This is a genomic window from Fredinandcohnia onubensis (genome assembly GCF_002734215.1).
Classification (GTDB): Bacteria; Bacillota; Bacilli; order Bacillales; family Bacillaceae_L; genus Ferdinandcohnia; species Ferdinandcohnia onubensis.
Map to the genome: position 1 here is coordinate 1 of NZ_NSEB01000021.1, position 49387 is coordinate 49387.

The following is a 49387-nucleotide window of genomic DNA, read 5'->3' on the forward strand; positions in this document are numbered from 1 at the left end:
GTCTACTCTATAGGGTACATTTTACAATCTCCTCATGCTTTCTTAAAACCCTCTTCCCCCACCGCCAGATCTGCCGCCGCCGGAAAAAGATGATCCTCCACCGTTATTTGAATTTCTTTGAATCTTTTGTTGTGTTACGCGTGTATTGTAATGACGGTCCATTTTATTGGTTACAGTAAATGAATTAGATTCTAAATACGTATGGGCTGTTGTCGTCGAGGGCCCTCTGTTGTACATTGCCATTACCCCAACTGAAATAACGCCAACCCCGATTGCAATAGCAAAATAGATTAAAAGTTCTTTAAGTAATTCTCCTTGAGAGGTACTTGATGGATAGGAAGTAGAACTATCCGATTGTGCATATCCACCAGAAGAAGATGGCCCTTCAGGAATTCCTTCACTCATCGTAGTCTCAAGGTCAGACAAGAACGCTTTCGTGCTTTCACCATACGCTTCCTCTGTTAGGTAAGGATAGACATGGTCTAGAATTTTCTCTACGGTTACATCTGGAAAATAATCAACAATCCGATCGCGTGTAAAGATATACACTTCCCGGTTATCCATGTCAATTAGATACAAAATTCCATCCGCTGTTCCTTCATAACCGAATCCATGAGTATCATAAAAATCGCTGGCGTAATCTCTTGCTGATTTTCCTTCACTATCATCCGTTGTGACAATACGGATATCCATTTGAAATTGTTCACTTAGTTGAATTGCTTGCTCCTGCAATTCTACTTTTTCAGTATCTGAGAATAAACTGGCTTGATCAAAAACATGGTCGTTGTCAGCAAATGTAACAGTCCCAAAAGCTAATAACGTGAGGAGGAAAAATGGAATAAAAAGAACTTTTTTCTTTACCATATAAATAACCCTCCTAACGATAGGACTGCAAAGACACTGGCTGAAATCATCCCAAACCATTTACTAGCTCTTCCAATACTAATTGGCAAGTCCCCTGCAATTTTTCCAGTTTGACCATTCATCGCAAATATATAGGTCTTCCCCTTATATTGGTAGGTAAACATCCAAACGGGTAATAAAACATATTTTGCTTTAACATTCGATAGCTTTACGTTTGCATTTTGGATCGAGACCGTACTATATCCATGAATGGTACCTTCGAGTAAAGTTCCTATATTATTACGAAGGACGTTGGAAATTCTTCCGTATACATCATTTTGGTTCATATCATACTTTTCGGCAAAAAAGCCTGACAAATAGGACATCGAAAAATCGGTTAAATCGTTATAGTCATATGGCTCGAGAATGGTCATGAGCTTATCATCCATTTTCTTGGAACCATCTGCTGGAACATCACGGAATATTGCTTTTCCTTCCCGCATCACCTTATAATATTTTGTTTCAGTATACCTGGTATCCCCTCTGGTATAGGTTCTAACTCTTCTTGCTTCGCCCTCAATTTTTCCAGAAGTGTTACTATCAAACAACCAAAATGGAACATAGATTCCTGAAAGTTTTTCGAGCTCTGAATTTGAAGTGAAGAACTTGGGAAGTAGTGGCTTCCCTTTACACCAATTTATAAATAATTCTTCTGCTTTTTTACGGTCAAGTTTAAAAGGAATGACCAACTCTGGGCGATATTCTCCTTCTAATTGCCTTGGGATAATCGTAGGATTGTGGCAATAATAACAAAATGTTGCAGCAGTGGTATCATCGGTTACAATTTCTGCTCCGCAACTACTACACGTATAGCCTGTAGCTTTTTCATCAAATTCCTGATCTAATTCTTTTGCATGATGTAGGGATTCTTTACTTGCTTCTGCCTCTTCCTCAGCTTTTTCATTATTGATAAAATTTTTCACGTCTTCTTCTGTGAATTCACTTAAACAATAATCACAGGTCCAATTCTGAGTGTCAGCTTTGAATGCTAATGGTCCCCCGCAGTTAATACATTTATAGACTACAACCCCCAACCCATATCACCTCTTCTTCTGTATATGCTTGATTTAGCACATTATTAATGTTCAAAACGAGATCCACACTCCGGACAGAATTTTGCATTTTGATTAGCAGGTTTAAACCCACATTTTTGACATGTTAGTTCTTCAGGCTTTTTACTGCCACAGTTTGAGCAGAACTTCCCGCTATTTTCTTGGCCACATTGACATTTCCACGTTTCTTTATTTGCTTGTTCTTTGGGTGACCCACATTCTGAGCAAAAATTACCTGTATTTGTTTGACCACAAGAACATTTCCATTGATTAGGATTCTCCACTTCTTGATTTTGCTGTTTTTGCGCTTGCTGCTGCATTTGCTGACGATTCGATTCAGACGCAGCGCCCATAAATCCACTGCTACCTTGCATCCCCATTCCCATGCCTAAAAATCCTTGCATCGATCCAGCATCATTGGAACCAGCGGCTTCTAAGCCTCTTGCAATGGCACCTTGGACATATCCTTCACGAACTGACGGGTCTTGAAGCATGGCACCTTGGTTTCTCATGTTTATCAGTTTTTGTGATTCATCATCATACGTAATACTGTTGATTCCCACGGATTCTACCTGCATTCCGCGCATCCGCGTCCAGTCTTCATCAAGGACTTCTGCCATATACTTTGCAAGTTCCATTCCTTTTGAAGTGACGTGCGAAATTCGGATCCCATCTGCGGACATTTTGTTGATTGCCGTTTGCAAAGCATTCATATATTCAGATAAGTATTGTCCATTAATGTCATTGATATCAACATTCGTTTTATTTCGAGGAATGGCTTCCATGAAAAATTTGAGCGGGTCAACAATTTTTATAGAATAGCTCCCGTGAGTTCGTAAAAATAATTCCGCATTATAAAAATTGTCAAAGTAGTTGATCGGGTTACGTGTACCAAATTTAATCCCTTTTATTTCTTGAAGATTAATAAAATACACTTTTTGAGATGAAGATGGAACACCACCAAACTTAAAACGATTGAAGGTTTCGTATAAAGCTTCTTCAAATTGACCGTTAAATAAGGATGGTTGAGAAGAGTTTACAACTTGGTAATAGCCCTCTTCTGCTGTGTAATCCACGATTTTTCCTCCATCAACTAGAAGCATAAATTGATTTGGATACACATGGATGATTGAGCCGTTTGAAATCGTGGAATCTGTTCCTTTAAAATTTTGATTTCGCCGATCTTTAGCCCGTACTTTTACACCTACCGACATAACGGTTGTATCACTCATCTCTTGTGGTTCAATTACCTCAAGCCATTGATCTGCTAAGTTTCCTTTTACCGCACTAACTGCTGCTTTAATAATTCCCATTTAAACCCCTCCTTACAAAACTAAAACCTTATTTAAGAATATGAAAAATTCGTTTTTACAATTTCCTCTGTTAGTAATGTACTACGATTTATTAGGCAATAAGTTTCATATTCAGTTTAATTAAGAAATTTCCGACAAAGAAATAACTGAGTGGAAAACCCACTCAGTTGTTATCATTTCCTATACTAACTAATTACATCAAAAGGGTCTGGCAATTAAATCGTTTACTTTCTTAATGAGGCCAAGAATACATTTTGTGCTGCATTTACTCCTGCACCGGGCTCAAAGCTATAGGAAAAGTCTTGTAAACCAGCTTCCATTAGGGAAACTGCTTGAAGGACATCACTAGGGAAGCAATAGCCCATATGTCCAAATCTGAAAATCTTGCCTTGGAGATGGCCAAGTCCCCCAGCAAAATCTAGGTGATATTCCTTCTTAAGATGTCCTAAATAGGCTGAAAGATCCAATCCTTCTGGGGCACGGATTGCCGTAATTGTAGGTGATGCATACTCGTCACTCGTTAATAATTCTATTGATAAGGCTTTCATAGATTCCCGAACCATGTTTTTCATGACATCGTGTCGTTCAACCGTTTTTGAAAATCCGCCTTCCTCTTCTATTAAATCGCACACAGCAGATAGACCCATTATGAGCGAAATAGAAGGAGTATTAGGCGTCATTCCTTTTGCTGCCCATTCACGATAGCTTAATAGATTTAAATAATAAGCAGAGGTGTTATTGGCTTCAATTACTTCCCAGGCTCTTTCACTAACAGCTACAAGTGCAAGTCCAGGTGGAAGCATCATCGCTTTTTGTGAACCTGTTACCAATATATCAATTCCCCATTGATCCATTTCAGCAGGGGCTCCTCCGATACAGCTTACTCCATCAACTATAAACAGAGCGTCAGAGTGATTATGAACCACTTCAGCCAGTTGCTCAATCGGATTTAAAATTCCTGTAGAAGTTTCATTATACGTAGCAAAAACGGCCTTAATATTAGATAGCGGTTTCAAAAATTCATTTAGGGCTTCCTCTGTACAAGCTTCACCCCAATTTTTAACTAGTTTATGTACAGTTAAGCCATATTTTTCACAAATAGAAACGAAATAATCTCCAAAGGCTCCTACTGTGATGACGACTACTTCATCTCCAGGGGAAACAGTATTTACTACAGCTGCTTCTAATGCTGCTGTTCCTCCTGAGGGAAGAAGTAAAATATCTTGCTTAGTTCCAAAGATAGGTTTCACACGTTGTGTGGCATCTTTGTATAACTTTACAAATTCTTCAGTACGATGACTAAACATATCCTGAGCCATTGCCAGTTCAACTTTTTTCGGAATTGGAGTAGGTCCAGGATGTCTTAGAATAAGTGGATACATATTTATTACCTCCATTTTGACTTCCACACTTATAATCGCTTTAGTTTAATAATGAAGCCAGACCCTGCATTGCTTTCCACATTATTCTAACACATTCGGTCGTATTTCGGTGCTTTTTTAGTCGTTACGAAAGCAACAATTACAGCCTAGTTGTATTTTTGTGAAAACTGACAACATCTTTCTACTTTCTATATAAAAGCTTCTGAACGATTTTCATAAAGTCATCAATTGTAGGGAAATATGTGCTCTGTTGGTTATACCACTTACGAACTGTATCCACGACCCAAAACGGTACCGCTTTTCCGTCTATCATATGATAATATTCTTCATATCCTTTTTTTAGGTGTTCCCATCGAAAATCATTACCCGGATGAATGTATTCGGAAACATCAAGGATTTTTGCTCTTCCGTTTTGTAATAATATATTTTTCAGGTGGATATCACGAGGGTTTAGCCCCTTGCTACGTACATAACTTCTTGCTTCCTCCACATCTTCTACAACTTGTTCCGGGATATGAATTCCTTGGAGGATGCAGTCATATAGAGTGATACCTTCCTCGTAGCTTAAAACAAGGTAATGATCTTTAGAAGCAAAGCATTTAGAAAAGAATGATGATTCACCTAGGATCTGATAAACATCTGCCTCAGCCTTAACTTTGGCAACTTTGTCTTTCGCATATTTCTTAAATGCGTATTCTGGGGCATTAAGGAATTGAAAAACGGCTGCATCTGTGCCGACACCGATACAGTTTAACTCATCAGCATCACCAATAATGGTGACTGGCTCGTTATTTGGGTTTGATAAAACAGTTATGTTAGATAGTGAATCAAAAGCAATCTCCCAATTTCGTTCCACATAATCTCTCCAATCGTCAGCTGAATAAAATCAATTATCTATTTTATGAGTATTTTTTTATTTTACTCCTTTAAAAAAGCGGATAGCAAGGTATTGGTCTTATTCGTTGCAAATTAAAAAGAGGGCCACTTACGACCCTCTTTCCGCAAATAAATTTTTATAATCCCTTCACCCATCTTGCAGCCATCTCAATCCAATTCTCTACCTCCGGCTGAATGTGCTTGTCTCTTCCTTTTGACTGCGTTTCCTCTGTACCAAGTGATAGTCCATGAACACCTTCAGGATAAATATGCATTTCGAGCGGGACTTTCTGTTTTAATAAACTTTGTGCAAATAGCATGCTGTTCTCAACAGGAACAGACGCATCTGATACCGTATGCCATAAAAATGTGGGTGGGGTTTCAGACGTTACTTGGTTTTCCAAGGATAAAAATTCTCGTAGCTCTTGGTCCTCAAACTTATCACCTAATAAAGCTCGGAAACTACCCTCGTGAGCATGTGGACCAGAAGAAATAACTGGGTAACTTAGGACTAATCCATTCGGTTTGATTTGTTCTTTTGAATAGGTTAATTGTTCTGATAAAAAATCTTTATCCCAGAACACGCCTAAGCTTGCAGTTAAATGGCCACCTGCTGAAAAGCCCATAACAATGATTTTGCTGGGGTCTACATTCCAGTTTTCTGCATTTTCACGAATTAATCCGACCGCATTTGCCAACTGGCAAAGGGCTGTCGGGAATACAGATGGTTCCACACTATATCTAAGAACACTTGTGTGATATCCTTTACTCAGCATTTGGATGGCAACTGGTTCAGCCTCTCGGTCAGACGTATGTACATAGCCACCACCAGGGCATATGACAATCATTGGACGTCTACGGTCTGGGTCAATACTTTCCGAATTATTTAGAAGATACGTGAATAATTCAGCTTTTTCGTTATTGTGTTTTAGTACGTGTTTTTCGTGAATCATGTTTTCCCACCCTTTTATAATAATTTCCACCTATATAAATTTTCGACATTTATTTTTGACTTCCTTCAGGCAAAACAAAAAAGGAGGTCGGTCCCTCCTTTTTAGATCCATCCTTATTCGTAACGTAATGCATCAATCGGACTAAGTTTAGAGGCTTTGTTTGCTGGTAAGATTCCAAAGATGATACCAATGAAAGCGGAGAAGCCTACGCCGATTATGACAATCATTGGACTAACGGTCGCAGTGATTGGCGCAAATTGAGATACAAGAATGGTCCCTATCGTTGCAAGTCCGATTCCGAGCATACCTCCTAGTGAGGTTAATGTCGCTGATTCAATTAAAAATTGCAGTAAAATTCGCCCCCGAGTTGCTCCTAGGGCTTTTCGTAAACCAATTTCCCTCGTTCTTTCAGTAACGGAAACGAGCATGATGTTCATAACACCGATGCCACCCACTAATAATGAAATTCCCGCAATACTTCCAATAACTAAAGTCATGATTGTAATGACAGTATCTACTTCTTGTTCATATTCAGAAAAATCGTTTACCGTATACATCCCATCCTCGAGTTTTTTGGCCACCGTGAGGGTATCAGCTGCAGATCGACCGATTTCAGATATTCGCTCTGGATCGTCTGCAATTATAGCTAAACGTTCGATTTCTCGATTGCCAAACATCATTGAAATGACTCCTCGTGGCATGAGCATTTCCCCTGATTCATTATACCGATATTGCTCAGGGATAGGTGACTCGTAGACTCCGATTAACTTGTATGGGTTACCATTCAGATCGACGATTTCACCGATAATATTTTCTTTATCTTGAAAGAATTTTTCCCTTGCGACAGTATCGATCATCACTACCCGGTTTCTTCCATCATTATCTCTCGCATTGATTGGTCGTCCCTCAACAATTTGAATGTTTCGAGCTGTAAAGAACTCAGGTCCAACTCCGGTAATTTCCATTTCTCCCTGTTGGTCATTATAGATCAACGGCCCCCAGCCTTGGTTTGTAGCGATAACTGCTTTTACACCTGGAACTACCGAAAGGGTTTCAACGTCGTCGGAAGTTAATTCAGGTTCCATCCAGAACATTTCTGATTCTTCTTCTCCTTCTTTTGGCATCGGCTGATACCAAATATCGACTGCATTTTTTTCGATACTAAATAATTCCTCTGTCATTTTCGTTTTGGCCCCTTGGCCGATTGCAACAATAATAATTACAGCCGCCACACCAATGATGATTCCCAGCATCGTCAAAATGGACCTAACCTTATGATTCCAGATCGAGGATAATGCTACTTTAAAGCTTTCTAATAGACTCATAGCCTTCTCCTTTGGTCATCCGTTATCAACCCATCTTTTAATGTGATAACCCTATTTGCGTATGCTGCAACTTCATCCTCATGCGTAACAATGATGACAGTTCTTCCTTCTTTATTTAGTTGAACCATTAACTCCATGATTTGCTCGCTCGTCTTAGAATCAAGAGCTCCAGTTGGCTCGTCTGCTAACACAATTGAAGGATTATTTACAAGGGCTCTCGCAATTGCAACCCTTTGTTTTTGGCCACCAGAGAGCTCATTTGGCAAGTGCTTGACTCGGTCTCCAAGTCCGACCTTGTCTAACATTTGTTTGGCTCTGTCAATACGTTCCCGCTTTGGAACTCCTGCATAAATTAGCGGAGATTCAACATTTTTTAGTGCATTATGACGTGGTAAAAGAAAGAATTGCTGAAACACGAAACCGATATGCTGGTTACGCAATTTTGCTAACTTTCGATCCTTTACGAGTCCTATTTCTTCATCGTTCAATTCAAACGAGCCTGAAGTTGGGGAATCTAGGAAACCAATAATATTCATTAAGGTAGATTTTCCTGAACCAGATGGCCCCATGATGGCAATAAATTCCCCGTCCTCAATGGTTAAATCAATTCCGTGCAAAACAGGTACCTCAAGAGCCCCGTTTCCATAAACCTTTGTAATCTTACTCAACTTCATCAAAGGAGGTCACTTCCATTCCATCGTACATTCCTTCATATGGTGTTAAAACCACGAGATCATCCTTATTAACACCTTCAGTGACTTGGATAAATTCATCATTCATTGAACCCGTTTGAACCTCACGTCTTTGTAAGATACCATCTACTAAGACATACACAACTGCTACTCCACCTTCATCCAAAATAGCCGTATGCGAAATAACGGGAAGAATCTCAGTTCCAGGAATTCTAACCTCTAATGAAACGTGAAACCCATGACGAAGATCAGTTGTGTCGTCTGTAATTCCCACTTTGAATGGATACATGGTAACATTGCCGCCACCCATTCCCGCAAATTCTCCACCAGCTCCTCCGTCATCATTTGGAAAATGAGAAACGGATTCGACAACTCCCTTCCATTCTTGGTCCTTGAATACCTTAGGACGGACAATTACTTCTTGTCCCTGTTGAATTTTGACTGCATCAAATTCACTCATTGTTCCAATTACTTTATATGGTTTATTTGAAATGATATGTATGACCGGCTCTGATGCACCTGCTTCAGTCGTTGCGATATTTTTATTTACTTTTACAATGATTCCATCAATTTTACTTACAACTGTCATTTCTTTTTTCTGATTCGTAATTTCCGCGATTCGTTCATTTGCTGCTGTAATTTCTGATTTCGTATTTTCATATTGTAGTTCCATTTGAACCTTTTCACTTGTAAGTTGGTTTACATCTTCAACTGGTGGTTCCTCTACTTGTTGTGGTTCTGTACCTTCTTCAGTCTGTTCAGGTGTCTCAGCAGCCTTTGTTTTTGGTTTGTTTTTTTGTGCAGCAAGGGCTTTTTTTGCTTCCTCAATCCGTTTATTTAGGGCATCGATTTGATTTTGTTCTGTCTTTGCTCTTACTTGAATTAAGTCTCTTTCCCTAGTAGCTCGAGTTAAATCTATATCTAGCTTTGAAGAATCATAGACAAATAGCGGGTCTCCTGCTTTTATAGTTTTATTTTCTTCTACCTTATATTCGCTAATCTCTCCATGTTCTGGATTTAAGAATACCTTATGTTCACCTTCAGGAACAATTTCCCCTGTTACTAGAATCGTCTCGATTAATTCTTGCTCTTTTGCTTTTTGTACCGTTACATTTACTTCCTCAATTTGTTCTCCAACGGATGCCACACTCCTTTCTTTTATGAAAAAGGCAGCTACACCACCCGCGATTACCAGGATTCCGATAATCGAAAAGACCCATACTAAAACCTTCTTTTTCTTCAACATACTTCCCCCTATAGTTTTCATCTCATTAAATAGGTAAATTTTGAATCTCTCAATCTTTGTATCCTTGTTTAATCCAGTAGATTGCGATTTTAAAAATATTCAAATTTTACCCTAACCATTAAGACGACGTAGTTTGCTAAAAGGTTTCAATTTTTTACAAATATTTTTAAATTTTTACAAAAAAGAGATCACCCAGAGTAAATCTGGCTGATCGTTTGGATTATTTTTTATTTGCGCGATATTTCTTAATCGCTTTTAGTGTCTAACGTTTATCTAGGTTGTTGTACACGTCTTGGCCGTTCGAAATAGCATTCATTACAGATTGCGAAGGAAAAGCCAATTGGTAGGTTCTTTCCACATCGTTTACATACTCTTTTAGTTGGCTGAATACCTGATTTTAAGTGTTCGTGTATTTTATCACTAATTTCTTCCCTTACTCGTTCCCAATACTGAGCTTCTGTCTGTTTTCCTAATTTATAAAGGAATAACAGATGGAGGCCGACCGCTTTATAGGAGAGCTCAAGTTCTTCTAGTCCAGAATCTTTAAGGATTGGATCTGGCAGCGGGAAACCATCGACAATCGCCTCGAGAGTTTTCTTCCATTGGGCACGTAGAGAGGGTTCATTTGACGAAAATGGTAGATGCAAAAAGCCATATAGGTCAGGTAACGATAGCTTTGCCTCAATAATTGTATCCTCAATTAACTCATAAAGCATCCGTTCCTCATATAGACTTGCCTTTTTCGTCCCCTCTGGACTCTTGAATTGATCCCATAGATAGAAAAACATTCTCATTTTTCGAGAATATTTTTGAAAACGTTCAAGAACTGCGTTTGTTGGAGCGATCGCGAAGCCCTGAAGCGGGGGATCTTCTTGTTCTAATAAACGTGTCATTGTTTTGATATCGCTTGTAAAAGAGACTTTACCGATATCATAAATTCCCCGTCTGCCCGCTCGTCCTGCAATTTGTTTCACTTCCTGAGAGGTTAGCAGCCTTCTTCTCGTTCCATCGAATTTATCATTTTCCAAAAACACAATCCGTCTAATCGGCAGGTTTAAACCCATGCCGATTGCATCTGTAGCCACAATAACCGTTGTCTCCCCGTTATTAAAGCGTTGGATCTGCTTTTTTCGAGTTTCCGGTGGCATGCTCCCGTATATCATACTCACACGACGTCCACTTCGTTGTAACTCAGAAGCTGTCTCAAGAACTCTTCTTCTTGAAAAACAAACCAATGCATCCCCTTGTCGGGTTTGATTCAAACGAAAAGATTGAGGTTCTACCTCTAATGGTACATCACGATGATATTCATAAACTTCTACATTTGAATCACCAAGAAGCTGTAAAATCATCCATTTTGCATGAAAGCTACAAATGATATGAACCTCCTGTGCATTTGCATTTGTAATAGCTTTATACCAAGAAAAGCCACGGTCCTTATCGGAAATCATTTGAGCTTCATCAATTACAACTACATCGTAAAAATCCTTTTCTCTTAGCATTTCAACGGTTGCTGAGAGATGGTTAGCCCCTTCAACAAGCTTTTCTTCTTCTCCTGTTTTTAAATCACACGGTACCCCTTCTTCATTCAAGGTTTCATAAATTTCGAGTGCTAATAATCGTAATGGAGCTAAATAAACGCCACTATTAGCTTCCTTCATTCGTTGGATTGCTTGATACGTCTTTCCAGTATTGGTTTCTCCAACATGAAGAACATACTGGATATTTCGGCCAGGTGATAAGTTATATGCTCGTCCGAATATATCCTCAAGCATTCTTTGCTCTTCTTCTTTTTGTCGTCTTAATTCCTCTTTTTCCTTTTCGGAACGTTCTTTTCTCTCGGTTATGTCTTTTAAAAACAGCTGTCTATGTGTGTCCAACTCAAATGGAATGTCAATAAGCTTCATAAGGTCTGACACATATTCCTCTAATATATCCTCAAATAAATCATCCCGAACATCTAGAAAATACTCATAGGCTATTTCCTGTAAAAATGCATCAGATAATGGTTCTTGAAAGCTATTTTGGCAATCTACGAATATATGTTCTGGTAGGTGTGATTTTAACCAATTGGGCCCGAAATCCATGAGTTGATGTAAAATGAGATCTTCATATTCCTCAATCAAATTTTCCTGATAAAAATAGCGGTTATGCGCAAGTTCAGTTTCTTTATAAAGATAAGAAGCAAACGTCACATCGTCTGATGATAAAATCATTCCTTTTTGCTCAATCTCGATTGCTAAATGACTCCCTAGTAAATAACGAATCCTTAGATAAAGTTCCTCGTATTGCTCCCCAAGTATTTCGTTGAGGTAAAAGTTTAGCTTGAGAATAAATTTTCTCTTTGTTTCACGATCCTGTTGCTTCTTAATTCGAGCTTCATACTCGGCTCTTGCGGTTTGATACATTTGCTGCCATTCTTCAGGTTGTTTTTCGTATTTCTCTTCTAGCCAACCTATTAAATCATAAGGATGTATATTACGAATTTCGGTTCGAAATAGTTTATTCAGTAGTTTTTTACCAACATCCTCAACTTCAAATCCATGCTCCACTAGATAGGCTTTTTTCTCCGATATAGATGCATGAACTGCTGTATTTAACCAAGCGTTGAGCCAAATTTGTTCGATAAACTGCCCTCGTTCACGGACATACTGCTCAAATGAAGGGGTCGTTTCTTTTGGCTCCATGTAATGATTGATATCATCCAAAACCATCTGTTTTGCTCGATCGACTGCTTGATTATAGTATTGTTCAAGTTGAATGCTCATTAAATTGCTCCTTGTCAAAGACGTATAGTAATTAGTTTATATAGGACTAAAAAAATATATGTATAGGATGATATTACCACAACTATATGTCACGACTATTTGATAAAATTTGAGGATAAACTTTAACAGGAGGACAACATCATGAAAAAACGATCTATCTTCCTTAGTATCTTGGTGGCTGTGATTTTTGGTGGTGGATTTTTAACAGGTTTGTGGCTATCAAATCAAAATCAACATGAAACCAAAATCGGTAATGAAACGCCACATTCGTCAAAAAATCCAGATCAAAAAGCAAAACCCAAACTGGATAAAAAAACGTCAAACGTTTTAGTCGGTTATATACAGGATTTTCGAGACCCCAATCAAATTGATTATTCGAAACTGACACATATTATCTTCTCCTTTGTTCATCCGACAAAGGATGGTCAACTCTTGTTTACGGGTGATCATGCAGTTAAAAACCTTAGAAATATGGTTGCCAATGCCCATAAACATGATACAAAGGCAATGCTTGCCGTTGGCGGTTGGTTCCATATGAATGGCGGAGAGTCCTATGATTATTTTTCAGCAGCATTGGCGAACCCAGCTTCACAGCAAAAGCTTGTGAATGAGCTCATTAGAGTTGTTGAACAAGAAAATCTAGATGGCATTGATATTGATTTCGAACATCCTCGTACAGATGCTGATGCGAAACATTTACATCAATTTATTAAAACATTAGGTAACAAGTTACGTGATCAAAACAAGGTATTATCAATTGCAGTTCACTCAAAAATTCATGGCCAAACCTTAACTGAATTAGCTTATGTGAAATATGAACCAGCCATGTTTCAATATGTAAACTATGTAAATATTATGGCATATGATGGCCAATGGGACGGTGGTTACCATGCTGAGAATTTATCACCTTACCCCTTTACTGAAAGTATCGTAGGTTACTGGGCTGATTTATTTGATACTCACAAGCTGCCAAAAGAAAAGCTTGTCCTTGGTGTTCCGTTTTATGCGCAGCCAATAGACCCAAACATCAAGCAGGTTTCCTATGAAGCAATAGTGGAAAGTAATCCTGATAATGCCGTAAAAGATACCGTCAATATGAATGGCACAACCTATTATTATAACGGCCAAGCGATGATGACAAGAAAAACAAAGCTTGCATTAAATCATGGTTTTGGTGGGATGATGATTTGGGAATTAGGCTTAGATGCAAAAGGGGCTAATAGCCTAACGAACACTCTTTATGAATCAATTGCATCGACAACTATTGATCAATACTACACCATAAAGAAATAAAATAGTTGTCATGTTATTTCATTTTCCATCCATCCTAACAGATGGAGGTGAAAAACATGGCAAATCGCAATCCAGTCGAATTTACAGGAAAAGTATTAGATAAAAGAAATACCTTAACAGGTCCAGATGACGAAGGTAAAAATGGACATCCGAAGCGACCTCAAAATGTAATGATTAAAAAAGATGAATAGTGATGAATACAAAAAAGTGATTCTCAATTGAATCACTTTTTTTAGGATGATGTGATTTGTCCACCATTAACATGTATGGTTTGACCAGTAACAAAACGGGAATCATCAGAAGCAAGGTACACATAAGCAGGAGCAAGTTCAAATGGCTGTCCTTGGCGATCCATAGGATTACCAGCAAGTGTAACTTGATCTGGAGAAAAGCTTGATGGAATCAGTGGCGTCCAAACTCTTCCTGGCGCTACAGCATTTACACGAATTCCTTTAGATACTAAATTATTAGCAAGGGCACGTGTAAAACCGACTATTGCGGCTTTTGTCATGGTGTAATCGATTAGTTGATCATTTCCGTGATAAGCCACTACTGATGTTGTATTGATGATGGAGCTTCCGTTTTTTAAATGTTTTAGTGCTGCCCTCGTTGTATAAAAATAAGAATACACATTAACCTTGAAGGTATCATCAAACTGTTCATCCGAAATATCAAGAAGACTTAGCTGCTGAAATTGAATGCCGACATGGTTGACAAGAATGTCAAGCTTCCCAAAGGTCTGAACGGTTTTTTCTACGATATTAATGCATGTCTGTTTATCACGTAGGTCACCTGGTAAAAGCAAACATCGCTGTCCGATTTCTTCAATCTTTGATTTTGTGCGATTTGCATCCTCATGTTCATCTAAATAAGAAATAGCGACATCTGCCCCTTCCTTCGCAAAGGCAATAGCGCAAGCGGCACCAATCCCGCTGTCTCCGCCTGTGATTAACGTAACTTTTCCTTTCAGCTTGCCACTACCTTTATATTGGGGATTATCCACAATAGGACTGGGGACCATTAAGCTTTCGACACCTGGTTGGCGATACTGACGTTGTTCAGGAACTGTAAGGGCAACATCCTTATATTGCGTGATTTTTCCATAATTCGGATACGTAGGATAGCTTTGACTCTCTCCATTTTTTTCTCTCGAGTGAGACATAGATATACCTCCTTAAATAAAATACAAGATGATTTAGTCTATGTAGAACGTAGTTTTGAGTGAATGCAACTTTGGGAGTACGGGCTCATTATAGGGATTAATTGAATAAACTAAGCATGGAACTTAAAAGGAGTTGAAACTATGAACTATTACTACAGTCCAGAAGTGACATTTTTGCTTATGAACGAATCGAAAAAACGTGTCGAGGTATCTTATATAAATCACAGCTTTAAACTACCTCAAATTGGAACAAGACCGCCCTACTATTCCAATCCACGTTATGAACATTATTTTCCTTTGATTTAAAAGAATTTAACTAGGGAATATTACTCCTTATAAGATTGGAGGAGTATTCCTGTGATAGAGAACAATGATGAAAAGTTAATCTCGAATGAAAATCCCATTCGTGAACGGATGAAAAAAAGAAATGCAACTGATTTTAGCAGTTCATCGTTGAGACGAATTGCACTCACACAATTAAGTCGTAAACAGTAAAAACCGTTAGGGTGTGTCCCTAACGGTTTTTAGCTTATACGAGTGCAAATTGTAGTTCTTCATATAGTTTGACATATTCTTTTGAAGAGGCTCCCCAGCTGAAGTCAAGCTTTAATGCTTTTTCAGAAAGCTCCCTCCATTTCTTTGGCTGGAATCGGTAGAACCAAATCGCACGTTCAATTGTATATAACATGTCATGTGCGTTGTAATTCGTAAAGCTGAAGCCATTTCCTTGGTCTGTAAATTCATTGTATGGTTGTACTGTATCCTTGAGACCACCTGTTTCTCTTACAATTGGTAGTGTTCCATAGCGGAATGCAAGTAACTGACCAATCCCACAAGGCTCAAACTGTGACGGCATTAAAAACAGGTCGGAACCGGCATAGATTTTTCGAGAAAGTCCCTCGTCAAAAAAGATATTCGTAGACACTTTTGTTGGATACCGGTATGCCATTTCACGGAATGCATCCTCATAATGACTTTCACCTGTTCCGAGTAAAACAAATTGCACGTTTTGTTTCAGGATTTCTTCAAATACGTGTAAAACAAGGTCAATTCCTTTTTGATCTACAAGGCGTGTAATCATAGAAATAACAGGAACCTGTTCGTTCACTGGAAGCCCAAGCTGCTCCTGTAAGGCTCTTTTATTTTTCATTTTTCCTTCATATGAATCATAATAGGTAAAAAGTTCACGATCGGAAGCGGGATTGTATGCTTTATGATCAATTCCATTGACAATTCCATGCAATTCAAAATTCCGTTTTCGCAAATATCCATCCAATTGTTCTCCATAATAAGGAGTCTGGATTTCATTTGCATAGGTCGGGCTGACGGTTGTTATCGTATCACTGAAGGCTAATCCTGCTTTCAGGTAGCTGACGTTACCGTAAAACTCCACTCCATCTATATGAAAATAGCGATCACTCACATCTAGTAATTCACTTAAAACCGATTTTGGGAATACGCCCTGATAGCGTAAGTTATGAATCGTAAATACTGTTTTGATATCCTGATAGTCTGGTTGATTCGAATAATGTGCTTTTAATAATAGTGGTATCGGTCCCGCTTGCCAGTCATGACAATGAATGACATCTGGCTTTTTGTCTAGGTATGGGATTGCTTCAAGTACGGCTCTTGAAAAGAAAGCAAATCGTTCCCCATCATCATAAAAGCCGTAACTCCCATAGCGTTTAAAATAATATTCATTATCTAAAAAATAATAGCTAATTCCGTTGTGGACTAACTTTTCAATACCACAATATTGTCTACGCCAACCTAATGGCACCTCGATAATTCGTTCTAATTCTAGCTGTTCCTTGTATGTTTCAGCTAAATCTCCATATTTCGGAAGGATAACACTTACATGTACGCCTTCTTGTAGTAGTGCATTCGGTAAAGCCCCTATTACATCCCCTAGCCCGCCTGTTTTAATAAATGGAGCACACTCTGATGCTGCGAATAATACGTTCATGATCTTCCCCCATTAGATAATATCAGCTTTTTTTATGACAGTTGGAGAAAGCTCTCCAACGATTACTTTTTCCGATGTGATGTTTACTTGTTTATCCGTAATGACATTTTCAAGGTATGTACCTTCGTCAATGACACTTTTCTGCATGATAATACTATTTTTAACAGTCGCCCCTTTGCGTATTTTGACCCCACGGAAAATAATACTATTCTCAACTGTACCCTCAATATCACTACCGTTTGCAATTAACGAATTGCTGACATTAGAAGTTGTTGAGTATTTGACAGGTGGCTCATGTTTTGTTTTTGTATAGATCTCCCAATTATCGAAAAAGAATTCCTTTGTCACTTGTGGGTTTAAGAAATCCATATTCGTTTTATAATAGCTTGAAATTGAATGAATAAATGGCATATAACCTTTAAAATGATAGCTGTTTACTTTGAGACGTTGTAAATTTGCTTTAACCACATCTCGAATAAAATCGAATTCTCCATTTTCATAGCACTTCGTAATAAGTTCAATTAACAATTTCTTTGAAAAAACAAAGGTTTCCGTACAAACAGGGTCTCCCTGTTTCGGAGTTGTATAGAGTTCTAGGTTTTTCACTTTGTCATCAGCATCCAGAATGCATTTATGATAGATTGGTTTATCGACAGGCTCTCCATCATAATCCTTATAAACGACTGTAACGTCTGCACCACTTTCTCTATGGCTTTTGATGACATCATTAAAATTAATTTTATAAACATGATGACCAGGAGATAAAATCACTGTATCCTCATGGGATCTCTTAAAAAATTCAAGGTGATCATAAAATTGCTGGACATCACCAACTATACTTTTGTCCGGGTGGATTGGAGGTAAAATAAACAATCCCCCATTTCGTCGGTCGAGGTCCCATTCTTTCCCATTACCGAGATGATCCATGATTGAACGATATTTGTCCTTTGTGAATACGCCAACCTTTTTAATTTGAGCGTTAATAAAATTGGACATTGTAAAATCGATTAATCTATATCTTCCACCAAATGGTACTGCTGCCAAACAACGATGTTGTGTTAACTCTTTTAAATATTGTTTATCATTTACTAAGTTTATTACGCCAATTACTCGTTCCAATCCCAATCGCTCCTCATGTGATATTTAATTACTAACGGTTAAGGGTCTTACAGTATTTTCATCTCCAATTAATGTAATGGCAGCGTCCGGGGCATCAGACCCAATATGAGCTCCATCCGGAATACATAAATCACTTGCGATTATTGCTTTGTGTATCGTCACATTTTTGCCAATTTGAACATTCGGCATGATCACAGAGTCTTTAATAACTGAATTCTCTCCAACCTGTACGTTGTAGGAGAGCACCGAGTGGTCAATTGTTCCTTGGACGATACATCCCTCATTAATCAAAGACTGAGAAATGTCTGCGGCTGCTGATATATATTGAGGAGGATGAGTCGCGATCCCCGTAAAGAATGGCCAGCTTGGATCATGTAGATCAAAGCCCGGAGCATCATCTAACAAGTCCATATGTGCTTCCCAAAGGCTTTCGATTGTCCCAACATCCTTCCAGTAGCTATCAAACTGGTAGGCATATAACTGATTATTGTCAGCAAGTAACTTAGGGATAATGTCCTTCCCAAAATCATTAGAAGAATGAATATTTCCTTCATCTTCTTTTAAATACTGTTTTAAAAGTTTCCATTTGAATAAGTAAATTCCCATTGAAGCAAGATTGCTCTTTGGATTGGCTGGTTTTTCATCAAATTCAACAATTTTCTTTTCAGCGTTTGTATTCATAATTCCAAAACGACTCGCTTCTGCCCACGGGACTTCGATAACCGCAATTGTAGCAGTAGCATCTTTTTCAAGGTGAAAGCGAAGCATCTTACTATAGTCCATCTTGTAGATATGATCGCCAGATAAAATGAGTACATATTCTGGATCGTATTGCTCGATATAATGGATATTTTGGTAGACTGCGTTAGCAGTTCCTTTGTACCAATCTCCGCCGTGTTTTCCAAGGTAGGGCGGAAGGACGGTTACTCCCCCATTGTTCCGGTCTAAATCCCAAGGACGTCCATTACTTACATAATTATTGAGTACATGTGGACGGTATTGGGTAATGACACCAACTGTATCAATACCTGAATGAGTACAATTACTTAAAGGAAAATCTATAATTCGGTATTTCCCACCAAACGGAACAGCGGGTTTGGCAAGAGTCGTTGTTAATTCCCCCAATCTTGACCCTTGACCACCTGCTAATACAACTGCAATCCACTTCTTTGACCTCATTTTTTGACGACACCTCTTTTTCTCTTTTTTGTCTCTTTTCTAAAGATACTAATTGCTAAAGGTGGAACTTTAATTGTCATGCTGTATGGTTGATTATGAGCTGGCGTCTTATCAACTGATAAAGTTTCTGCATTAATCTGACCAGAGCCTCCAAATTCCACTGAATCACTATTAAATAATTCTATATAACTCCCAGTTGATGGGACGCCAATACGATAATTTTCATAGACCTCTGTAGAGAAGTTGCAAACGATGATTGAATAATCACCCTTGCGTTTCCCATGTCTCATGAAGGTAATCACAGATTGGTCATTATTATCTGGGTCAATCCATTCAAACCCTTCTTGAACATGATCTAGTCTCCAAAGGCTAGAATTCATGCGATAAAAATGCTGAAGCTCTTTAAAATAGGTCTGAATCTTAGTATGAGAATCATAGTTTAGAAGCATCCAATCTAGTTCCTCAAGCTCCTTCCACTCAGAGAATTGACCGAACTCTCCTCCCATGAAGAGAAGTTTCTTTCCAGGATGGGTCATTAAGTACCCATATAATAATCGTAAATTAGCAAACTTCTGCCAGTAGTCACCTGGCATCTTATCTAAAAGGGATTTTTTCCCGTGAACAACATCGTCATGTGAAAAAGGTAAAACAAAATTTTCTGAAAATGCATAGAAGAAGGAAAAAGTTAATAAATTATGATGATAACGTCTATCAGACGGATGCAGACGCATGTATTTAAGGACGTCATTCACCCAGCCCATATTCCATTTATAATTAAAGCCTAATCCACCTTCAGAAGTTGGTGCAGTTACAAGAGGATAATCGGTGGCTTCCTCTGCAATCATTAGCACGCCTGGATATCGTTTAAAAATGGCTTCGTTGGCTTTTTTAATAAATTCAATTGCCTCCAAATTTTCTTCGCCACCAAATTGATTAAATAGCTTTTCTTGTTGCGGGTTGTCGTGGTTAAGGAAAATTAATGAAGATACGGCATCGATTCGAAAGCCATCAATATGGTACATCTCCATCCAAAAAGCAAGATTTGATAATAAGAAACTATGAATCTCCATTTTTGTAAAATCAAAGCTATAAGTGCCCCATAATGGTCGGTCAGCTCGTTTTGAATCAGATGACTCATAAAGAGGAGTCCCATCAAATTTGCCTAATCCATGTTCATCACGGCAGAAATGTACAGGAACCCAATCGAGTATAACACCAATGCCTTTTTGATGACATTGATCCACAAAATACATAAAATCTCCAGGACTACCATGCCTACTTGTTACCGAATAAAAACCCGTTATCTGGTAGCCCCATGACAAATCAAATGGATGCTCCATAATGGGCATTAATTCGATATGTGTAAACCCATTTTCAACAACATAGTCAATCACATCGTCGGCTAGTTCCCGATATGTATAAAAGCTGCCATCCTCTTTCTTTTTCCATGAACCCGTATGTAGTTCATAAATAAGCATTGGATTATTGTACGAATCTGCTTTTTCTCGATTTTTTAACCACTTTTTATCATTCCATTCGTACTGGTCAAGCCTTGTTACTACTGATGCGGTGTTTGGTCTTAGTTCAGAAGAGAATGCAAAAGGGTCCGCTTTTAGCTTTTTTTCCCCATTTGCAGTTGTGATTTCGTACTTATAAAGGTCACCTTCTTGTAATCCTGGAATAAATCCAATCCATACTCCAGAATTCGGAATCATTTCAAGGGCATGTTCACTGCCCTCCCAGTTGTTGAAATCCCCAACAACTGACACAGATATTGCATGAGGTGCCCATACTGAAAAGCGTACTCCATCTTCTCCTTTATAGGACATGACGTGTGCGCCAAGCATGTTATAGGCTTCTAAAAAAGTTCCTTCGTGAAATAAATAAAGATCGAATTCACTTGGAAATAGTTCAACCTCTTTTTCAGCGATTGTTTTCACTTTTGATATCCTCCTTTTGATATATGTATAGAGAACGCGTGTAATACCAAAAACTTATGTCATTTTGTATAAAATTAATAAAAAATAATAAAACCATAGTATAAATCTGAAAAAACCCAATTTTGGTATTATTTTTTCACTTTATTATATTAATTCGTCTAAGGGCTTAAATATTCCTTTAGCGAATAATGTTTTTTATTGTCGGATTAGGTAGAATTGAAAGGAAAATATTATTTATGTGGAGATAAATTTACGGGCTATGTATGAAACCGTTTACAACGAAGTGTTGATTTATGGGGATTTTTTACTTTTTATACTAGAAATTTGATATTGCAAGATAATGTAAATCTGGGAGTGTTCATGAGGTTGTTTGTTATATTGGAATAGTATTTTTCGATTAGTTCAAATGGGGTACATAAAATTTGGCTTGCAAAGAAAACAAAAAAGCTGCTTTCGCAGCTTTTTATGAGATTTTCTGTTGGGCCATATCTTCAATTTTCGTTAGGAAAATATAAGACATCGCAACTGACCATGCTAAAGGAGTATTTCCATTTGGTCTATTCGTTCCCCCTACATAGAGCTCTGGAACCTCCCAATTGTCAGGCACAACTCTCTTTGTTTTAGCTATATATTCACTTGCCTTATGAAATTGACCTAATTCAAGGTAGCAAAGTCCCAACCATGGGAATCCAAAGCACCATTCAGCTTCTTTGCCTTCATTATAATACTGATCGTTTTCGTATCGAATGACACCATACTTACGCTCTAATTTTGAGGAAACGGTTTCAACAATCTTAATGGCAGTATCACGGTCAACCACACGATATGGGAATACAAGGCTAAGCAACGCTAAATCGGTATCTTTTGTTTCGCTTTCTCGAGGTAATAAATTACGGAGAGCTTCCTCGCCTTTTTTAATAAGATCCTCTTTTACGTTAACAAGAATTTTAACGGCATTAAGTCCAGCTACACAGGCACCTAAGCTTGAGGCGTGGACTTCCATGTTTTCTTCCCACATGCCATTATCCTTTGCTTGCCAATATTGCAAGCATTCTAGATAATCAACAAGCTTTTGTATAATCTCTATATCCTTTTTATCTCTGATTACTTTTTGTCCTAGACGGTATCCTTCTCCAACACCCCATAGGAAGGCTCCAATCGCATCATTCTGGGCATGCCCCCATTCGACTGGCATTTCTTTTAGGTCAGTTGAGTAGCGTGAATGGATATATTCAAACAAATAAATCGGTTTCTTTTTCCGATGGATATCAATTTTCCACTCGTAGCTCTTAAACATATCTAATAAAGCATGATAGGCTTTTGCATATCTTTCTGATGGTTCATTGATAAACGGAAGAACTGTATATACTATGTCTCGAATCCACACATAGCTGTAATCATTCGATAGGCTTGCTGTATAAGCACCATTTGATAATCGCATACGGTCAAGAACCTGAATTGCTTTATTGGTATACATTTCGTATCACCCCATTAGCTTATTTAATATACATTCATTCTTGACAGAAATCATATTTATAAAACTCATCAAAGACATTTTAGGGTCTAAAAATAAATTAATACTTAATATTAATTTATACTTTATAATATGTAAGCACAACCAAAATGATAACAATTGTCTACTTTTTGTGTGAAACGCCTACATTTTAGTGCATGTCATTCCCGATTTTTCTTGTTTCACAGAAAATGTTTCACAAAACAGCAAAAGACCAAATCAAATTTAAGTGATTTGGTCTTTTCACGATGGTCTATTTATTTGTTAAAAATTGTTGCAATAATCTCATCCGTTGTCATATTGCTGTTTATTTCGTGTGAGCCAAGCTTTAGGTATTTTGCAACTCCTTTTTTCTCAACAAGATTTGCAAAATCCCAGGCATCTCCGCTTATGATTTTAGCTGAAATAAGTGCTTTTCCAACCTCATAGCTAGTCATACCTTCGGAAACAGTAATCACTGTTTTATGGACAACCGGCTCAGCGGGCTCTTCTTTCTTTTCTTCTTTCACTTCTTCTTTCACTTCTTCTTTGACTTCTTCTTTTGGTTGTTCCTTAGGTTGTTCTTCAACTTTTTCTGTGTTTTTCGCTCCGGCAATGGCATTGTTCCATTCATCTTCTGTATGAACAACGTAGCCTTCTGCAGCAAGTTGGCTTTTTAACTCCTCGACAGTTGGTTTTTCCTCAGAGCCTGAACTAGTTGCTTGTTGTGGTCCGGAAAAATATACTATGGCACAAACCGCTGAAGCAAGTAAAAGCCCAGAAGCGAAGCTAGTTAATGTTTTAGCGGTCATTTGCTGCTTTTCTCCCTTCTTTTTGTTTTGTAAAAGGAGACAGCATACCTTGTACTTCGATTTCACTTATGTTCTTTTCGTTTGCAATACTTGATACTGAATATCCTCTTTTATATAAATCGAGTACATCACGAAGTAATTCGTGTTGTTCCATATCTGTTGTATCAATTCCTGCTTGATTTTTAAGAATTTCATTATCTAATTCGAGGTTTCTTATTTGCTGCTGCAGCTTATTAATTTCCTCCATAAAACTAATTGAATATAATTCAAGCTCACGCTGTTCTACCTTTTTTGCCTTTTTCGTAAGTGCATAAGATAAAATGAGCAACACTGCTGCTACACCGAATAATATGACTAACGCCCACTCCATCATTGGACATCATCCTTTCAAAGCTTTTTGTCTTACAACAGTCAATTATACAATGAAATAAGACAAATTTCGATTAGTTTCGATAAAATCCTTCCATAGTCAGTGGGAATGGAAGATTTTAACGAGGGAGAAGTAAGGTTTCCCGCCTTTGGACCTATGTACAATGGGGAATTGGAAAATGTTTGATTTAATGAAAAACCATTAATTACTAGTCTTTAAATTAAAAGGATGCCCCATTTTAAAATTGGGTTTGACCCCATCGCAATACGTGACAACAAGGGCAGAATTGCTTGCGCTGAGCTGAGTGGCAGTAGAGGAAATCAGCAGCCGAGTTAAATCGATTCATAATTTTAAAAACTAAATTAACAAAAAAACAGATTCCATATAGGAACCCGTTTCATTAATAAATAGTTATCTTTGAAATTTAAAATCTACTTTTGTGTTATTAGCAAATTTAGCATCGATATCTACTTTTGAAATATTCGTTACTTCAATTCCCAGTACATCAGAAACAGTTGCTAAATATTCATTCCAAGATGTGTCATTTGTTGGAATAACCCCCTCCACAAGTCGGGAAATTTCTTCACGAGCTTCTGTTCCTTTTAATACTTCCACGCCTTTCTCTGTCCGTTTTTGAATATGAGCTTTATCGCCTTGCTTATTTAAATGAATATTGTAGAAACTACCATCATTCGTCCTAAGTTGAAATTTTAAGTTATGAAGCTCAAACGGATTCTTAATGTTAGTTTTTTCTCCTTGCTTATAAGAGAAAGAAACTTTTGCATTATTTGTCAAAGTTACTTTTACATCTGTTTTTTCTACATCCGAAAACTCAATTCCTAAGGCAGTCGAAAGTCGATTCATTACTTCTTCTTTACTTAGGTTCCGTGATAAATCAAGATTTTTTACAAATTCAACGACACGGTCATTTGCTTCTTGTCCTGTTAATTCAATTACCTCATTACCTGTTTCCTTCTGAATTTTCACTGTTACGATCCCATCATTAAGGTCATAAGAAACTTTATATTTAGCATCATTAAGAAAGACCTTTGCTTGAAAACGATCAATTGATTTCCAAATATTATTTACTTCTACATTTTGGACGATGGGGGCAGGTTCCTTCATTTCCTGTGCCGAAGCGTGACCAGTTACACTAAAAGCTAAAGCAGATACTAATAGAGCAGTTGTTAATTTTTTCATTTTAAAACATCCTTTCGATTTTTTTGTATGCTTTGTTGCATCAAAAACGATCATTAAATAGTTGAAATAAGTGATGAGTTGTTCGTTCCCCCATCAGGTTTTACAGGCTCTCTTCCAATCGATACGTATTCAACCTTGTATTTTCTGGCCTCATCTGCGGTATAACAGTTACGACCATCAAAGATGATCGGATTTTCCATAAAAAGACTTGAAAAGATTAAGGTTTTTTCTACAATCTCTTTCCAATCCGTTAATAGAAAAATGATATCCGCCATTTTAATGGCATCTTCAATATGATCTACATATTTAACGCTTTCTGGCAGAATTTCCTTAGCGTTTTCATTTGCAATTGGATCATAGGCAACCAATTCAGCCCCTTCATCTACTAGAATTTTAGAAACACTGATAGATGCAGCCTCTCTCATATCATCCGTGTTCGGCTTAAAGGCAAGACCAATAAGGGCAATATGTTTTCCTTTAAGTGAACCAAAGCGTTCCTTTGCCTTTTTTACTAGTATTGTTTTTTGTTTTTCATTGATTTGAACAACTGATTTTAGTAAGGAAAAATCTTGATTAACGTCTTCTGAAATTTTAATCAATGCCTTTGTATCTTTAGGGAAGCAAGATCCACCGAAACCTATTCCAGCATTAAGGAATTTTGAACCGATACGTGCATCCATCCCAATCCCTTTTGCAACCTCTATAATATCGGCACCAACTTTTTCAGAGAGATTAGCAATTTCATTTATAAAAGAAATTTTTGTTGCTAGAAACGCATTAGCTGCATATTTAATCATTTCAGCACTGCTAATGCTGGTTTTTATAATTGGAAGACCAAACGGCTTATTAATTTCTTCCACTACATTAGCCGCATCGGGGTCTTGGGCTCCGATAACAATACGATCACCATGGAAAGTATCATAAACAGCCGATCCTTCTCGTAAAAATTCTGGATTTGAAACAACTTCTATACGATAGTTACCTTGTAAATTAGCCATAATCAATTCTTTTATTTTATAATTCGTACCAAGCGGAACCGTACTTTTTGTCACTACAATAACATCACGTGTTATATTTTGACCGATGTCTCTTGCAGCTCGGAAAATAAATGAAAGATCGGCAGCCCCATCTTCCGCTTGAGGCGTACCAACAGCAATGTAGATTACCTCAGCATCTTTTAAACCAATAACATAATTTGAAACAAATTGAAGAGTTCCCTTTTTTAGGTTCTTAGCTATTAACTCATCTAAACCTGGTTCATAAATAGGAGAGAATCCTTGCTTTAGCAATTCTATTTTTTGGTTGTTAATATCGAGGCAAGTAACATCATGGCCAATTTCGGACAAACATACACCTGTTACCAACCCAACATAACCGGTTCCGATAATTGCAATTTTCATTAAAACGCCTCCTTTTGAAAAGCTCATATAATGTTTAAGACTAGAAGAAAACGCAGCTAGGAGATTTTAAACCAACAAATAATCGTGTACTAGTCTCATCAGCTATTTTTTAGAAATAGAATGACCCATATCAATTACTAGATTTTTCAAGTAGGCTTCGATATTTTCACTTATATCTGATCTTTCTAATGCAAAGTCTATTGTTGCTTTTACGAAGCCAGTTTTATCTCCAACATCATAGCGTTTACCTTTGAAATTATAGGCTAAAACAGTTTGTGTGCTGTTCAATAATTTAATCGCATCCGTTAATTGAATTTCATTTCCTGATCCTGGCGGTAATGTTGCCAAAATCTCAAAAATTTCTGGTGTAAGGATGTAACGCCCCATCATGGCATAATTGGATGGCGCATCTTTAATGGCTGGTTTTTCAACAACCGAAGCAAGAAACATCACATCGTTTTTAAGCTTATTACTTTTAACCGGCTTAATAATTCCATACTTAGTAACTTCGTGAGGCTCTACTTCCTGGACGCCAAGAACAGAAGTCAGATTCTGCTCAAAAACATCAATAAGTTGTTTTAGGCAAGGAACATCGGATTTTACAATGTCATCCCCGAGAAGTACGGCAAATGGTTCGTTTCCAATAAACCGATTTGCACAATATATGGCGTGCCCTAAGCCACGAGGCTCTTTTTGACGGATATAATGAATGTTTGCTAGATTTGAGATTTCTTGGATTTCTTGTAGCTTCTCATACTTTTCTTTTTTGAATAAGGTTTCTTCTAACTCATATGATTTATCAAAGTGATCCTCTATTGCACGCTTACCACGTCCGCTAATTATAAGAATATCTTCAATACCAGATTGAATTGCTTCTTCAACAATGTATTGAATGGTTGGCTTATCCACAATTGGAAGCATTTCCTTTGGTTGTGCTTTTGTTGCAGGAAGAAATCTTGTGCCTAAACCAGCGGCTGGTATAATCGCTTTACGAACTTTCAATCAATACATCCCCAATCACAAAAGATTTATAGAAAATAGAAAAGCGTAACTGGCTCGCACAGCCTTTAATGACTCTTATTTTGGTAGGTTCTTTAACCTCGGAAGGTCTGGACCCTTGAGAAAACAGGCCTCAGAATTTATACCCTTTCTTATCACTAAACGATTACCCTCTTGTTCCCCAAGAAGTTGAACGTAAAGTAAGCAATGCCCAAAAGCGAAGAGGACATAATAAGATTAAGAATAACAACCCATATAATGGTGCCATTAAAAATGTCAATGGTCTTTTATATGCATAAAAGACATTTCGGGCATAAGCAGAAATAATAACATAGGCAAGGTAATAGATAAAAATTATCCAAGCCATCGTAGAAGAAGCAATATAAATTGCCATAACTAAAGAAACCCCAAAAGCAATCCATAGAAACATTTCTAGCATGACCCATATAAAGACGTTCGGCTTTTTCAAACCAATTTTTAAGGCAATTAAGCTTTCTCTAAAAAATGATTTGTTCCAGCGCGATTGCTGTTTTATTAAAGTTCTTAATTTAGTAGGAGCGTCAGTAATACAACGGGCGGTAGATTGATATAATGTCTTTCCTTCACGGATTGCATAGTTTGTTAAACAACGGTCATCACCTAATTGTACTTGTTGACCAAGAAAGATTTGATTGCCATAATGTTCTAGGTTTTTCATGACAACTTCCCTACGATATGCACTTAATGGACCACTACATACCAGTACATTATTTGTAACAGAGTGAGCAGCACGCTCAACACGGAATGCATTATCATAGCGCATATCAATTAAGCGGGTAAGAATATTATCTGTCCGATTCCGAATATTTACATGACCTGTCGTAGCAGTTACTTCTGGATCATTTAAAGGCTTTAATAATTCGCGAATAGCATCAGGGAACACTGTACAGTCGGAATCAACCGTAACATAAATATCACCTGTTGCCCGCTCAAAGGCCCAAATTTGAGCGTGACGTTTCCCTTTGTTTTGCGGCAGACGGTGAACAATCAAGCTTGGCATATGGTCCGATAACGACACCGATGATTCAAGACTATCCCTAAGTTTTAAAACAGCTTCATAGGCTGAAATATCTTTACTGCCATCATCAATGATGAAGATTTCATGAATCGGATAGTCTTGTTTTAAGATGCTTTCGACTGTTCCTAATACAGCTTCAGGGGCTTCATTATAAGAGGGGATCACAACGGATACTTTTAAATCTGGAGGTTCCATTGTGACTTCTGCGTATTTAAACGAAAGAAGCATTTTCCCCAGTAGGTAAGAAATCATAACAGACCCATAAACTCCAATCGTTAAATTCAATGCGTTTGTAGCTGTCCAGTTCACAAAGAAAAGGCATAATACAGTTATCATAAATAATGTGATTACAAAAGTTTTTTCCTTTTTCGATAACTTTTTCCTTGTTTCAATGCTTTGTTTGTTTGATGATCGTGATTGAACAGCATCTCCTGCTTTTGCCATCTTTTTCTCCTCACAATTCTCATTATTTTGTTTTTGTTATTACCTCATTAGGTTATGAATAAGACTTCCTTTTTTCAATGTGTCGTTTTTCCTGTGTCAAAATTCACCATCGTCCTTCTCATTGAATGAAAAACACTATTATCACAAGGATGTAAGCGGTATTATTACAAATTTTACTTTTTGAAAAATTTGTAATCTTTCTTTATTATTAGGGATTTTCGAACTTGTTCGAAAGCCTTTCAATTACGGTGTGAGTTATAATTGAACAATTGTAAAAAAAATTACGAAAAATTAACAAAAAGAAAAGCCCAAATTTTAGAAAAAAACAAATTATGAGAAAAAAAGCTTTTTGACTAAATTTTTTTAAAAAAATAATAATTGTTTCCTAGAAAAATGAATCAATTTCTAAATTTAGAACCTTTTTTTTACAAAATGATGGGAATTATTTCACAAAAACTATTTCAAATTCAAATGAAAAAATTGGTTGAAAACGGAAATTTTCATTCGGAATTCCCAGACACCCTCCCCTTTTTTTCCTATGAACAATTTGAATCACTACTACCTACGTTTGAAGTTAAATAAGGCATAGTATTTAATTAGATTAGTAAACATTATTTAGAAATTATTCTTTCAGTTTGGAAAGGAGTCAGAGCATGATTAACCTGAAAAATGTAACGAAAATCTTTTTGAACGGAAATAACCCCCAATATGCATTAAATCATGTTACTTTTTCAATACAAGAACAAGAATTTATTGGAATTATTGGTAAATCAGGGAGCGGAAAATCAACCCTTCTTAATATCATGAGTGGTGTTGATTCTCCTTCGTACGGAACTGTAATAATTAATGGTACAGAAATTTCGAGTCTTTCAAATCGTCAGATGACCAAATGGAGATCAAAAAATATCGGGTTTGTCTTTCAATCATTTCATCTAATTCCGACGCTTACCTTGCTTGAAAATATTATTCTTCCTATGGAATTTGCTTTTCCATTTAAAAAAAAGCAAAAAGAGAAACGAGCAATGGATTTACTCGATTCAGTAGGTTTAGCTGATAAAAGGAATCTATTTCCTGAATACGCCTCTGGAGGTGAGAAGCAGCGTGTTGCGATTGCAAGAGCATTAGCTAATAACCCACCGCTTATTCTCGCTGATGAACCAACTGGAAATTTAGATAGTGAAAATGCAAACCTCATATTCTCGCTATTTAAACAGCTTGTTAAAGATGGGAAAACAATTGTAATGGTGACACATGATCTGGATCTTGCAAACCAAGTCAACAGAACATTACGAGTAAAAGATGGTGAAGTGATAAGCAATGTTACATTAGATCTGAAAGAGGAATTGAAGATTCGATGATGCCTATCTATTTGAAAAAAGCCTGGAGAGATTTAGCTAGGCAGAAAATGAGAACTTTCATTATTTTGTTTTCAATAGCAATCTGTTTATCTACAATTGGAACTTTGCTGAATACAAACCATATCTTTCAACAGTCACTTTACCAAAATTTACAACATACAAATATGGCAGACCTAACTTTTTATACGTCACCATTTGAAGAAGATATCTCGTATTTGACAAAAGAAAAAGGAATAAAGGATGTAGAAGCAAAGACACAAATAAGAGTAAGGGTCGAAATCAATAATGAATTTAAAAATTTCGAGTTGTTGGGTTTTTCGACTGATTCATTGTTTCGGATTAACAAGATTAAGCCTTTAGCTAGTCAATTAAAATCATCAAACCGAGAACTTTTTCTTGAGAAGTCAACCTTGGAATATTTTAATCAATCAATCGGTGATAAGGTCACCATTTCTATTCCGGGAAAAAAACCGAAACAATTTACGATTAATGGGGGTGTAGAGGATTTATATCGGATTCCAACTAAATTTAGTGGATTAGGTTATGGTTATTTACCAAATGAGGTGTTAGGTCAATTAGGATTAACAACCTCTAAAAATATCATTCATCTAACCTTTGATTCCTCCCTTTCAGGAACAGGAAAAAAGAAAGTGATTCAAAAAGCAAAAACTGCATTAGATGCTAAAAATATTACTGTTTATCGAACTGTGTTATCGGAAGAAACACTATTTTTACGTAAAACTGTTGTCAATACAATCCTGCTAATATTAATTGTTTTGGGGATTTTTTCATTCTTTCTAAGTTTTTTACTGATCATTCATCTTTTTTATCGGATGGTTACTGAACAAATTTTTGATCTAAGTATTCAAAAGGTATTAGGAGCCACACCGCTACATTTTTGGAAACAATATATGGTCACACTTTTCCTTTTTGGTTCCATTGTGTTTTTGTTGTCTGCTCCATTAAGTGTAGTGATCTCCTATTATTTTTCGGACTTTATTTTGAAGGAACTAAATATAGGAAAAGCGGAATTTACAATTTCTCCAATCGTATTTTCGGCTATTCTAATTCTTTCGTTTATTGTGCCGATCCTTGCAGCTGTTTTTCCGGTTAATAGGGTACTTAAAATCCCTGTTATTCAGGGACTATTCAATATTCACAAATCTTATGTAAAAGAAAAAAGAAAGGGTTCGAAAAGATATTTTAATTTTTATGTTCTATCGCTTCGTAATGCGATGACGAAAAAGGTCCAATTAATAACTAATATTCTAATGTTATCCTTTGGCGGTGCGATCATCATTGCCTGTTTAGGCCTAAATAACTCCTTACAAATGACAGTTGCTGAGTTGAATCAAATTCTGGACTATGAATCAGAATGGAGTATACGAACTTCCTTTTCGAAAGAGGATTTAGTTGAATCCATCAAAGAGCTTAATGGTGTTGAACAGGCTGAAGCATGGACAATAAGAAATGCGGTCATTTCAGATTCGACGAACGAACAAAATGCTTTGTTACATTCAGTCCCATCTGTAACAGAATTTATCCATCCTAGTATTCAAGATGGACAATGGCTTGATCACCGAGTACCAAATTCAATTGTGATTAGTTCGGATTTAAAACATAAATTTAGAGACATCAAACCTGGTGATATCGTAACCATTCGGATAGGAAAAGATAAGAAACAATTGAAGGTCATTGGAATTATGGATAGTCACCTAACAGGACCATCCATTTATATAAATGACACAGACTATCATCAATGGCTGAAGAATCAAAATATTAACAGACTTCTCATAAAAAAGGAAAAAAATGACCACCTACCTAATGTGCAGAAAACGGTCGAACACTGGTTGAATGCGAATCAAGTGACGGTTGAAGCTTCTGATAACGTCAAAAACATACATTCTCGATTCAAGGAAATGATTAGGATAATAATTTTTACCCTTTTATTTGTAGGTATTCTCTTTTCTACTGTCGGTATGTTGAATATGATGACGGCAATGAGTATAAATGTTCTTGAAAGAAAAAAGGAATTTGGTATAATTCGCTCAATTGGGGGGACTCAAGCGAAGGTTTATCAGTTGGTTCTAGGAGAGGCTATTCTAATCGCAATTCTAAGCTGGATCATTTCCGTTGTCCTCTCCTCCCCACTATATGCTTTTTTAAGCGAAAAAATTGGGAATATACTTTTAAATTCTTCACTCCCTTCAGGAATAACATGGTATGAATGCTTACTTTGGTTAGGTATAAGTTTATTTTCCTGCATGATTTCCAGCTTTTTTATTTCACGAAAAACAGGAAAACAACCTCTTAGGGAATTAATGTAGGTTCACTATACTTTATGGAGGATGGAAATGAAAAAAATACTCGTCTTGCCGCTCTTTACAATGGAATCCGGACATCACAGAGCTGCTGACGCTCTAATCGATTCTTTTAAAAAAAAGAATTCTTATATTCAATGTGAAAAATTAGATTTTCTCACCTATTTGAATCCGTTATTTGAAAAGTCCATTTCCAACATGTACTTAAAATGGATAAATAATAAACCTATAATATACAGCAAATTCTATAAACATTTCTTTTTCAAAAAATCTGTCATTCTTCGATCTATATATGAAACATTATTTTTAGAAAAAATGGAACAGTTGCTTGGGGAAAAACAGCCGGATTTAATTATATGTACACATAGCTTCCCATCGTTTCTTGTAAACAAACTCAAAGAATATGGTGTTTGTAAAACACCAATGATCAATGTGTATACAGATTTTTTCATTAATGATTTATGGGGGATTAATCATGTAGATATGCATTGTGTCCCTTCTAAGGAAATTAAGAATGAATTAATCAAAGCATCAGTCCCAAAAGAAAACATCATCATTACTGGAATTGTTACTAATGATTTAGTTTCTAAAAGACAAGTTAGGCAGGCGAACAAAAAGAAAACTCACATTCTTGTTTCCGGGGGAAGTTTAGGTTTAGGAAATCAGATCTCCTTTCTTAAACAACCCGTGAATAGCTCATTTGTTGAATATCGTGTCCTTTGCGGCTCTAATGCGAAATTATTTAATGAAATTGTTTCATTAAATATAAATTCAATTAAACCCCTACCCTATATTACATGTTCGGAACAAATGAATCATTTATACAACTGGGCTGATGCCCTTATCACAAAACCAGGGGGTGTGACCATTAGTGAGGGCATAAAAAAAAGAATTCCAATCTTTATCCATTCCGTACTTCCAGGACAAGAAGAAATTAATATGAATTATTTAGAACAAAAAGGATTGGTTCAAAAACTGAATAGGAATAAGTCAGTAGAGGAACAAGTAGTTACATTCTTAAAAAATCCTACTGCTATTATAAATATAAATAAGGCCATTAACCTCTTCCTAAGCGAGTTGGAGATGTACAGCTGTGAAGAAGTAGCAAGTTATATCGTAGAAAAGGTGACAAGCCAAACCTCAAATAAGCGGGTTCAATACCTTGATCAAATCTTTTCTCGAATCTATTGCGGGCTTTAAGATTTTTTACCCTTATTAAAAATATGATAGTAAATAAAGACACATCCTATTGCTAAAACAGCAATATGTATCCAAGTAAAGATTGAATAAAAAATTTGTAGAAATTGAGCCAATTTATTTCCTGCTTTCTTATTTTGTATTAGTCGAAACAATATTTCATTATATATTAAAAAAGACTTTTTTAAACACATTTTAATAAACCTCTTTAAAATGTGATAAAATAAATTTATTCCACTCGACTGTTTCTTACTAATATATCGGATACTCATTTCAACTTTCCAACAAGTTTTTATAAATTTTTACAACTTTAGGATGGTTTCGCTGGAATCTAAATATAAACAAAAGAAATAGGTACCCTTTGGGGTACCTATTTCTTTTGTTTAGGCAAGTTTTTCATCTTGAACACCACATGTTTTCGTTTGTAAATCTTGAGTCTTTTTAATTTTCGGTACAGGTATCACAAAGCTGCTAAACGGAATGTATTGAAACATTTTAATAAAAACCACTGCAATGATTAAAACAGCTAAAAACATAATTGGAACGTAATTTACACTCCAATATTGTTCTGGTAAATGTCTGGCAAATAGATACAAAATTAGCGGGTGAATCAGGTAAATTCCCATTGAGTATTGGCCAATTATTGTTAGCATCTTTTTGATCACATTCCATCTGGCTAAAAAGGGATAAATCCCAATAATAGCGATACTTAGTAATGGAATATTAGCTAAATTTGTTAATCTTCTATTTGATACATACCCATTTAGTGTATACTCAACGACTGCACCTGCTGAGATAATCAAGATTAGCGTAAGCATTTTCCAGGGACGTTTCGTTGCATAGGCAAGAATTTCATTCCAAAAGTAAGCTAGTAAGCCCCCAAAAGCAAAGTAAAAAATCCATACTGGCATAAAGGATTTGCTTGCTAGAAAATTACCGATTCCCCCCTCTACATCCGGATTAAATCCATAGAGCTTATAACTTACTAAAAAAGAAAGAAATAAAAATACTAATATCATAGTTTGGGTGCGAAATAACTTCTGTAAAAATGGAAAGATAAAATAAAATTGAATAACGATCAAAACAAAATAAAGATGATAAAAGGAATCACCCATTAAAATCTTTCCAATTTCTCCTTTAATAGAACCTAGCTCTTGATTATCGTAATAATAAAGAAGATATCGATAGGCTAAGCTCCAGATAAGAAAAGGGAGTACAATCTTCGTTACACGAGATGAAAGGAAATGACCTAACCGAAAACCTCTTCTTTTTACCTGATAGAAAAGAAGAAAACCACTAATAACAACGAAAATTGGAGTACCGAACCGACCATATTGATTAAGAAAATAAGTAAACCAATTCCATGTATCTTCATTCATTCCGTAGTTTGTAGCAGAAACATGGACACCAACAACGGCTAAACAAGCAAATGCTCGTAAAAAATGAATCTCAAAGAGATATTTTTTATTTTGTTGGCTTGAATCACTTGTTGTTTCATTAGACATTCAATTTCCTCCTTTATCTCAAAATTCAACCTCATTTTAATTCAATCATGAAGGTATTTGTTGGCTTTTTATGAAAAGGATTCAATAGTCCTGAATATTAAAAGTGGACAAAATATACAAAAAACTCCAATGTAAACGCTGTACCGCTTGATTCCATGGGTAGGTTTTTTTCCCTAAGTTTTACCCAATCAGAAAAATTGATGTTAAAGTCATAGACTCTTTGCCATCTTACTCTTAATTTATCACGATATAGCTTAAATTGAATCAGAATACTTAGATAGTAATTTTCCTTCTTCATTTTTTTGACCTAGGTTTGAAAAATAGTGAATGATGAAGTGAGGAAATATACCTAAAATATCGGAATCGCTAACTGTTCTGATTAAATCCTGCTAAACATGGAGAGAATACGTATTATGATTCTATTTTTAGAGTGTTAGAAAAGGATTCCAACAGCGTAAAGCGTTTTTGGATAGTGCTATGTTAAAGTTCATTTTTGATTTTGGCCTTCTGTTGATAGGATCGGAAATCAACAGATGAGTTTACCAGAGCCTTGATATTTAAGGAATTATTAAAAAGGAGTTTCATAGTGGGAAAGAGAATTTCAGTTTACGTTTTAATTCTAATCGTATCAATTTTTATACCGATGTTATCAACTAATGAACATATAATCAATATTAAGGAATATGGTGCGGCAGGAGATGGTATTTCGGATGATACAGATGCCATTCAAAAGGCTTTACAAAATGGAGCAAACTATAAAATTTATTTTCCTAGTGGAGAGTATAAAATTTCAAAAGAATTACATATAAGTGATGATACAGAAATTTTTGGAAATCAAGCCAGCATTAAAGCATCCTCCGACTTGTTAACGGTTTTCCAAGTAGATGGTAATGATATTAGCATTCGCAATTTGACAATTGACGGAAATCACACAGCGCTAAGAGGAATTACCATTGCAGAAGGTTCAAATGAGATTGCGATTACCAATAGCAATATCAAGAATTTTACGCAGCCGGAAGATCCTGAGTTATCGCGTTTGACGGTTAGTGCCATCAGAATCGAAGGTGGAACAAAAAATATCATCATTAATCATAGCAAAATCCAAAATGTGATGGCAAAAAACCCTGTAAAAGGATGGGGACATTTAATTGCTAGAGGAATTTTAATCAGCCCTACTCATGAGGAGCAAACAGCAAGTAAAAACATAAAAGTCAGTAACTCCACCTTTTCCAAAATTGGACCAAAAGATGATGGAGACGGAATTGTTGTACAAGGTTTTGAAGAGCCAGTAAATGTACAAATACTAAACAATTCATTTTATTATAATTATAAAAGAGCGATAAAAATACAATCACCCGGTGCACTCATTAAAGGAAACCAAATATATAATAATTTTAATAAAAATAACTTCTATACGACCTATTCAACAACAAGAGCCTACGACATGTGGGCAGCAATTTCCGTTTATGCCAATCACACGACAATTGAAGATAATACCATAAGTGGTATAGGAAATTTCGGAAGAATCATTGATGTTGCAAATGCAAGTCATATTAAAATCATCGGAAATCATCTTGAAAACGGCATTAATGGAGACTATCAGGACTCATCAATTGTCGCGATTACTTCAAACGAATCTAATAAAATCTTAAAAGACTTCACAATTTTAGATAATACCTTTGTTAATGGTGAATATGGAATATTTACGAATAGTCAAATTACAAATTTAAACGTTTGGAATAATGAGCATGTAAATGTTTTAGAATATTAATTAAAAGGTATTTCACATACCCATTTTCCGTTTATAATCCCTTTATTAGTAAGTCATAAGAAAGCGCAAGCCCATTGGTCAGCACCGACAAACGAATGTTCTGTGGCAAAAAATATTCAATCTTTGACTATTATTGCAGCAGGATATATGCCATCGAGGGGCTAGGCGCTGGACGTGGACATTCCGTATTAAGTTATCCATAATGTCCTATCTTATAATTTCGTAAACTTAAAAAATAGCCAGATTCTCATAAAGAGGATCTGGCTATAACTATTTTTTATTCATATTCTTTAACAATTTCTTTAGTACTTCTAACAGTATCAATAGGTCGGACATAGCTTTCAATAGCTTCACGCTTTGACTCGAGAAATGGAGGTAATGATAGCTTTTCTCCGAGTGTTTCATAAGGTTCATCCCCCATAAACCCTGGGCCATCTGTCGCAAACTCAAATAGTATTCCAGGAGCTACTCTAGAATAAAGAGAGCCGAAGAAGAAGCGATCAACAAAGCCTGAAGTTTGGAATCCGAAGCCGCGAAGATGTTTATCCCATGCTTCAAGTACTGACTTATCCTCAACACGAAAAGCAGCATGGTGGACTGTTCCAAAACCTTGTTGTCCTGCTGGAAGAATTGTGTTATGTTCAACGACAACTTGTGCCCCATTTCCACCTTCCCCTACCTCAAATAAGTGGAACGAGCCTTCTTGAGCAATTTCTTTAAATTGTAATACTTTTTCAAGCATTTCCTTAAAGAAATCAAAATGTGCAGTTCGTACAAATAACGGTCCCAAACCAGTAATTGCATATTCTAAAGGAATAGGTCCTTTTTGCCATGGAGTTCCTGCAGGTACACCTTTATTGTTTTCATCCGAAACCAATTGATATTGTTGATCATCAAAGTCAACGAAGGATATGGTTTTCACTCCGAATTGTTCTTTTATACCAAAATGTTTAATATTTAAACGATTAAAACGTTTTTCCCAATAGTCAATTGCAGCGTCTGTTGGAACACGGAAAGAAGTTTTTGAGATTTCATTTGTACCATGAACCCCTTTTGGAATCCCTGGAAAATCGAAAAAGGTCATATCTGTTCCTGGGCTGCCTGTATCGTCTGCAAAAAATAAGTGATATGTCTGAATATCATCTTGGTTTACTGTTTTTTTGACTAATCTCATTCCTAATACATAAGTGAAGAATTCATAGTTTTTCTCCGCACTACTTGTAATTGCAGTGACGTGGTGTATTCCTTTTAAAGTGTTCATTCTATATGCCCCCATTAGTCTGTCTTGATACTAGTTTCTCCAATGAGTAGTAAACTAATATAATGAAAATAATCTCTTAACTTAAAATATCTTAAATTCGAGATAATTATATAACGTATTTTAATATGTGTCAATAAAAGCATTGCCAATTCCTTTGTAAGACAGAAAAGTCCCCACCATTTTGTGGGGACTTTAGGTCACATTATTCTCCAATAATAACGCGGAGAACATTAGGGCGATCTTTAAAAGTTTTTGTACCAGCTCCGTAGCCAATCGATGTTACCTTCATTGAAGGAAAGCTGCAAAATTCTTCAGTAAGGACGGAAACGATTCCTGCCCCTGTAGGAGTTGTGAGTTCAAAACGAATATCACTTTGTTCAATTGGAACTCCTTTTAGAATTTCAAGTGTGGCTGGTGCAGGGACTGGGTAGATACCATGATCAATATGGATTTTACCTGTTCCCACTGGTACGGATGATGATTTAATAGTTGTTATTTCAAGTTGGTGCAATAAGATTGCGGCCCCTACTATATCGATAATGGAATCAACAGCGCCTACTTCATGAAAATGGACTTTATCCAAAGAAAGTCCATGAATAAGCCCTTCCGCTTCGCCGATTTTTCTGAATATTTTCAGTGATGTTTCCTTTACTTCCGGTGCAAGTTCAGACTCATCTATCATCTTCACAATATCCTTATAGGAACGATGTGAATGGTGATGATGACCATGGCTGTGATCATGGTCATGGCTGTGGCTGTGCCCATGACTGTGATCGTGTTCATGATGATGGTCGTGGCTGTGCCCATGACTATGATCGTGTTCATGATGATGGTCGTCGTGGCTGTGATCATGACTGTGATCGTGTTTATGATGGTGGTCGTGGCTGTGCCCATGACTATGATCGTGTTCATGATGATGGTCGTGGCTGTGATCATGACTGTGATCATGTTCATGATGATGGTCATGAGTATGTTCATGGTCGTGATGATGATCATGCGTGTGATTACTGCCATCGTTTTTTAAGATGACATCAAATTTAGTTGAAGTGATTCCGTTTTTCACGATCTTTTTCCATTCTAATTCGTATTCATCTTCAAATTGAAGTTTCTTTAATTCCTGAACTAGTATTTGTGGGTCCGCTCCTGCATCTAGTAATGCACCAATTACCATATCCCCACTAATCCCAGAAAAACAGTCTAAATATAGTGTTTTCATCTACTTTACGTTCTCCTTCTGAGCAAGTTGGTCAATTAATACTGCGCTGTAGGCACCGCCGAAACCGTTGTCGATGTTCACAACACTGATTCCTGATGCACAAGAATTTAGCATCGTTAGCAAAGCTGACAGCCCTTGAAAATTAGCCCCATATCCAATGCTAGTTGGGACAGCAATAATTGGATGGGATACGAGCCCTCCAACTACACTTGGCAATGCGCCTTCCATTCCAGCGACAACCACGGAAACATTTGCATTTCTAATTTCATCAATGTTATCGAATAAGCGATGGATGCCAGCTACCCCCACATCGTAAAAACGTCGAACAGTACTACCTAATACTTCAGCGGTAATAGCAGCCTCTTCAGCAACTCTTAGATCTGATGTCCCAGCACAAACAATAGCAACATAGCCGTCTCTTTGCTTGTGATCTTGCGTAGTGTCCGTCCAATATAGAATTTGTGCTGTTTCATTGTAAACAAACTCAGGATTTGATTGTAAAATAAAGTCCGCCTTGTCCTGTGAAATTCTTGTTACAAGGACATTGTCTCCACGTCCCTTAATCACATTGACAATGGTTTGAATTTGTTCTTTTGTCTTGCCCTCACCAAAAACAATTTCAGGGAAGCCCTGCCTGTTTTTTCGATGATGATCGATTTTTGCAAAACCTAAATTCTCATATGTTGCAAGCTGTTGCTTCGCATCATCAATACTTAAAGTACCTTGTTTCACTTGCTTTAAAATTTCTTCTACCATGTTGTTTCACACACCTTAATCGATTTGTCGATCGATTTTAGAATCTATGTATATCCCAAAGCGCCAGTATCAATCTGACGCTTTCATTTAGAAATGTTTAATAATATCTTTTTCAATTGCTACATATTTTGCGTATACATTTTTGTATTTTTCATGGTTCTCCATATTTGGTACGACAGGATCACCCATTGGAATATTGTTTTTGATATCTTCAAATGAGTTAGCTTTACCAATGCCAACTAGTGCTGTCCAAGCTGCACCCCATGCTGCGCTATGATGGCTTTCTGGAACATAAACCTCTTTACCAAATACATCAGCTAGCATTTGAAGCCATAATGAAGAACGTGCCATTCCGCCGTTAACGTATAGTTTTTCGGTCTCTCCGGCTTGTTTTTCTAATGCCTGACCAATTTGATATAGATTAAATGTGATTCCTTCTAGAACAGCACGTACAAAGTGCTCGGTTTTATGCGTAACAGACATTCCGAAGAAATTTCCACGTGCTTGCTGGTTCCATAAAGGAGCGCGTTCCCCATTTATATAAGGATGGAAAAACAAACCATCGGCACCCGGTCCTACCTTGGCAGCCTCTGCTGTAAAATGATCAAAGCTTTCCTGATAATTTAGAAGTTCTTTTAACCATTGAAGGGCGATTCCACCATTGTTTGTAGGGCCACCAACAATAAAATATTCTTCCGAAAAAGCATAACAGAAGGTTTCGTGCTTTTTATTGGATTGGAATCCTTTTGTAAATTGACGAATGGCTCCGCTTGTACCAACTGTTACTGCAACTTCACCAGGAGATATTGCTCCAATTCCTAAATTTGCAAACTGACCATCAGCTGCTCCGATGATAAATGGCATCTCACTTGATATCCCCATTTCATCAGCAATTGTTGGGTTCATTTCGGTTAATCGATAGGTCGGTGGTACGATTTTTGAAAGCATGTTCTCTGTAATATCCGCTTTGACAAGAACCTCTTCATCCCATTGGAATGTGTTTCCGTTAAACATTCCGGTTGCTGATGCCATTGCATAATCAATAACACGTTGATTAAACCATTTTAGAAGTAAATATTCTTTAATGGATAGGAAATAGCTTGCTTGGTTATAGGGAATATAATCATTTTCCCTCATCCAAATGAGTTTTGCTAAAGGTGACATTGGATGAATCGGCATACCGGTTCTTGAAAAAATTTCAAGGCCGTCTGATTCCATAAGTTCATTTGCTTGTTTTGTACTTCTACCGTCAGCCCAAATCAAAGCTTGGGAAAGAGCCTCTCCATTATCACCCATACAAATGATGGAATGCATTGCGGCTGAAATACCTAAGCTAATAATTTCATCTTTGTTTACATTCGCTTGCTGAATAGCCATATTAATTGCTTTTACAGCAGAGCGCTCAATTTCATCAGGGTCTTGCTCAACCCATCCTTGCTTCGGGTAGTAAGAGGTAACTAGATCCTCTGCTTCTGCAACTACCCTACCATCTAAGGTAAAGATTACTGCTTTTGCACTGGTTGTCCCAAGATCGAGACCAATAACGTACTCATGTGACATCCCTACATCTTCCTTCGTTCAATCGTATTTTCGTTAGTTTTCGACTTAATGTTACCATATTATTCTTTCAAAAGAAAAAGCTTTGGAAAGATTCCCAAAGCCTTTTCTTTCTACTTAAGAAAGTACTTTATTCATACTTCCACTCTTGTACCCTACTAAATCAAGTGTAATATATTTATAGCCAATTGCATTTAGCTCTTTTGTAATGGCTTCATGTTTTTCTAAGACAATTTTCATGTCGTTAGGTTCAACCTCAATCCTTGCAATATCTTGATGTGTGCGAACACGAACTTGGCGGATTTCAAGAGTTTTAAGGAATTCCTCTGCTCTTTCGACCTTTGTAAGTTTTTCGATTGTGATTTTTTCACCGTAAGCAATTCGAGAAGATAGACATGCGAAGGATGGTTTGTTCCAAGTAGGTAAATCGAGATCACGGGATAATTCCCTAATTTCGTCTTTAAAAAGATTTGCCTCTTGTAATGGTCCACGAATGCCTTTTTCCTTTGCCGCTTTCATTCCAGGTCGAAATTCATTCATGTCATCTGAAATGACTCCATATACAACATTGTGATAGCCTTCACGTTCCATAACAGGAATCAGATGATCAAATAGACTGCTCTTACAGAAATAACAACGATTTTTGTCATTTTCTGTGTAGCCTGGAATGGCAAGCTCTGATGTTTCAATCACTCGATGGTTGGCACCTATATGTTTTGCTAGAACTTGAGCTTCCTTAAGCTCAGTTGAAGGATATGTTTCTGAATCAGCAGTTACCGCCAACACATTTTCTTTCCCAAGTGTGTCGACAGCAGCCTTAAGTAAAAAGGTACTGTCAACACCACCGGAAAATGCAACGACAACAGATTCCATCTCTCGGAGAATTGACACAAGCTTTTGATACTTTTCATCGATCATTGTCTTCTCCCCCTTCTCTCCCGGTTGTAAATTAGATGTCTACTTTATATATATCGCCTCATGACGCATAAAAGAAGTTTGAATTAGATGGTCATGCTTCCAAACCCGCCATCAACGCGAAGGAATGTACCAGTTACAAAGCTTGAAGCGTTCTCTGATGCTAAGAAGACAGCAGCTCCTTTTAGCTCATCTGGGTTCCCGAAACGATTCATTGGAGTGTGACCCATGATGGATGCAATACGCTCTTCACTTAAGATTTTACGATTTTGTTCAGCTGGGAAGAATCCAGGAATAATTGCATTTACACGAATGCCGTGTGGAGCAAATTCTCTAGCTAAGAACTGAGTCATGCTGTTAACACCAGCTTTTGATACTGAATACGTAAATACTTTAGATAGAGGTGTTGTAGAAGAAACGGAAGAAATATTAATAATACTTCCTTTGCGTTCTTGTTCAATCATTCTCTTTGCGAAAATTTGAGTAGCAACCACATAACCTTTTAGATTAACGTCCATGATTTTGTCATACTCGTCCATGTCAAGTTCAAAGAATGGAGTAGGACTATTCATACCTGGTGCATTTAGGAGGATATCAATTCCACCTGACCAAGCTACAATTTCATTTGCAGCATTTTCAAGTGATTCACGTGAAAGTACGTCTGCTGCGAAAGCTTTCGCAACGCCACCTTCTGCTTCAATTTCTTTTACAACCGCTTCTGCTTTTTCAAGGTTACGTCCAACGATAGCAACTTTAGCGCCATGTTCAGCAAATCCTTTACAAATAGAAGAACCTAGGACACTATTTCCACCAATAGCTACAGCCGTTTTTCCAGTTAAGTCAAATAATTTAGTCATGTCTATTCCCCTTTTTTTATTATGTAATAATACCGAAATCTGTTTATGGGGGATTAACCCCCACATAACAAGAATTACTGTAGGTTTCCGTTTTCGTCAAAATCGAAATCGTAAAGATCCGAAGCCTGTTCCATGTTTGGATGTTGTTTAATGTAATCAAGTAACGCTTCCGATACTTCAATTTCGCTTACATGTAATGTATCTTTAATACGAACCATTTTAACCGTTGTAAAATCTAAGATATTACATGTTTTGATTGCTGCTTGGATTGCTTCTTTATCGTTTGGTAATGTTGTTGCAATTTTTGTTGGTGCCACAACCGTTGAAGTAAGTCCATTCGCATAAGTGAATTCGCGGTCCATTTTATCCACAAGTCGTTGTGTCGTGAAGTCGGCAGTACCAACACCGTTTGCATTTCCTTCAGTTTCTGGAGTGAGATCAAGAACAACCATTTTATTCACTTCAGGACCACCGTGTGCATATGGAGTAGGATAGCGACCCGTAATATTAGGATCCATACCGTCGCCGCTTATATTTTTTCCAATCTGATCGATGACAAGGACATCGATTTGATCGAAGAATAGCTTTGGTAGTAATTTTTTTGCTTGTGCTTGAAGTTCAGGTTCCTTTTCGACAATTTCATCTGGGAGCATAATATCAAGTACAGCAACTTTGTCAAATGCATTTTCGACAGTTGCCACACCAAAAAGAATAGGTGTTTTTTCCATGATCATTTGCGCCATAGCTGGAACATTTTCTGCCATGTATTTAAAACCTAATTGGTGGCAAGCTTCTGCTCCTTTTTGTTTACCTAGGCCAATACTGATCATCTTTTGAATACCACTTTCTACAGAACCACGGAAGGCTGTATGTGGTTTAACGCGGTTAATAACTACAATACCGTCAGCTTTTGAAGCATATTGATCAATATAAACAGGTAATCCGTTTGCTAATTCGCCCAGCTTTACAACTTCCATTGAAGAGCGAATTTCACAGCCAACACTTTCTTCAGTCACACCAAGATGTTTTAAAACTTCACGTTGTCCCTCTCCTGTTGCTCCACCATGGCTTCCCATACTAGGTACGATAAAAGGAGTACCACCTTGTTCTTTAATAAATTGAACTGTTGTTTTTGTGAGGTCAACTAAACGGTCAATTCCACGGCTACCTACTGCAATTGCAATTTCCATGCCGGGTTTAATCGTTTGTTTTACTTCTTCACGTTGTAGTTTATTTGTTAACTCTTCTACTAAATTTTCGATTTTTGAATCATCGAAATTTTGTTTCACTTTGAGCATTTTTGGAACAGGAATATCCCGTAATAACTCTTGGAGAATACCCATGATAAAACTCCTCCTTATATAAAACGTTCCATCTATAGAATTAGTTTACGCGTTTTCACAAAACTGTGTCTGTATTTAAACTAAGTTAAATGACAACAAACAATTAGTGAATATGTAATCCCTTACATCGGATGATGCAATTTTAACAAACAAAAGCCGGGGTTCCAATGTTGAAACCCCAACAATGTGTTTTATTCCATCCAGTTTGTATGGAAAGTTCCTTCTTTGTCTACACGTTGATATGTGTGAGCACCGAAGTAGTCACGTTGTGCTTGAAGAAGGTTTGCAGGTAATGTATCAGTACGGTAGCTGTCATAGTATGCAATAGCACTAGAGAAACATGGAACAGGGATTCCTTTTTCAACTGCTACTGAGATGACTTTACGTAATGATGATTGATAACCTTCTGCAATCTCTTTAAAGTAAGGATCTAATAAAAGGTTAGCTAATTGGCCGTCACGGTCATAAGCATCCTTAATTTTTTGTAGGAATTGTGCACGGATGATACATCCACCACGGAAAATCATTGCAATTTCACCGTAGTTTAAATTCCAATTATATTCTTCAGAAGCTACACGCATTTGCGCGAAACCTTGTGCATAAGAAATGATTTTACTTAAGTAAAGTGCTTTACGTACTGCTTCAATAAGCTCTTGTTTATCTCCATTAAATCCTTCAGCAGATGGACCAGAAAGAACTTGACTTGCTTTTACACGCTCATCCTTCATTGCGGAGATGAAACGAGCAAATACAGATTCAGTGATAATTGGTAGTGGAACACCTAAATCTAGTGCGTTTTGGCTAGTCCATTTACCAGTACCTTTTTGACCTGCAGTATCGAGAATAACATCAACAAGTGGTTTACCTGTTTCTTCATCCTTTTTAGTGAAAATATCTGCAGTAATTTCAATTAAATAGCTATCTAGTTCACCTTTGTTCCATTCAGCAAATACTTCATGAAGTTCGTCAGTGCTTAATCCGAGAACATTTTTTAGAATGAAGTAAGCTTCACAAATCAATTGCATATCGCCGTATTCAATTCCGTTGTGAACCATTTTTACATAGTGTCCTGCACCGTTTGGTCCGATATATGTACAACATGGATCGCCTGATACTTTAGCAGAAATTGCTGTTAGGATAGGCTCAACAAGTTCATATGCTTCTTTTTGTCCACCAGGCATAATTGAAGGACCTTTTAATGCTCCCTCTTCCCCACCAGAAACTCCAGTTCCGATGAAGTGGATGCCTGTTGATTCTAATTCTTTGTTACGACGAATTGTATCTTGGAAGAATGTGTTCCCACCATCAATTAGGATATCATTTTCTTCAAGATATGGTTTTAGGGAATCAATTGTTGCATCGGTTGCTGGGCCAGCTTTAACCATTAATAAAATCTTACGTGGTTTTTCAAGGGAATTTACAAATTCCTCAATCGTTTTTGCGCCAACAAAGTTTTTGCCAGTTGCTTCATTATTAAGGAACTCTTCTGTTTTTTCATATGAACGGTTAAAAACAGCAACAGAGTAGCCTCTGCTCTCTATATTTAACGCTAAGTTTTTACCCATTACTGCTAATCCAACTACACCAATTTGTTGCTTAGACATTTAAATCATACCTTTCTACTTATGTATTCAATGATAGAAAACACATCATGATGTTATTTTGCGTATCTTTTAAAGTGATTATGACAATAATTTTTAAAAGATTATGTAGCGTCCAAATAATTAATTTGTTTCCTAAACTAATTATTTATATATAGAAGAATATACTGTTTGCATCAATTCGTCAACTGTTGAAATTTGTAGTTTCTATGAAGTTCTTAAACTACCTTTTTTATAAATCTCATAAATTTATTAATTGATTATCTTAAAAATAGTGTTACAATGAGTAATAATTTAAATTTTTTGATTTTAGGCATCATTTAATATGGAGGTAACTTAAATGGCAGAATTACGTAGTAACATGATTAAATCAGGATTTGATCGAGCTCCTCATAGAAGCTTGCTTCGTGCAGCAGGAGTACAAGAAGAGGACTTTAACAAACCATTTATAGCAGTAGTAAACTCATATATCGATATTGTTCCAGGACATGTTCATTTACAAGAGTTTGGAAAAATTGTAAAGGAAGCAATTCGTGAAGCTGGTGGAGTTCCATTTGAAATGAACACAATTGGTGTTGATGATGGAATTGCAATGGGTCATATTGGAATGAGATATTCCCTACCAAGTCGTGAGATTATTGCCGACTCAGTTGAGACAGTTGTATCTGCACATTGGTTTGATGGAATGGTTTGTATTCCAAACTGTGACAAAATCACCCCAGGTATGATGATGGCAGCGATGCGTCTAAACATCCCTACTATCTTTGTTAGTGGTGGTCCAATGAAAGCTGGTCGTGACGCGGCAGGAAATCCACTTAACCTTAATTCTGTTTTTGAAGGTGTTGGTGCTTTTCAATCTGGTAAGATTGATGAAGCTAGATTAACAGAAATTGAACAATTTGCTTGCCCTACTTGCGGATCTTGTTCTGGTATGTTCACAGCAAACTCAATGAACTGTCTAGCTGAAGGACTAGGTCTTGCTCTTCCAGGTAACGGAACAATTCTAGCCGTTTCCGAAGAAAGAAAAGAATTTGTTAAAAAATCTGCTAAACAATTAATGAATTTAATAGAAAAAGATATTAAACCACGTGATATTGTTACAGTTGATACAATCGACAATGCATTTGCTTTAGATATGGCAATGGGTGGCTCAACAAACACAGTACTTCACACTCTTGCGTTAGCAAATGAAGCTGAAATTGAGTATTCTTTAGAACGTATTAATGAAATCGCAGCTCGTGTTCCACACTTAGCAAAAATTGCCCCTGCTTCTGACCATCATATTGAAGATGTACACAATGCGGGTGGCGTTAGTGCAATTATTAATGAATTGCTCAAAAAGCCTGGTGCCATTAATGGAGATTGCTTAACGGTTACAGGTAAAACATTACGTGAAAATGTGGAAGGCTGTGAGATTACCGATCACGATGTTATCCGTCCACTTGAAAATCCACATTCCGAACAAGGTGGATTGGCCATTTTATTTGGTAACCTTGCTCCTGAGGGTGCTGTCGTTAAGGTAGGAGCGGTTGATCCTTCGGTTGGCGGATACCACAGAGGCCCTGCTGTTTGCTATGATTCTCAAGAAGATGCTCTTTCTGGAATCATTGTTGGTAAAGTAAAAGAAGGCGATGTTGTTGTAATCCGCTATGAAGGCCCTAAAGGTGGTCCAGGTATGCCAGAAATGCTAGCTCCTACATCTCAAATTGTTGGTAGAGGTCTTGGTGCTAAAGTTGGCTTAATAACAGATGGACGCTTCTCAGGTGCATCTAGAGGAATCTCGATCGGACATATCTCTCCAGAAGCTGCTGAAGGTGGCCCAATTGCATTCGTTCAAGATGGCGACATGATTGAGTTAGATTTAAATAATCGTAAAATTACATTAGAAATTTCTGATGAAGAGTTTGAAAGACGTAGAGCCGAGTGGAAAGGTTTTGAACCTAAAGTGAAAAAAGGCTATCTTGCACGCTACTCAAAACTTGTAACTAATGCAAGTACTGGTGGTATAATGAAAATATAATCTAATAATCTATTAAAAAAGCCTGGTTCAATCTGAATCAGGCTTTTTACTTTGTGATACCTTGAGAATTGTTTAGGTAAGAACTTGCTGATAAAATAAGAAATATAATTATTTTTGTCTATCGTATTAGTGGTGACTTTGAAAAAAACCGTTTTAAATGGAGTGAATATAGTGAGTGGAGATAAAAAATTATTAGGCGAACAACGGCGAGAAACGATTATTAAATGGTTAAAGGAAAGCCCCACCCCAATCATTGGCGAGGAGTTATCAAGACGAGCAAATGTAAGCCGTCAGGTCATTGTTCAGGATATCTCGTTATTAAAGGCGAAAAATGAACCAATCGTTGCAACTAGCCAAGGCTATATCTATTTGCAAGAACAGCCTAAGCAAGAAAATTTTACACGTATTATTGCGTGTAAACACACATCTGAGGAAACTGCGACAGAACTGAATATTTTGGTTGATCATGGAGTGACCGTACGTGATGTAATTGTGGAACATCCGGTATATGGAGATATTACAGGTTCATTAATGATTAAAAATCGATTCGAGGTAAAACGTTTTGTCGAAAGAGTAACTGAAACAAAGGCCACCCTTCTCTCATTGCTGACAAATGGCGTTCATCTACATACGATTGAGGCGGATTCCATTGAAAAAATCAATGCAGCCTGTGAAGCCTTACGCGAAGAGAATATCTTATTTAGTGACGAGTAAAATGAATTAAGCAACAGCCTTGATAAAGTGTACCCCTTGTAAAGGACATTTT

Annotated in this window: 41 protein-coding genes; 10 read left to right on the forward strand and 31 right to left on the reverse strand. The window is 36.9% G+C overall.

Translation table 11 applies throughout. The features are described 5' to 3' along the window. Positions 1-42 precede the first annotated feature (42 nt). The 10 genes from CKK03_RS20595 to CKK03_RS20640 all read right to left on the reverse strand — a co-directional run bounded on the left by CKK03_RS20595 (position 43) and on the right by CKK03_RS20640 (position 12510). Entirely contained in the window at positions 43-864 is an 822-nt protein-coding gene (locus CKK03_RS20595) for a TPM domain-containing protein (RefSeq protein ID WP_099364381.1), read from the reverse strand. Further along, positions 858-1937 carry a TFIIB-type zinc ribbon-containing protein gene (locus tag CKK03_RS20600; protein WP_099364382.1) on the reverse strand — a complete coding sequence of 360 codons (1080 nt, stop codon included), beginning with the start codon at positions 1935-1937 and terminating at the stop codon, positions 858-860. Before CKK03_RS20600 ends, CKK03_RS20595 begins: the two co-directional genes overlap by 7 nt. A gap of 44 nt (positions 1938-1981) precedes the next feature. Further along, positions 1982-3268, reverse strand: coding sequence for an SPFH domain-containing protein (locus CKK03_RS20605; RefSeq protein ID WP_099364383.1), 1287 nt, complete (start codon positions 3266-3268; stop codon positions 1982-1984). A 224-nt stretch (positions 3269-3492) separates the two neighbouring features. Continuing rightward, the gene (locus CKK03_RS20610) at positions 3493-4650 is read right to left on the reverse strand and encodes a pyridoxal-phosphate-dependent aminotransferase family protein (RefSeq protein WP_099364384.1); all 1158 of its coding nucleotides are present in this window, start codon (positions 4648-4650) and stop codon (positions 3493-3495) included. A gap of 181 nt (positions 4651-4831) precedes the next feature. After that, positions 4832-5506, reverse strand: coding sequence for a serine/threonine protein kinase (locus tag CKK03_RS20615; RefSeq protein ID WP_099364385.1), 675 nt, complete (start codon positions 5504-5506; stop codon positions 4832-4834). Positions 5507-5663: 157 nt separating this feature from the next. After that, on the reverse strand, positions 5664-6479 hold the full coding sequence (locus CKK03_RS20620; protein WP_099364386.1) for an alpha/beta hydrolase: 816 nt from the start codon (positions 6477-6479) through the stop codon (positions 5664-5666). Between the two features lie 113 nt (positions 6480-6592). Further along, complete coding sequence (locus CKK03_RS20625; protein ID WP_099364387.1) at positions 6593-7804, reverse strand: ABC transporter permease; 1212 nt, start codon at positions 7802-7804, stop codon at positions 6593-6595. Further along, a complete protein-coding gene (locus tag CKK03_RS20630) occupies positions 7801-8481 on the reverse strand; it encodes an ABC transporter ATP-binding protein (protein WP_218962815.1) in 681 nt (226 codons plus the stop codon). The genes CKK03_RS20625 and CKK03_RS20630 overlap by 4 nt, the downstream gene beginning before the upstream one ends. Continuing rightward, positions 8465-9739: an HlyD family efflux transporter periplasmic adaptor subunit gene (locus tag CKK03_RS20635; RefSeq protein WP_099364388.1), complete on the reverse strand. Its 1275-nt coding sequence runs from the start codon at positions 9737-9739 to the stop codon at positions 8465-8467. Before CKK03_RS20635 ends, CKK03_RS20630 begins: the two co-directional genes overlap by 17 nt. 272 nt (positions 9740-10011) lie before the next feature. Further along, on the reverse strand, positions 10012-12510 hold the full coding sequence (locus CKK03_RS20640; RefSeq protein WP_099364389.1) for a DEAD/DEAH box helicase: 2499 nt from the start codon (positions 12508-12510) through the stop codon (positions 10012-10014). A 141-nt stretch (positions 12511-12651) separates the two neighbouring features. On the opposite strand from CKK03_RS20640, the gene CKK03_RS20645 reads away from it, so the two are divergent. Together CKK03_RS20645 and CKK03_RS24195 are read left to right on the forward strand one after the other, a co-directional pair. After that, positions 12652-13803, forward strand: a complete 1152-nt coding sequence (locus CKK03_RS20645) for a glycosyl hydrolase family 18 protein (RefSeq protein ID WP_180271335.1) — start codon at positions 12652-12654, stop codon at positions 13801-13803. A 56-nt stretch (positions 13804-13859) separates the two neighbouring features. Further along, complete coding sequence (locus CKK03_RS24195; RefSeq protein WP_281254541.1) at positions 13860-13994, forward strand: hypothetical protein; 135 nt, start codon at positions 13860-13862, stop codon at positions 13992-13994. Positions 13995-14035: 41 nt separating this feature from the next. On the opposite strand, the gene CKK03_RS20650 is transcribed toward CKK03_RS24195, so the two are convergent. Then, on the reverse strand, positions 14036-14965 hold the full coding sequence (locus CKK03_RS20650) for an SDR family oxidoreductase (protein ID WP_099364390.1): 930 nt from the start codon (positions 14963-14965) through the stop codon (positions 14036-14038). A 141-nt stretch (positions 14966-15106) separates the two neighbouring features. On the opposite strand from CKK03_RS20650, the gene CKK03_RS23850 reads away from it, so the two are divergent. Both CKK03_RS23850 and CKK03_RS23855 read left to right on the forward strand, forming a co-directional pair. Beyond that, positions 15107-15271: a hypothetical protein gene (locus CKK03_RS23850; protein WP_180271336.1), complete on the forward strand. Its 165-nt coding sequence runs from the start codon at positions 15107-15109 to the stop codon at positions 15269-15271. A 51-nt stretch (positions 15272-15322) separates the two neighbouring features. Next, on the forward strand, positions 15323-15460 hold the full coding sequence (locus CKK03_RS23855; RefSeq protein WP_180271337.1) for a hypothetical protein: 138 nt from the start codon (positions 15323-15325) through the stop codon (positions 15458-15460). Between the two features lie 34 nt (positions 15461-15494). On the opposite strand, the gene glgA is transcribed toward CKK03_RS23855, so the two are convergent. The 11 genes from glgA to CKK03_RS20710 all read right to left on the reverse strand — a co-directional run bounded on the left by glgA (position 15495) and on the right by CKK03_RS20710 (position 28943). Then, positions 15495-16931 (reverse strand): glycogen synthase GlgA, encoded by a 1437-nt coding sequence (gene glgA, locus CKK03_RS20655; RefSeq protein ID WP_099364391.1) that lies wholly within the window; start codon positions 16929-16931, stop codon positions 15495-15497. A 12-nt stretch (positions 16932-16943) separates the two neighbouring features. Continuing rightward, positions 16944-18050, reverse strand: coding sequence for a glucose-1-phosphate adenylyltransferase subunit GlgD (gene glgD, locus CKK03_RS20660; protein ID WP_099364392.1), 1107 nt, complete (start codon positions 18048-18050; stop codon positions 16944-16946). A gap of 24 nt (positions 18051-18074) precedes the next feature. Beyond that, positions 18075-19229, reverse strand: a complete 1155-nt coding sequence (locus CKK03_RS20665; protein WP_099364393.1) for a glucose-1-phosphate adenylyltransferase — start codon at positions 19227-19229, stop codon at positions 18075-18077. After that, on the reverse strand, positions 19226-21169 hold the full coding sequence (gene glgB, locus CKK03_RS20670; protein WP_099364394.1) for a 1,4-alpha-glucan branching protein GlgB: 1944 nt from the start codon (positions 21167-21169) through the stop codon (positions 19226-19228). Before glgB ends, CKK03_RS20665 begins: the two co-directional genes overlap by 4 nt. 463 nt (positions 21170-21632) lie before the next feature. Next, positions 21633-22646 carry a glycoside hydrolase family 15 protein gene (locus tag CKK03_RS20675; RefSeq protein ID WP_099364395.1) on the reverse strand — a complete coding sequence of 338 codons (1014 nt, stop codon included), beginning with the start codon at positions 22644-22646 and terminating at the stop codon, positions 21633-21635. A 293-nt stretch (positions 22647-22939) separates the two neighbouring features. Next, positions 22940-23473, reverse strand: a complete 534-nt coding sequence (locus CKK03_RS23860) for a hypothetical protein (RefSeq protein WP_180271338.1) — start codon at positions 23471-23473, stop codon at positions 22940-22942. Beyond that, a complete protein-coding gene (locus tag CKK03_RS20690) occupies positions 23463-23846 on the reverse strand; it encodes a hypothetical protein (RefSeq protein WP_099364398.1) in 384 nt (127 codons plus the stop codon). The genes CKK03_RS23860 and CKK03_RS20690 overlap by 11 nt, the downstream gene beginning before the upstream one ends. Before the next feature lie 408 nt (positions 23847-24254). After that, positions 24255-25043, reverse strand: coding sequence for a YusW family protein (locus CKK03_RS20695; RefSeq protein ID WP_180271339.1), 789 nt, complete (start codon positions 25041-25043; stop codon positions 24255-24257). A gap of 53 nt (positions 25044-25096) precedes the next feature. Continuing rightward, positions 25097-26443: a UDP-glucose dehydrogenase family protein gene (locus CKK03_RS20700; RefSeq protein ID WP_099364400.1), complete on the reverse strand. Its 1347-nt coding sequence runs from the start codon at positions 26441-26443 to the stop codon at positions 25097-25099. Positions 26444-26545: 102 nt separating this feature from the next. Then, a complete protein-coding gene (gene galU / locus CKK03_RS20705) occupies positions 26546-27445 on the reverse strand; it encodes a UTP--glucose-1-phosphate uridylyltransferase GalU (protein WP_099364401.1) in 900 nt (299 codons plus the stop codon). Positions 27446-27608: 163 nt separating this feature from the next. Then, on the reverse strand, positions 27609-28943 hold the full coding sequence (locus CKK03_RS20710; protein ID WP_099364402.1) for a glycosyltransferase family 2 protein: 1335 nt from the start codon (positions 28941-28943) through the stop codon (positions 27609-27611). A 653-nt stretch (positions 28944-29596) separates the two neighbouring features. Between CKK03_RS20710 and CKK03_RS20720 the strand changes: the two genes are divergently transcribed. The 3 genes from CKK03_RS20720 to CKK03_RS20730 are packed head-to-tail and all read left to right on the forward strand — an operon-like array spanning position 29597 to position 33822. Then, positions 29597-30301: an ABC transporter ATP-binding protein gene (locus CKK03_RS20720; protein WP_099364404.1), complete on the forward strand. Its 705-nt coding sequence runs from the start codon at positions 29597-29599 to the stop codon at positions 30299-30301. Beyond that, a complete protein-coding gene (locus CKK03_RS20725) occupies positions 30301-32628 on the forward strand; it encodes an ABC transporter permease (RefSeq protein ID WP_180271340.1) in 2328 nt (775 codons plus the stop codon). The genes CKK03_RS20720 and CKK03_RS20725 overlap by 1 nt, the downstream gene beginning before the upstream one ends. 27 nt (positions 32629-32655) lie before the next feature. Beyond that, positions 32656-33822, forward strand: a complete 1167-nt coding sequence (locus tag CKK03_RS20730; protein ID WP_180271341.1) for an MGDG synthase family glycosyltransferase — start codon at positions 32656-32658, stop codon at positions 33820-33822. Positions 33823-34202: 380 nt separating this feature from the next. Here CKK03_RS20730 and CKK03_RS20740 read toward each other — a convergent pair whose 3' ends face one another. Then, positions 34203-35324, reverse strand: a complete 1122-nt coding sequence (locus CKK03_RS20740; protein ID WP_099364408.1) for an acyltransferase — start codon at positions 35322-35324, stop codon at positions 34203-34205. 586 nt (positions 35325-35910) lie between these two features. On the opposite strand from CKK03_RS20740, the gene CKK03_RS20745 reads away from it, so the two are divergent. After that, on the forward strand, positions 35911-37095 hold the full coding sequence (locus tag CKK03_RS20745; RefSeq protein WP_099364409.1) for a glycosyl hydrolase family 28-related protein: 1185 nt from the start codon (positions 35911-35913) through the stop codon (positions 37093-37095). 277 nt (positions 37096-37372) lie between these two features. On the opposite strand, the gene CKK03_RS20750 is transcribed toward CKK03_RS20745, so the two are convergent. The 8 genes from CKK03_RS20750 to gnd all read right to left on the reverse strand — a co-directional run bounded on the left by CKK03_RS20750 (position 37373) and on the right by gnd (position 46604). Further along, the gene (locus tag CKK03_RS20750) at positions 37373-38356 is read right to left on the reverse strand and encodes a ring-cleaving dioxygenase (protein WP_099364410.1); all 984 of its coding nucleotides are present in this window, start codon (positions 38354-38356) and stop codon (positions 37373-37375) included. Positions 38357-38558: 202 nt separating this feature from the next. Beyond that, the gene (gene larC / locus CKK03_RS20755) at positions 38559-39572 is read right to left on the reverse strand and encodes a nickel pincer cofactor biosynthesis protein LarC (RefSeq protein ID WP_099364411.1); all 1014 of its coding nucleotides are present in this window, start codon (positions 39570-39572) and stop codon (positions 38559-38561) included. Further along, a complete protein-coding gene (gene larB / locus CKK03_RS20760) occupies positions 39573-40328 on the reverse strand; it encodes a nickel pincer cofactor biosynthesis protein LarB (RefSeq protein ID WP_099364412.1) in 756 nt (251 codons plus the stop codon). 87 nt (positions 40329-40415) lie between these two features. Then, positions 40416-41888, reverse strand: coding sequence for a gluconokinase (locus CKK03_RS20765; RefSeq protein ID WP_099364413.1), 1473 nt, complete (start codon positions 41886-41888; stop codon positions 40416-40418). Between the two features lie 114 nt (positions 41889-42002). Continuing rightward, positions 42003-42803, reverse strand: a complete 801-nt coding sequence (gene larE, locus CKK03_RS20770; RefSeq protein ID WP_099364414.1) for an ATP-dependent sacrificial sulfur transferase LarE — start codon at positions 42801-42803, stop codon at positions 42003-42005. A gap of 83 nt (positions 42804-42886) precedes the next feature. After that, positions 42887-43657 carry an SDR family oxidoreductase gene (locus tag CKK03_RS20775; protein ID WP_099364415.1) on the reverse strand — a complete coding sequence of 257 codons (771 nt, stop codon included), beginning with the start codon at positions 43655-43657 and terminating at the stop codon, positions 42887-42889. A 74-nt stretch (positions 43658-43731) separates the two neighbouring features. Then, entirely contained in the window at positions 43732-45000 is a 1269-nt protein-coding gene (locus CKK03_RS20780; RefSeq protein ID WP_099364416.1) for a nickel pincer cofactor-dependent isomerase, group 22, read from the reverse strand. Between the two features lie 191 nt (positions 45001-45191). Continuing rightward, a complete protein-coding gene (gene gnd / locus CKK03_RS20785) occupies positions 45192-46604 on the reverse strand; it encodes an NADP-dependent phosphogluconate dehydrogenase (protein ID WP_099364417.1) in 1413 nt (470 codons plus the stop codon). 337 nt (positions 46605-46941) lie between these two features. Here gnd and ilvD point away from each other — a divergent pair, with 337 nt between their 5' ends. Together ilvD and CKK03_RS20795 are read left to right on the forward strand one after the other, a co-directional pair. Further along, on the forward strand, positions 46942-48621 hold the full coding sequence (ilvD, locus tag CKK03_RS20790; RefSeq protein WP_099364418.1) for a dihydroxy-acid dehydratase: 1680 nt from the start codon (positions 46942-46944) through the stop codon (positions 48619-48621). Positions 48622-48792: 171 nt separating this feature from the next. Further along, on the forward strand, positions 48793-49335 hold the full coding sequence (locus CKK03_RS20795) for a transcription repressor NadR (RefSeq protein ID WP_099364419.1): 543 nt from the start codon (positions 48793-48795) through the stop codon (positions 49333-49335). Positions 49336-49387: the final 52 nt, after the last annotated feature.

Excerpts from the sequence above, each read along its gene's own strand:
- CKK03_RS20595 (WP_099364381.1), bottom strand. The coding sequence starts at position 864 with ATGGTAAAGAAAAAAGTTCTTTTTATTCCATTTTTCCTCCTCACGTTA.
- CKK03_RS20605 (WP_099364383.1), bottom strand. The coding sequence starts at position 3,268 with ATGGGAATTATTAAAGCAGCAGTTAGTGCGGTAAAAGGAAACTTAGCA.
- CKK03_RS20610 (WP_099364384.1), bottom strand. The coding sequence starts at position 4,650 with ATGTATCCACTTATTCTAAGACATCCTGGACCTACTCCAATTCCGAAA.
- CKK03_RS20620 (WP_099364386.1), bottom strand. The coding sequence starts at position 6,479 with ATGATTCACGAAAAACACGTACTAAAACACAATAACGAAAAAGCTGAA.
- CKK03_RS20625 (WP_099364387.1), bottom strand. The coding sequence starts at position 7,804 with ATGAGTCTATTAGAAAGCTTTAAAGTAGCATTATCCTCGATCTGGAAT.
- CKK03_RS20640 (WP_099364389.1), bottom strand. The coding sequence starts at position 12,510 with ATGAGCATTCAACTTGAACAATACTATAATCAAGCAGTCGATCGAGCA.
- CKK03_RS20645 (WP_180271335.1), top strand. The coding sequence starts at position 12,652 with ATGAAAAAACGATCTATCTTCCTTAGTATCTTGGTGGCTGTGATTTTT.
- CKK03_RS24195 (WP_281254541.1), top strand. The coding sequence starts at position 13,860 with ATGGCAAATCGCAATCCAGTCGAATTTACAGGAAAAGTATTAGATAAA.
- CKK03_RS20650 (WP_099364390.1), bottom strand. The coding sequence starts at position 14,965 with ATGTCTCACTCGAGAGAAAAAAATGGAGAGAGTCAAAGCTATCCTACG.
- CKK03_RS23850 (WP_180271336.1), top strand. The coding sequence starts at position 15,107 with ATGAACTATTACTACAGTCCAGAAGTGACATTTTTGCTTATGAACGAA.
- glgA (WP_099364391.1), bottom strand. The coding sequence starts at position 16,931 with ATGAACGTATTATTCGCAGCATCAGAGTGTGCTCCATTTATTAAAACA.
- CKK03_RS20665 (WP_099364393.1), bottom strand. The coding sequence starts at position 19,229 with ATGAGGTCAAAGAAGTGGATTGCAGTTGTATTAGCAGGTGGTCAAGGG.
- CKK03_RS20675 (WP_099364395.1), bottom strand. The coding sequence starts at position 22,646 with ATGTATACCAATAAAGCAATTCAGGTTCTTGACCGTATGCGATTATCA.
- CKK03_RS23860 (WP_180271338.1), bottom strand. The coding sequence starts at position 23,473 with ATGACCGCTAAAACATTAACTAGCTTCGCTTCTGGGCTTTTACTTGCT.
- CKK03_RS20690 (WP_099364398.1), bottom strand. The coding sequence starts at position 23,846 with ATGATGGAGTGGGCGTTAGTCATATTATTCGGTGTAGCAGCAGTGTTG.
- CKK03_RS20695 (WP_180271339.1), bottom strand. The coding sequence starts at position 25,043 with ATGAAAAAATTAACAACTGCTCTATTAGTATCTGCTTTAGCTTTTAGT.
- CKK03_RS20700 (WP_099364400.1), bottom strand. The coding sequence starts at position 26,443 with ATGAAAATTGCAATTATCGGAACCGGTTATGTTGGGTTGGTAACAGGT.
- CKK03_RS20710 (WP_099364402.1), bottom strand. The coding sequence starts at position 28,943 with ATGGCAAAAGCAGGAGATGCTGTTCAATCACGATCATCAAACAAACAA.
- CKK03_RS20720 (WP_099364404.1), top strand. The coding sequence starts at position 29,597 with ATGATTAACCTGAAAAATGTAACGAAAATCTTTTTGAACGGAAATAAC.
- CKK03_RS20725 (WP_180271340.1), top strand. The coding sequence starts at position 30,301 with ATGCCTATCTATTTGAAAAAAGCCTGGAGAGATTTAGCTAGGCAGAAA.
- CKK03_RS20730 (WP_180271341.1), top strand. The coding sequence starts at position 32,656 with ATGAAAAAAATACTCGTCTTGCCGCTCTTTACAATGGAATCCGGACAT.
- CKK03_RS20740 (WP_099364408.1), bottom strand. The coding sequence starts at position 35,324 with ATGTCTAATGAAACAACAAGTGATTCAAGCCAACAAAATAAAAAATAT.
- CKK03_RS20750 (WP_099364410.1), bottom strand. The coding sequence starts at position 38,356 with ATGAACACTTTAAAAGGAATACACCACGTCACTGCAATTACAAGTAGT.
- larC (WP_099364411.1), bottom strand. The coding sequence starts at position 39,572 with ATGAAAACACTATATTTAGACTGTTTTTCTGGGATTAGTGGGGATATG.
- larB (WP_099364412.1), bottom strand. The coding sequence starts at position 40,328 with ATGGTAGAAGAAATTTTAAAGCAAGTGAAACAAGGTACTTTAAGTATT.
- CKK03_RS20765 (WP_099364413.1), bottom strand. The coding sequence starts at position 41,888 with ATGTCACATGAGTACGTTATTGGTCTCGATCTTGGGACAACCAGTGCA.
- larE (WP_099364414.1), bottom strand. The coding sequence starts at position 42,803 with ATGATCGATGAAAAGTATCAAAAGCTTGTGTCAATTCTCCGAGAGATG.
- CKK03_RS20775 (WP_099364415.1), bottom strand. The coding sequence starts at position 43,657 with ATGACTAAATTATTTGACTTAACTGGAAAAACGGCTGTAGCTATTGGT.
- CKK03_RS20780 (WP_099364416.1), bottom strand. The coding sequence starts at position 45,000 with ATGGGTATTCTCCAAGAGTTATTACGGGATATTCCTGTTCCAAAAATG.
- gnd (WP_099364417.1), bottom strand. The coding sequence starts at position 46,604 with ATGTCTAAGCAACAAATTGGTGTAGTTGGATTAGCAGTAATGGGTAAA.
- ilvD (WP_099364418.1), top strand. The coding sequence starts at position 46,942 with ATGGCAGAATTACGTAGTAACATGATTAAATCAGGATTTGATCGAGCT.